The sequence below is a fragment of the Psychrobacter sp. Rd 27.2 genome (genome assembly GCF_001921755.1).
GTDB lineage: Bacteria > Pseudomonadota > Gammaproteobacteria > Pseudomonadales > Moraxellaceae > Psychrobacter > Psychrobacter celer.
The window spans coordinates 230,687-275,484 of sequence record NZ_MRYB01000003.1 but is presented as its reverse complement, the minus strand read 5'-3'; the positions used below and the strand labels follow the sequence as shown (position 1 = coordinate 275,484).

Sequence of the window (44,798 nt, the reverse complement as noted above, 5' to 3'; positions counted from 1 at the left end):
TTAGAGAGCCATGTGGTAAATAGTCTCTTTATTTTAAAGGCTTTATACTTACTTTTCCAGATTAGGGACACGCCCTAGTACAGCAAGTAGCTTATTTTTGATAAGGTCGATGGCGGTAAGCGGCACGCCACGGTTATTTAGCGATTCAAATAAAGTGTAGGCGTCAGAAGTACTTGCTACTTCAATCTTCACTAAAGTTGCTGTATTTACTTTTTCTAATAATTCTTGAAGTTTAATAATCGGATTATCACTGTGCTCAAGATACTGGTTAATGCGAGAGTGAAAGTGCCGGTACGCTTTAAACACTCGGCGATTACCTGCATGTGCAGCCATCTCTATATCTTGAAGAATGCCTATACTATCCAATACCGAAAAATAATCTTGTTGATTATTATTCTGTACTTGAGGTACTAGACGTGGTTGATTTGGCATTTTCTTTAAAGCTAATTTATGCTTTAGATTGTAGAGCTCAATCTTTTGTTCCATAACGAGATTCGGCTGCTTATTGAAAATATCATAGATGGCAGCCAGCAAAATCGATATTGTCGTCATACGTTGTTGACCGTCTACTAACTCGAGCTCCCGAATTGCTAAAGAATCCTGAGATTGATTGATACAGATAATTGAGCCCAAAAAGTAATGAAGTTCGTTATCTAATAAATCATCGAGCAGTGCATCCCACTGTATACGACTCCAAGTATATTCACGTTGATAGCGTGGGATAACGTATATTACATCGCTTTCAATATCGAGCAGGGTAGAAACTGGGTAGTTATAAACGGACTTAATCATAATTGAGTAATCATCTTGGAGGTTGTTATATAGTCTTTAAGGTAGTTTTCAAAAGAGAATTCTCGACTCTCTATTTGCTGTGAGAAATCATTGATCCAATCGCCAGCTCTACGCTGGTATCTATCTATCTTATTTTCAGGAGACATTACTCCAACTGGCCGAATAGCATAGTCCATTAGTACATTCAAAGCAGCATAACCTTGCTCGCCTAGAGTATAGAAATAGTCATTAGTAAGCCGATCTATATCGTTACGAAATAGGATTAAATCGTTAATTCTGCTTGAGCTGATAGATTTCTTAGGATTTAGCTTAATCCCAAATACCTTACATGCTAGTGGCAACATATAACGCCTAGGCACATGAAAACGTTCAAGGTTTCTCAGCTGATTAATGAACTCAACTTCTAGCTCTTTAATTTCACCAATATTCTCATGCCAGCGAAGCATAATGTCATGCAATTGCTTAGTGTGAGCAAAACTAATTTCTACACTCTTACTCTCAAAAATAACTTCATTAAGGTTATTCAGACGACAGAAACCTATCTCAAAACGTAGTCTATGCGTTCGATTATAGCTGTTGGTGATACGGATAAAAGGTATCCATTGATCATTTTTCCATGGCTCAAAACTACTTTCCTTATGTATCAGATCTATGTGACAAAAAGAGCGTGTTTTAGGCATTATTATTTTTAGACATGCCATATCCTTCAATGCTGTGAAATCAAATACTACCTTAAGTGCTTCTGCTGCGAGCTCATATGCTTGCTGGTTAGTCACTAATTTATAATTCTCAGTCACTACCGCAAAAACATAGTCGCTTTCGCTCTCTACTACTGCAAAATGACGCGGCAATGCATGATAACCAAATAAGTCTCCACTCTGCCGAGACGATTGTATAAATACAGGTTTCAGTTCGACAGGAAAAAAAGCTACTGATGGATCATAGTCAGGCCAATTACACTTCATTTATTCAGCTCCCTGCCGCTGATTATCGATCCAAAGAATTACACTGGGAGCTACTTGAACATTCAAGTTGTGCTTAGCGCTGGCACGTAATTCTTTGGCCAGTAAATCAATAATTTTCATGATACTCCTTAGGGTTAAGTGTTATTACTTCGTACGACAGTAAGTCTTTCCAACTGCTTCAACCAATTATCAAATAATTCGCACTTTTGGCGCATACTGTCCAACCCTACTTCTAAAGCGCCAAGTGTACCCATTAAAGGTTTTTCATATCCTCTTACCAAACTTTCTATTCGCTTACTTGGGGCAGTCTGAGGGCTATTATTTATATGCTCAGGACTATCAAACTGCTCAGCTATATCAGTCAAATTCTGACTCAGATGCTCATTACTAATACCTCTAGCAAATGCAATAGGATCACTAAACAACAGAGCTTCAAATTCATACATTTGTACAAAAGGAATAAAGCGACGCATAGCATCATCACCAATTAGTCGTGTGAGCTTTAAAGTCATTGCATCTTGGACCCTCGTAGCCTTGGTAACTATATCAACTTGGCTATCATGAATACCTTTACCTGGAAAAGATTGTGGAAGACCGTAGTAATCGAAAAACGTAGTACAATATGCCGTTTTTTCATTAAGTAAACGATTTTTTACATCAGCCTGTAAACGGTCGAATTTGAAATTACCACCTTTATGTCCTGGTCTACCTATTAAGGCAGGCACAAGTGATATACCTTTTGCTAGAAATGTAGGAGCCAATAACTCTTTGACAAACATCTCCTCAGTTTGTCCTTCACAAATCACATGAACCCTTATCATTACGAAGGTCTCCCGCCCAAAATATTCTTTTGCCAGAGCTCGCCAATCGTGTAATCCTCAAGCCAGCTGGAAAAATCATCCTCATCCAGCCGTTTGACGACCGTCCCACTGTCTTCACGATCCACAACAATCAGGTCTTCAATGTTAAACTCATTCAGTAATGCAACTGACTGGGTTGAGACGATCACTTGCATACGTTCAGCAGCTGAACGTAATAAGGCTCCTAACAAAGTAATAGCATACGGGTGTAAACCAAGCTCTGGCTCATCAATCACCAATGTAGAAGGCGGATTAGGTTGTAGTAGTGCAGTAACCAAGCAAATGAAACGAATGGAGCCATCGGATAGCTGACTAGGCCAGAGTACATAATCACTATTTTTTTGACGCCATTGCAGGTTGATCTGCTGTTCCTGCGTTTCCAACTCACGTGGTTTGAATACAAAATCATCAAACACAGGAATAGCTAGCTGTATAGTACGACGTATTTGCTTTAACACCTGAGGATGCTCTGATGATAGATGATACAAATAGGCAGCCAAATTAGAGGCATCAGAGAACAGATAATCATTATCTTGTACTGAACCCCAGCGTTTAACGCCGGCAGTGTCACTGGTATCGTGGAAATGAAAGACCTTCCAGCTAGCTATAGAGCTGTAGCAGTAATCGGCTTCACTGCCTTTGCTGGATGACTCATAGCGATGCTTAAGTTTTGCTTCTTTATGTCCAGAACCTAAAGATATCCACTTCTCACCATATAATGGCCCATCAAAATAAAGCTGTTCTTTGACAAAAGAAAAACCTCCTTCAACTGTCGACTCAAGTTCGAATAGATACCCATTTAACCCAAACTCAATAAAAGACTGCACTCTTTCTGTTTCTTTTATACCATAGCTAAGAATACGATCAGCACCGCCCTGTTGGGTTGTCCAATGCTGCAGACCGCCTTCAACCATCTTGCCTAGCATGCGAAAATAATCAACAAAATTACTTTTACCTACGCCATTTGCCCCGATAAACACGTTTAGCGAATTTAAGCGCAATCTATCCAAGCTTTGGATAGACTTGAAACCTTTGATGGTTAAGTAATCGATAGATTTTTCTGTGCTCATTTAGCTACCACCTTTATACTTGCTAGCGTTGTCTTTACAGTGTTTTCTGACTTTATTTAACCAGCTTTCATACCAATACCAAGTATTTGCAACCTCAACACCAAACCCTTTATGAGCTTCTTTTGCTTTTTTGGACTGCCATAGAGTTGTATGGTTGTGAATTTTAAACTTCGAATAGCCTTCTTTTTGTATTATCTCGACGATTTTAGAGGGTAAATACTTATTCTTTTCAGTCTCTTTTAGATAAACATAGTCCTTATTCACTTTCTCAGCTAGTTCAGAATCCGCTTTTACAAACTCAATGACTTTGTCAGCCTGTCCACGCTTATTCGCTGTTTTTTGAACGAATAACACCCTATAGGAATAGCTTGGGTTATCGAATTCTTTGTCGCTAAGAATACTGTCAAACTCCTGTATATAACCCTTAATATTAGCTGGTAAGTCAGCTTGTTCCTCTAGCATCTCCTTTTGCTCAATAGATATGCTAGAAAACTGCAAGCTAAACGACAGATGTTTTTCAATTGAATACTCATCACCAAACAGCTTTTTTATGTATTGGTTATAATTAATAGCGCATGCTTGAAACCTAGCACTTAAAAGATCATCAATTCTCGTCGTCATTTGATGCTCTATTTCATGTCTGAGCCCTATTAGGAAACGCAAATTATTAGAAGCATTATTATCAATAGGTGAGTTTTTATCGTTTAAACAGCGCTCAAGCTCCCAGTATTTATAGGCTCCATGCTTAGTTTTGTCATATCTTCTTGATTTACCAGCTTCTTTATAATATCTATATTCAATCCCTTTCCCTCTGTAATAAGCATGCATCAGGTAGGTCCAGGAAATATTCATTAGCACAAGATATGATTCGGACTTAAACGTAATATTTGGATTATTAAAAATCTGGACCGCAGCAAGTGCGGCCTCTCGTGATTTATGAATTAGTTCATTCCTAATCGAGCCAACGCGTCTCGTTCTTTTTTGCACTTTAGCCCTCTCCTGCCGCGCGCTTTTCAGCTAAGGTCAGATGATGATCATTAATTCGATCGCCTTCTTTGCCTTCATACTCTAAACCTAAGGTGTACCAAGGCGCAGACTCGACATCCTTACCACGATCTTTCTTCCAGTGAATGTTAGGCTTCCAGCGCAACACGCCAGCATCTTTTTTACCGACATCACGAGCCTTCATAAATGGTCGGATATTGAGACGCACACCATCGTTAAGGTCAGGATTCCAGCCGATCGCTTGCTCTGCCAATGACTTCCAGCGTACAAAAATATCGTAAGACGCCTCCCCCTCAAGAATAGCTTCGAGCTCGCGCTTGAGTGCTTCGGCGGCAGCGAGACGTTCCTGTGCGCCGTCCTCACCGCTAGCCATTCCGCTTTGCTGAGTACGAATCCAATCACCTAAATAAGTATAAATCAGTCTTTCCAGACCAGCTTTATCTAGCATGTGATAATTGACCAAGGCGCTAAAACCGTCATTTAGACCGTCCCAGATGTGCCAGATAAAGGGGCGATGCTGGAACATTTTGCAGTGCTGCTCAAAGAATTTATCACGTAGCCATTGGTTGAGCGACTTGCCACCTACTGTTTCCAGCAAGCGGTTTTTTAGAGGTGTCGTCCAGGCTTCGCCATAGGCAGCTTGCAATAACGCTTCTAAGCGCTGATCCGCTGATTTTTCACCGCGCACTGCTGGCAAGCAAACGATACCGTCGTCATCAGTAAATGGATTAAGCTCTTTGCTACGCTCAACCCACTGTCTTTGTTCAACAGCTAACTCCATTTCTGTATCACGTTCGGCTGGCCATTGATAACCTAATAAGCGAACAACGGCAACTTGCAGCACAGTATCGTCTACTCGTAGTTCACCCTCTGCTGTCCATTTAGTTTCTCCATCCCAAACAACGGAACCACAGGGATGGCCATGAAATATCCATTGGGTGGGATCATTAGTATATGGCTCTGGTAGTCCATTAGGGTATTGTTCTTTGGCTACGGCTGTCCAGTATTCGAGATCGAAGGGAATCTTGACAAGAGTTGCATTGGTAACATTTTTCTTTTTATCGATTTTTCGCACTTCGTCATGAAAGTCAGGGCTAGAGCAAAACGCCCACACTGCTGGTAGATCAGAATTATCGCCCGGAATTATCGCCGCACTTGATTGGTCGTATAGTTCTCCATAATAGAGCGTAGCGGGAAGAGTACGTGTTTGTCTGATAGCAACGCCTTTTTTACCCCATGCTTCTCTACCTTTTATATAAGCTAGAGGGGAAGTCTGCAGCTCACCTTTTCCTTGTTCCCACCTTAAAATGCCTTCTCTACCTGTAAAGTCTGAAAAAACTGCACATGGCAACTGAAAGAAATTCCAAGTAGGATTAGGCCATTGAACCTCATGAAAAAAAAGAACAAACTTTGGCGTATCTCCGTTCTGAAGACCAACATAAGAGCCAGCACGGGTTACTAGCAAAGGATTTTTAGAAATCTCAAACAATCCTATTCGAAAATCTGGATTTGATAACTGGTCATATTGCAAGTAAGTCTCAACGACCTTCGATTTCAAAATCTCATTTTTTTCAACGCTCCCTTTTTCCTGGGTTGCATTTATTCCTAAATAGAAACTTTCGTGACTGGGTTGTTTTTTAGTAAGCGAAATTAAAGCTGTGAAAGCTCCAGCAGCCTGGTTACTTTGAAAAGCATGCTCACCCAGATCAACCAAACTATTCCAAGTTGCGCTCTTCAATAGATCTTCTCGAACTTTTTCATATGACTTCAAGAATAACCATTCGTGTGGAGTAACTGCCGTTAGAGTGCCTCCATTTGCAAGCATCTCTTTCAAGCGTAATATAAATGCTGTTGCAAGATTTGTTTTTCCTGAAGGAAAATTCTCTTCAATATAATCCTGAAGTTTTAATTCTAACTGCTTTGTCTCTTTAAATGGAACATTAGTAGCTATCCATTGATATTTCTCAACAAGTAACTTTGCTGCTTTTGCCGTCCCTTGAGCAACAATACCAAGCTCATTAGCTTCAAAACTGTCTTTTACTGCAAGAGCTTTATCAAGAGCAGACTCGACCACAGACCAATTCACCTCAAACAAAGAGCCTTTATTTAAACTACTCTCTGGCTTGATTAAACTACCAAGAAGAGGGGCATTACTGAATTGCTCATACAAAATCTCAAGAGCCAATCGGATATTTTCATCTTCTCGGGCTAGAGTTAGCCACTCCTTTTTCTTTGCACTCATCGACAATCCACTACAAGCCAAATGCAACTCTGGTAGCTTGCGATATCCACCACCATTTTTATATCGCCAGGCTTCTAAGGCTAAGGCAAAGACTGCTAACTCTACACAGCGCTGGTCTAGCTCCAACCCGTGTAAGTTTTCACTTAATACTTTATCGATTGCTTGTTGTTCGCTGAGGTTCTCAAGTTGCATACGCATTGGAACAAGCATGAGGAATATAGCCACTAAAAAGTGACCTGACCCACAACAAGGATCTATGGCTTTAAATTCGCTAAGATTATCTGGCCAAGCATCAAAGGTGCCAGAAGCGGGTTGCCACTGTTTGGTTTGCTCGTCTTGTACAAAGCGCAGGTACTCAAGTGATACGCCTGGTATAGCGGCTTTGTCACGTAGCTCTTGCTCACTGCTGGCATGTTGCCAATCACTCTCAGTCAGTCGCCTGCCAGCCCACCATGCACCTAATGCATTATCTAATAGAAAGCTTACCATGTAAGGTTCAGTAAATAGCTGGGTGACAGGTGACAGCTCATCTGCACCTATCTTCACTTCAGACGCATTCACCTCTTCTTTGCGTTTGCTCTGCCAAAACTGATATACCCAGCCCAAGCTATCTTGAGCTTGGAAAGTTTCTAAAGATAAGCCAGTGACGAGTTGTTCTAAACTACGCTGATGCTCAGGAGAAAACTCCAACTCAAACACCGGCGAGTCTATACGAAAAATCTGCGGCAGCATTTTCGATGCCAATACACCTGCCAGCTCCCAACCGTTTTCACAGCGTCGTTCTAAATCATCACGGGCGGTATCTGGGTCTTGCACCAATTCGTTGCAATCAGCCAGGGTGAGCGCTGTGTATTCGTCGTACATGAGCAAGTTGTTTTGCTCAAGGAACCGAGCAAATAGCATGCGGTGCCAATGCTCATAAGCGACTTCAGTGACTAGGTTGTGAATGGCTTGTCTGCCGCTATCTTGTTTAATGTCACCTAATTGACGACCACGTGCACGCAAGCGGACACGCAATTTGCGTTGTTCATCATTTAAATAATCAGCAGGTTTTGCATCACCCACACCCAGACGGCTGAGTGCTTGAGTTGCCGCTAGCTCAGCAATATCACGGGCTTTAATCACTGTTGCCTCTAACGTACGACGCAAAGCTTTATCAAGAGGTTGTCGAGTTGTCATCATTAGAAAGTCACCGGTCCATCACTAAGTTTATTGAGAATTTGAGTTTTAACTTTAGCCAACCAAGTATCAACATCTTCTTCTGTCTCAAAGGTCGCTCGTGGCAACGTAATACGCTGTAACTTAGGCTGCAATCTCTGTATCGCATCCATACGTGCTTTATCAAAATTACTGGCAAGCGCATCTGTACGATCTCTCCACTGCTCGAAATTAACCTCATTCAAAGCATCGAGAATGGCATCAGCGTCATTTAGAGCAGGCTCATTAAACGTCGTTAGCTTGAATTTATTAAGAACCTCATTCTTCTGAGTCTCATCCAACTGCTGCCAATAGCTATCATCTTCCAGTTGAGCTAAATACTTGGCGTGCTGCTCAAGATAGCTATCCACACGATATTGTACGGCTTCTCGTAACTTATCAACCAACTGCTTTTTAAGATTAGTAATTGGATTAGGCTCATCGAGTAACGATCGATTGGCTTCGATGGCATTTACTTCAGCTTGAATATCAGCTTGGAATGACAGGCCCTGACTCTGGTCTAATAAGTCTTTTAGCACAAACCAATCGGGTCGTCTTTTTTGAATCTTATCAGCAGTCTCCGCCCATTGCTGGAGTGATTGCTTGATGGCATCTTGCTCATCTAAAACATATTTGAGCTTAGCATTACCAGATTGCTGTGCAATCTCGTCAAACAAACGGTAGCTTGGCCGCTCAGGAAGAGGCGCATCACCACCCGCCTCTTTTGCTAATGTACGACCTTTATCTATTAGCAAATCTAGTTTAGCCGTTTCTTCACCAGGCTGGCACGAGATGCCACTAGCACTAATTAAGCCGCGTATCTTAATCATATCTACTGGACGAATAGTAATACTTTCTGGTAGAAAATTAGTTTGGCTGATTTGCTTACGTTCTAGCTCTTTTACAGAGATGGGATGGTTGCCACTACCTTTAGCAATGAGAATACCACTAGCCAATAATGTATATAGAGCACCGTCGATAGTATCTTGCGGCCAACCATAAGGAGCGGCAGAAAAATGATCTCGAATCTCACTACCTTTTTTAGATACCCCTATATAGCGCTTGATCTGTGCGCAAACTGGATGCTGCTCAGGCTCATCAGAGTAACCTACAGCTTCTAATGCATTCTGTCCGCCATCCTTACGAGCTCGATCATAGACCTTACCCCATCCTGTATTATCAGCAACATCAAACTCACGATACAGACGAACTAATGATGCTTTAGCAGCCGTCTCAACACGCTCTGCAATGCTATTACCTTCAACTTCACTACCACCGGCTTGCAACACTTGCACCCCAGCGAAGATTTCATTCAATAAAGCTTGAACTTGTTTTTGTGCGTCACGGTGGCGAGTTTCCATCGCACTACGAGCATCCGTACCTGCGTCAGTATTAGGAATACCGCGTTTTTCTAACGTGGCAGATGCCGCATTCTCTGTAATGATTGCATTGGTTAACTCAGAGCGGTTACGCGCAGGGATATAAACAAAAATTGTCGGCTCGCTAGGCTGGCGGCGACGCGCTTCGGATACAAAGCTTTTTTCATCAAGGCTCCAACCATCCTGTATCCAAACATAGATTTTTTCACTGGCATCACTTGGCAGCTCTAAATCAAAACTAACAATCAGCTGGCGCATCTCATTAGACTTACCTTGAGTCAAACGAATCTTGCTAATATCCTGACGAATAGATTTATGCAGCAAGTCCACGCGTATATTTTCAACGCGCTGCATATTACCACGCAGATCTGCCTCCTCCTGACGCAGAGTGTCATACCACTGAGCACTTTCTTGAGTTTGTAATCGATACTCAGATCCAACACTAGTCTGCATGACCATTAGCAGACCTTCTTCAGTCAATTCATTTAGCAACTTAGGTACAGCAGTACGAATTTCATCCTTACCATTATTCAAATCTGCTATTAGTAAATCCGCGAGCATATCAGAGGTCGCTCTCACACCACAGTCAGCTGCTGGATCAGTAGGTAGCTTCCCGATTAGTAATATTAAAGCAAGTATGCGAGCTTTAAGCCTATCATCAGCATTACCCGCAGAAAAACGACCAATGGTTTCCGTGATTTCTTTAGAGATTACACCTGTTTGTAAAAGATTTACTGAGATTTGATCATAAATAAAGTCAGCCGGTACAACATGACCTAATGGTTTATCTGCTGTGGCTTGAGCGGCTTCATGAATCACTTTAAGCTGATTGCGTAGCTGAGACACTGTGCCTGTGGTATCTACAATACGTAAGACCTTTTCCCAAAAACGACGACGTACCGGCAATAATGGATAGTCAGCCAGTAACACTTTCTCATCATCACGATGATGTTCAATTTTCGTACCTCGTAATTGCCGAGCGATTTCTCCTAGATGGGATTGCAACATCTCCTCTAGCTGAGGTTTAACTGAGGCTTTTTTCTGTAGGATAACCTTGCGGATAACCGACTCTACATCAGTATCAGACAACTGTACCGGAATCTGGAAGCGACCAAGCAGACGTTGTAAGTTTGCCATCCCCGATAACGCACTTTGACCAGTGGCGACAAATAGCAGTTTGCTTTTAAACTTAGAGTGTTTACAGCAAGTTTCAACCATTTCTTGGACTTGATGCGCTTTTTCAGCGTCAGTGCCAATATATTGTTGCACCTCATCTAATACAATCAGAGTCAGGGGGAAACCATCATCTGATGCCAAAGCATCATAAATTGCATCGACCATCTGTTGATTAGTAACATCTGAGGCAATAGGATACTGTTCACGAAGAAGCTGTCGCACCTCTTTAAAATCTTCGCCTAGCGTATTGTCTTCTTCAAGTAGTGCCCCAGCAATACTACGAGAGACATAAAGATCTTCTAGTTCATCTTCCCAGTAGTCTCCTTCACCCTCAACCCGTGCTTTAATACTGTCAAAAACACCTTTTTTCTTGAGCCACATTACAAAGCGAGCTTGATGATACTGCTCTGGAAGTCCAACAGATTTGAATATCATATTAAGTAATGCCATACGCACATTATTGTTTGCACCCGATCCTAATGTGCCGGACGCGGCATGAAGGCCACCATATCGATTGGCAACACTGCTCAGCTCTTTGAATTGATCTTTAATCTCTAAGGGCAAATCAGCAATATCCCTTGCTCTAGTTCCATCATTGAATTCTTGGTTAACCCAAAAAGCTCTAAGCATCTTTGCCAGATGCGACTTACCAGAGCCGAAAAAACCAGAAATCCAGACTCCTGGCTGCTCATGATCACTGTTTAGGTTTGTCAGATAGGCAGATAAAATTTTATCCAATCCAGCTTCGTACTCACCATCACAGACGAATGTCTGTATTTCATAACGCAAAGTTTTAAGAGCTTGGTTGGACTGATCATCTTTTACTTCTGCAACACCATTGTTTTCTAATCGGTTCAGCGTCGGATCTAACTGATAAATTTCACGGTTCAACATTTCTTCAAGCTCCATTGCAAACATTACGCTGATCTAAATAAGACAGGTATGTATATCATTAATATTTATATTAGTTTTCTGCTGTAATCGCTGTGGCCTGATAACCCCAGCCATCGCGAGCATCTAGCAATCGATAGGTGTTATCGATATACTCTCCTGGAAACAGTACCAGTAAGCGACCTGGTACATGAAGAGCTAATTGCTTTACAAAGTCCGATACGGAAGCTAAGCCAAATAATGTGCCACACCCTACTAGAGCCACCAGGGTGTCTTCATCAGCTTCATTTTGAATACGCTCTGCTAACAACTCCACAGACTGTCGAGTAAATACCTTATACTTAGACTTCAAAAACTCTGGATCTTCAAAATAGTCTTCACGGTATTTTTGTTCTGCCATCCATTCAGGAAACAGGCGCGTTATATCCAACTCTAACCAAGTATGTCCTGCGCTTTCAGTCGCCAAACGGAACTCTTCAGTACGCGCTCGTAGCTTTAGTTCATCTTCTTTGTGGTAGACGGCAAACAGTACACGCTGCTCATCAGCCAAACCTCTCATCCAGGGAATACTAATATAACTAGAATAGCTTTGAATCAGGCGATTCAATCGATTACTCATATATCCATGACTCCTCTTCCTCATTTAAATAGTTAGGAAATGTCACTTCCATCACCTCACTAGAGTGCTTGAAATCAATTAAACCACTGTAGCTTGCCTGCCTTGTCAGCTCGACCAAACGTTCCTGACGACAACCCAGGATTTTAGTCCATTCGGTATTAAACAGCCGATTTCCGGTCGCTCCCTGTAGATAGCCGAGTAATAGAGCAAATGCCACATTAACCGGCCTCACGTCAGGCTCAGCTCGATGCTTTTTGTTCCGTCCGTGCAAATAACCTGCGTTTGTCCATGTGCCGTTAACATTTTGCGCTAGAGATTTGAGCGACGCTGCACTGAACCTGTCAGGATACTGATCACTAATAGCCTGTTCCATATCTTCTCTTGGCAAGTGTTCACCTAACTGCAGAGATAATATTTTGGCTTTGGACATCTCTAATATAGGATCACGCGTCAATGCCATCTGACACGCCAGTAAAGGGCGTGCGCTAGCATCACTCTCCCATAATTGTCGGAAGATTCGAAAAAGTGTAATTTCTGTATCCATGCCATACAAATCGACGAGATGTCGCCAAGTCAAGGTGCGAGACTTACTGGTAGGTTTATGTAAAACGTTAGCCTGCTCAATATCATCACGATAATCGTCAGGTTTTGCATTTACTGGTTGTCCCTCAAATAGTTGTGTCAGCTCCGAGAACATCATAGTGCGGGCTGAATGTGCACCATTTTGCCCGAATTTAAAGCCAAATTTTTGTTGATTTTCTTTTGTAGTCATAACTATAAGCTCTCATTGAATAATGAAGAAGTTGTGTCAATCATCTTTGTAAGTTAATGGCCCTAAAATTGTTTGTCATTATACCCTGGTATAACGCTTTATCAATAAACCACTAGGTCTTTTCCACATTATTCAAATTGCGTTATAGATTGAAACCTTGAATACGTGTAGCAAATGAGCTGATTATCTTTCTACGTGGTCAACTTTCAAACCGTTGACTCTAAGGCTGGTGCGTACCTGAAACTCTGCAGTCATGATAGACAGAGTATTACAATTGGCTATATATTATCTTTTGAGTTTAAAAAGCAATATCATAACAATCTTAATTGGTTAGGCGTTGCTGGCTGCTCAGGTAAAATACACTTTCATATTGTCCAGGCGATTCACTTAACATCGCTTATCATTTTATGAGCAATATGAATGTACATTACATATATTTCGACTCAATTTTAAACCTTTATTCATTATTATAAATTAGATACGATCTGCTTCTTAGGTGAGGATATCGGCGATTTTTAGGGTATTGCATTATTAACTTTAATAGAATAAAGAAACAAGCAGTTAAAATAGTCCTACACAATAAATTACTTTTACGCCTTTTATCATATAGCTTAGAGGGAATTACAGCCTTACAACAAATACTCAGGTGGCGTGTCTGATATTGGGGTTTGAAGAGATTGATTATCTCGAAACTAATACATATGCCGTTGATGACGATATACCATTCTGATGATGATAAGACGTTCTATCTATAACTTCGTAGCTCATCGATTGCCAATATCAAATATAAGAGTAATTAGATTATGTCGCTCTGCCAAATACATAGAGAAATTGAGAGTAAGGTGATGGATTTTTCCGCCCATGTACCATTAGCAGGAGAAGAGTCAATAACTGATTACCTGTTTTGGAGATGGTCTTTACTCAACCAAAAAAATTCACACCTTGTAGCTAAGTCATTTACTAAACATGAAGAAAGCAAAACTACTGGTGCAGACTTTGAGATGGAAATATGGTTTATAGGTGATATCTATAGCCTACCTTTAGCAATACAGGCCAAAAAAATATCCAATGAGCATAAGGCCTATCGTAGTGCCTTTAGTTACCCAAATGACACTAAACAACAAATTAATACTTTGCTAAATTATACGAAGCAGAATAAGCGTGTTCCTCTTTATATGTTATATAGCCAATCAGCGGTATACCCTTACTCAAAAACGCCAGATTGCGGCGTCTATATTGCTAGTGCTTTCGATATTGAAACTTTTGCAAACTTACCGAAAGGAACAAATTTATCTAAGTCAAAAATTTTAGAGAAATGTATCCACTTCTATCAATTATTTTGTGACTTAAAACAAGACGGTATCGATGATTCTGTATCTATTCAGGAGATTACAAATAGATTGAAAGAGTTGCTTTCAAAAAAGAGTGCGCGAAAGAATAACTTTGTTGAGCAAATTGAAAATAGCAAAACAGAAATACTGCCCGATTACGTGACACTAATATCTGAGAGCACTCAACAGCAGCTAGATAGCGATAGAAGGTTAAGACAGGATATTCATAAAATGATTGAAAGTGATCACTTAGTAGAGCCAAGAAAAATTATCGTAGTTGATATTCGCTAGAAGCTATTACTAGCTTTTAATATCAGTTTTGGGTTACATTTTTCTGAATCTAATAATCTAACTACTCCTTATTAAGATGTCTCTAGTCATAAGAAGGCGCTATATTAACAATAGATAACAATAATATTTTAGGTCAAATTCTTTGCCATATTGATTGATCACTGAGCATATATCCTAACTCATTTGTTGGTATAATCGTTGGTATAAGCAATAATAATTTTAAATAAACCTAGTTAAATCAGCATTTTACTTCTGTTATATGGTTGATACTGGGCCCACCAAACTCAAACCCTTACAGTCATTGACTTGTAAGGGTTTTTTATTGTCTAAAGACAGTTCTGATTATCAGATGCCTACTAGTAATATCCTAAAGACCCTACTAAGCGTACGGTTAATCCCCGTACTCACGGGGAACAGCACGAGATAACCACCGCATTTTATTGCAGCGCCGGTTAATCCCCGTGCTTACGGGGAACAGCGGCGGGTTTTGCACGTTGTTAGCGTTCACGTCGGTTAATCCCCGTGCTTACGGGGAACAGTAACAAGGGCGCTCAATTAACTGAGATACCGTTCGGTTAATCCCCGTGCTTACGGGGAACAGAACGCTAAACCTGTCTTTAATTTCTAAAAACTCGGTTAATCCCCGTGCTTACGGGGAACAGACCCGTGATGACGCTTACGACAGATACAGCGACGGTTAATCCCCGTGCTTACGGGGAACAGATAGCGAAACGTAATGACTTAACGGTTGATGACGGTTAATCCCCGTGCTTACGGGGAACAGAACCCATTCAGACCATAATACATATTTTTCATCGGTTAATCCCCGTGCTTACGGGGAACAGAACAGACTTAAATTTACCACTATCTTTCCATTCGGTTAATCCCCGTGCTTACGGGGAACAGATAGGCGGTTAATTATGGAATCTGCAAGTTTACGGTTAATCCCCGTGCTTACGGGGAACAGAGCATTTCGATATTCCCGCCAGCATTTAGCATCGGTTAATCCCCGTGCTTACGGGGAACAGTCGGACGGCTGTGCTATCTGGTTTTTGCAGCACGGTTAATCCCCGTGCTTACGGGGAACAGTAAGAAAAAAGCCGAACGTGGTGATGCTGCTGCTGGTTAATCCCCGTGCTTACGGGGAACAGTATCCAAACGTAACTGTAAAGGGTTATTTGTACGGTTAATCCCCGTGCTTACGGGGAACAGGTGAATAAAGGCAGTCATGAATGCTATTGCATCGGTTAATCCCCGTGCTTACGGGGAACAGCTTATTAACCTGGTAGCCAATTTTTTTAATATCGGTTAATCCCCGTGCTTACGGGGAACAGTTACCTTCTTTATCTTCCAATCTTGCCAATGACGGTTAATCCCCGTGCTTACGGGGAACAGATCATGAATATTCATTAATGATAAAATTAATGCGGTTAATCCCCGTGCTTACGGGGAACAGTCGTCATTTTGATGACCTTATCAAGTCGCTGCCGGTTAATCCCCGTGCTTACGGGGAACAGTTAATAACGTATATGACCATGAAGACAGGTAACGGTTAATCCCCGTGCTTACGGGGAACAGGGGCGCAATCGTGACCGCTGCAACATTGGGCGCGGTTAATCCCCGTGCTTACGGGGAACAGGAGAGTCTCGTTATTCTGCCACGACACATAACCGGTTAATCCCCGTGCTTACGGGGAACAGACGGCTCAATCATTGTTATTGATGAAGTTCAGCGGTTAATCCCCGTGCTTACGGGGAACAGACCAGTGCGGACGATATACGCCAATATCAACGCGGTTAATCCCCGTGCTTACGGGGAACAGACGAACACGCTCAGCAGGTAACAGCCTGACGGCGGTTAATCCCCGTGCTTACGGGGAACAGAAGAATATAACCAAAGCAAAACCTATCAACGCCGGTTAATCCCCGTGCTTACGGGGAACAGGTGTTCGGCGTCGGATATATGGGTGTGGGTGACGGTTAATCCCCGTGCTTACGGGGAACAGACCAGTATTTAAAGACAAGGAAAGTGCCCTGGCGGTTAATCCCCGTGCTTACGGGGAACAGATATATGGCGATGAACTCTCTATCTGCTATGGCGGTTAATCCCCGTGCTTACGGGGAACAGTGACGTTATTATTGATGGTCAGTTGTATGACACGGTTAATCCCCGTGCTTACGGGGAACAGAGCCAGTGTATGACGGTTATTTCAAAATATTCCGGTTAATCCCCGTGCTTACGGGGAACAGTAGTAAAATATAATAAATATTATAAAATAATGCGGTTAATCCCCGTGCTTACGGGGAACAGATAACAATGCGTCATTAAATGTCGCATACATTCGGTTAATCCCCGTGCTTACGGGGAACAGCTCGTCCTGTAATTCTCTCCACTCTCTTAATGCGGTTAATCCCCGTGCTTACGGGGAACAGCAACAAGCCCAACCCCTGAACTTTCAGCAAAACGGTTAATCCCCGTGCTTACGGGGAACAGTTTCACGACAACTATCTTTGCTCGGTTATTAGCGGTTAATCCCCGTGCTTACGGGGAACAGCATCATAAGTTAAAGGCTACATTAGCATATACCGGTTAATCCCCGTGCTTACGGGGAACAGCATATCCCAAACTGGCTCTATGGTTTCATGACCGGTTAATCCCCGTGCTTACGGGGAACAGCATTTTTTTGAGCTATTAAAAAGTGGTGACGACGGTTAATCCCCGTGCTTACGGGGAACAGATATCAAAAATTATCTGTTACTGGTCTAGTCACGGTTAATCCCCGTGCTTACGGGGAACAGTAGACCACCGATAACAAGGTCTATCAGGCTACCGGTTAATCCCCGTGCTTACGGGGAACAGAAAGTAGTGAAAACTAACCTACTGAATACAGCACGGTTAATCCCCGTGCTTACGGGGAACAGTTTTCCGTCTAGCCTTTGGTAGTCATAAAGGTCGGTTAATCCCCGTGCTTACGGGGAACAGCCCAAGTAGCAAAACTAATACTGTCTACGATACGGTTAATCCCCGTGCTTACGGGGAACAGTTGTTTAGCATCCAATACAATCATAACGACCCCGGTTAATCCCCGTGCTTACGGGGAACAGAAAAATGGTTAATCCTGTTATCAATCCTGTTTCGGTTAATCCCCGTGCTTACGGGGAACAGTTGGGGTTTTCATGTTAGACCATTTACGCCTCCGGTTAATCCCCGTGCTTACGGGGAACAGATTTCATTTTACATTATTACATGGTAGTATTACGGTTAATCCCCGTGCTTACGGGGAACAGCTCAGTTAATCGGTGAAGGTGTTGATTGGGTGCGGTTAATCCCCGTGCTTACGGGGAACAGAATCGGATTAATAGGCATACTGGCCGTACGTACGGTTAATCCCCGTGCTTACGGGGAACAGCGATATTTTAGACCCTGCTGAAATGCTAACTGCGGTTAATCCCCGTGCTTACGGGGAACAGAAATTATTATCAGCAATCAGTTTTTTATTATGCGGTTAATCCCCGTGCTTACGGGGAACAGTTTGCCACGCATACCAGCCATTAAAGTTGAGTCGGTTAATCCCCGTGCTTACGGGGAACAGTCTTAACGCTCAAATCGCTGGTAAAAATAAACCGGTTAATCCCCGTGCTTACGGGGAACAGTGATAGCCTGCTGATTTGGTCAGCTGTGCCAACGGTTAATCCCCGTGCTTACGGGGAACAGTCGAAACAAATAGTTGTTTTGGTCAAACTAATCGGTTAATCCCCGTGCTTACGGGGAACAGTTCAACAGTTTGGCAGACGTACATAATTAAGCCGGTTAATCCCCGTGCTTACGGGGAACAGAAATTCAAGATGACACCCGAGCAGCTTGATTACGGTTAATCCCCGTGCTTACGGGGAACAGACTTGTTGTAAGTCTATGAAATTATTATTATTTTTCTATTGTTGTTATTCTACCAAGTTTTTTAGTTGTTAAATAGCATACCCCGTCCATCTTCTGGATAGTTAAGTCATTGAAATTTAAAGCATTAATTTTCATCAGTCTCCAAAGGATAAAATTGTACCAAACGCATGCCTTCATGGTCTATTGGTATTCGCCTATTTTTACCATAAGTGACAAAATCAAAACCCGATTCTGTATTGGTTGCCCATGACATCACTACATTGCCCTCTTCAGCCAATGCTAAAACTTGCTCCCATATCATCTCTCGAACCCTTCTTGAGACATCACCGACGTACACTCCTGCTCTAATCTCTAATAACCAGACTGCCAATCGCCCTCTTAGTCTTGGAGGTATCGTTTCAGTCACCACAACCAGCATACTCATAACCTATCTCCTTATCAAGCTATTGACTACGATGACCTTCGTTACCGATAGAATCAGGCTCTGGAATGGCGGGCGGCTGAGCATCTGCATAAGGTTTTGGTGGTTCAATCTCTCCTGCGGATAATACCTCTTCAATCATAGGAATAAGGTTCTTTAACAATCTGCTTTGTCTAAATATCTCACGACAAGCGATTCTAACTTCCTTATCCGGATTGGGCGGTGCTTTCTTAGCAATCTCAAAAGCGACAGGAACTACGGTCTCGAACTTTACTAAATCTGCGATATCATAGACGAAACTTTTTGGTTTCCCTGTATGCAAAAAACCGATAGCTGGCGCATAGCCAGCTGCTAAAATTGCTGCTTCGGTAACACCATAAAGACAAGCTGTTGCGGCGCTAATACAGCGATTGAGATCATCTGATACATCCCAATCGCTAGGATCATAAGAGCGGCCTTTCCATATCATGCCGTGCTCTGATGCCAGACGCTGATAGATTTTTTTGACACGCCCGCCTTCGATGCCGCGTAGCTGATTGACACTGCGCCGACTGGGTGCTGTTTCATTAAAACGGATCTCAAACATTTTTTTGACGACTTTTAATCTGAGCTGTTCATCTAACGCCAGCTTAGCTTGATAAAGCAGCTTATCAGATCGCGCTCCGCCCGGTTGACCTACTGAGTAGAGACGAACCCCTGCTTCACCTACCCAAATAAGCAGTGTTCCTGTCTTAGCGGCTAGTGCAATAGCCGCGTGACTGACTCGTGTCCCTGGCTCAAGCATCAGGCAGGTAATAGAACCGACTGGAATATGCATGCGAATGCCGTTTTTATCGATAACCACAAATGCGCCATCTTTAACATCTATTTGACCGCGCTCTACAAACACCATAGAGTTACGCTCTTTAATGGGAATAGGCTTTAGGGGAATAAATGCCATAAGTCAGCTCAATTGATAAGGGTAGTATTGATGATAATTTATAAGATAAATAGCCGCTAGCTGTTGTTTTGTCGTAGCGGACGTACAAGCATAAGACCACAGCCAAAGGCCTTTTGCTTTCCAAAGCCTTTTATCATTTGATTATAAAATAAGTCCACATCTTGAATCTCAAGCGCGCCTGCGTAGTCGAGACTTGAGAACTGAATTAACTTGTTTTTGGCTTTAATTGGCTTATTATTCATACTGTCTTTAGCTTGCTCTTGCTGCTCTAAGTCTTGTTTGGTACGGCGCAGTCGGTGTTGCGTATAAGCAGATAACTCAAGATTTGGGTGAATGATCACGCCCCACGCTTGCATACGCTCTGGACTGGTAATCCAATCTACGCCAGCATCGAACATCGCTTGATCAATACTATAAGCATCATCAAAACCTTGAGACATCATCGATTTTTTGGCAAGCATTAATACATCATGCCGAGATGATTTGCCTTGGGCATTCTTTAGACTACTTACAGGGTTAGCTCGTAGCTCAAATGCCAAACGTTGACCAACAAAAAAACTGGGATTAAAAGCTTTGGCTTGCACAGTAAAAAAAGGATGATCTAACTTAGGTTTGAGCGTGGAGAGTACATAATAAAAAGTCTGACCACCCTGCTCATACTCTCTGTATAAAAAAGGTCTATCACTCCCTGCTGGCAAATCAAACAGTTGCCATAGCGCTTGGTGCACTCGATAAGGGTTGTCGACTTTGGGCGCATCGTTGCTCGCTAATGAGCGCGGCTCAGGGTTTATTTGCTCCCTTACGAACAGATGCTTGGCCTTTAGACTTGGCTTAAGCGTCACTTTGCTCAGATAATTCATAGCACCGCTTCCTTATCTGGCGTATTTGACATGGTCTCTTTTGCCTCTTTAGTATTATCAATAGATTCATAGGCTGTCCACTGATGCCCGATACGCTGCGTAAATTGCCACTGTTTTCGATCTGTTGGATCATCCCAATGGTTATGGGTAAATACATTAACCGGCGATGCACTTTCAAACATTGACTCAATCTCGCCTTCCCAGTGATAAGTCACTTGGCGCAGACGGGTATTTTGCTCATTTATAGCCGTATACTCTATGGTAGTCGGCAAATACCTGTCACTAACCATCGTATCTATCAGCTCATTGGTTTGCCACTGAGCTACCCTATTAGATCTGTCACTTAACTCATTTACATTTTTTACAGACTTATCTTTTGATGACTCTGCTAAAAGCTCATTGATACTCACATCTAATGCCGCTTTTAAATGATTGGCAGTAATAATATGCGGCGATAATGGCAGCGATAAAGGACAAGACTTACGCCCAAGATAAAGCGTGAATTTTGGATGTTTTAAGGCATATTGTAGCTGCTGCAAATCAACCTGCGAATCAACGTTGTGCTCAAGCTTACTACCCTGCGCATCTGGCTTTAGCCAAATAGCCACGACCCATAATCCGTCTTCGCGGTAATCTCGTGAAGATAAAATAGTCTCAACCTTAGCGCTTTGTAGCTCTTGCTTGCGCGTAAAAAAATTAACGCCCTTACTAGTGGTAGGCGTTTGGATCGTATGATAGTCACGCAGTATGGTGCCCTCGCTATAGGTTTTAGACGCAATGCCGATGCTACTTGCCAAGTCTCTTAGCTTTTGCGCCTCGCTACGCTTGATACCCAAAGCAGCACCAAGTAAACCGAGCACCGCACTACGAGTCGGATAATTAGCCGTAGGCCTATCCTCCCCTACTGCCAGCGTCCCCCACGAAGATATCGGCGCATATAAGCGCATGACTAAATAATCCATAGTATCTTTCCATTACCTATTATTGCATTGATGATTTTAAGAATTCCCGCTTCTATTTTTTGTATACTTATTAGCAAACAATCATGATTGCGGGTAATTGGCTTTGCCATCATCACTTACAAACTGCTTTAATTCAGACAAGCTACCCAAGCCGTTTTCTACATCCATGACATAACGGCTATCGGCGCAATCACCATAGACACTATCGAACTTCTGCTGATGATTTTGTAAACTGTCGATAGCATCGCTTAATACATTGTCCGTATTAACAGGACGAAGATAAGCTACCGATAGTGAGCGTGGCTGCATACTGCCTTTTTCTGCCATAACATAGCTGGCAAAAGCGCGCGAGCCAAAGCTGTTTTGTTTTCCTGATGGCGCAACAGTAGTCATAGACTCTACAAGAGCGGATAGGGCTTTTTGAGCAAGCTCAGTATCGCCATTGAGATTATCTAGCAGTAGGTCTTTATTGATACAAACGTACTGATAAAAAACCGCCGCTGCAAAATTAGTCTCACCAATATGAGCAGCTCCTGCATCTTCGCTATGATCATTTAAATCATCAACAGCAGTGAAATAATCATCCTCTACCGCCACTTGCTGCACACTAATCGCATGCGCCACTTGACACGCGGCCTCAACGTTGAAAGCAGGCTTTTTGGCAAGCATACGCCCAAATAGTGCAATGTCTGCTGCCATATTGTCATGCTTTAATAGTGCTAGCTCTTCGTCAGTAGGTTCATCCCCTGTCTCAATAATTCGCTTGACCAAATCATCAACCGCTTGCTGCTCCGCTGGGCTGATATGTACCAACTGCTCAATCTCAGGCGGGCGTTTGCTACTGACTTTACCAAATTGTTCAGCAATGGCTTTGGCAGCATTCTCTACCGTTTTTTCTTTTACCCCGCCCTCCAGCAGTTTTTCTTTAACTTGTGTACCAATCCGTTTGGTGCGCGTGCCAATATGACCTGCCAGCGCTTCTTCAAATACATCTGAGACACGCCAGTGACGCTTTAAACTTTGCGAGCTGATACGTAGGCGCTCCGCGTTACCCATACGAGCCGTCTTTGGACGCCCCATATCATCTCGATTGAGGTTTGATGGCGGATAGCTGGTCAGTACGTGTAATTGAATAAACTGGGTCATGGGATAATCCTCATAATTAAGGGTAATAACAGGTAGTGAATATTAAGTTTTTATATAAGTTTAGTGTTTGATCTAGTCGCTATACATCTGATAATAAGTCAGCGACCACTGCACAGTAAGCTTATCTTTGGGCGTGCGGTAATTGCTGCCCTGATAATCAGCAAACCAGTGCAATATGTCATTGGCGATCCAAACCACGTTGATAGCTTGACCTTGCTGCTGAAGCTGGGCGACCATACGCGCCAGCAAACTGACAAAATTATCAGGATCACGGGCAGAGATAAGCTTTTCAAAACGCAGCGGTGTGATAAGCGGTCTATCACCATCGTCTTGGCGCTGACCTGCTACGCATGCCAACGTATTATTCAATTGCCGTTTACTTTTACCTGAGCTAGCGACTAGGTAGCGATCGTCTACCGTTCGCACCTGAGACAGCACCCAAGCCACCGCCAACCACGCTGCAAAAGTGTTATCAGAAATTTGATGATTATAGGCCCTGTGGTTGGCAATGCTTTTTATCAGTGTAGGCTCTACTTGCTGCCATAGCGCAATAAAAGCCGGCTGCATCGCGACATCATCCATATGCTGACAACGTTTGAGTTTGGCGGCATCGGACGCAGAGATAGTCGTACGAAAAAATTGCAGATAGGCGCTATGTGCCTCACCGTCTTCCCCTTGAAGCTGCTGCGCTTTATTTTTAATTTCTAACAAGCGTTGATGCCAAGCCATCACGATGGAAGTACAGTTGCCCAAATATCGAGTGGCCTGCTTTGTAGGCGGATTGGTAGAGGCTACTTTTTCTATAGTGTCAGTCATTAGCTATTTTCCTCGGTTGACTTATAGCGATTTCTAAACGCTGCTAGCGGCTTGTTACCATATAAGAATGCGCGCAGATTGTTAAGCTGCTCCATATGCCTTTGCTTAATAACCGCACTCGATAGTACTTGCTCTTCATAAAGCTTTTCTGTCAGCTTACTTATTTTACTCAGCCACTCGCGCGCTGCCGTTGGCGTAAGCCTGCCGCCATTATTTACAGCATCCTCTACCGCTCTAAAAAACAGCGGCTCACTACGCTGCCAAAACATAGTATCAATCATGCTCATATCGCCTTTGCTGTCTTTGGCTTGGCGCTCACTCATCCAGCTGTATTTAATACTATTACGCAGCTGCTTGATAATACTGTCACTCAACTCATGTAGCTCAAGCACTGTCTCTAAAAGCTGTATTTGCTGGTTGGATGGTATGTGATAAATAGGCAGCTCTTTGCTATAAAACCCGCGTGCCTTCATATTGTCCATATCATAAGAAAACGCCCATAACCCTGAAGCACTTATCGCGCCATCGCTCGCTGCATAAATCTCGTTGGCATGATCTAACACTTCAGCACGCACAAATCCTGAATTCCCCTCTTTACCTGTAAAGGTAAGCATATGCCAAAGCTTGTAATTGATACCACCAGGTTGAGCCTTGATAGAAAAAGGAGTATCGTCAGGCTTTTTTGGATTGTGTCGATACGGCGTGATGGGATGCGGTGACCAGTCCCCTTCATAGTTATGACCGTAGTTTTGCGTGCGATACTGACTCACTACTTGCTGGCACGGCTCACCAGTCACATCATCGATTAGATCGCTAGCTGATTGCTCATCACTTGGCGTTTCTATAATCAGGCGGATACGCCTTGGCATCGCCCAGTAAATATGTAGCGGATGCACCTCGTCCCTATATATTGGCTCGCCAGTCTTGTCACTGACTCTAGTCTCAGCCAGCCAAGGAAACACGCTGCCATCACTAAAATCTGGGTCTGGGTAGCTCCGTTCTTCTCTATTAATGACATTCCACCATAGCTTATTCCATAGCGTGCTATCTGTATCATTAGGACGGATAAGCGTGGTCATAGGGCCGCCACCGCGCAGACCAGTACGGTGCCCTACCCCGCCAGACGGCGCATTGATTTGTAGAGTAAATAGAGCCAGTGCTGCCATGGGTAGCGATAGCTGCTCTACTAGATCACGTTTAATAAAGAAATCTTTGTTGAGTTTTAGCGTATTACCACCTGGCGCTTCAATCAGCAAATTAGCCACGCTATTCGTCGATGAGATATGCTCTAAGGTATCCAAATCCTGCATAAAACGTGCGTCATCACCATCTACATGAAATGCATGAATGACGTCATTAAAGGCAAGTTGCAAATCAGATTCGCTTGGCGGGTTGTCATAGTAGTCCATCCACTCATCTACATCTGCTGGTGCAAAGGTGGTTTGCAATAATCCTATGAGTAGCTGATAAGCGGCACCCTGAAAGTCTAAACGCGGTAAATCCAACTCCATAACATTGGGGTCAGCCAGCTGGGCAGGTTTAATCGTCGCCCTGCTCCCATCTTGATTTAAAACAGGTATCCAGCTATCAGTAATCAGATTCATATCATCCCTTTTTTACCGTGTAATTGTCATCATGGTCACTATTGTCACTGTACTTATGGCTTTACGCTACTAATAAGTAGCATAAAGTCTAAGTTTGCTCTAGTCAACAAAATTTGGTTATATTGCGACATCTAGTGTCGTTTGAGCTTATATCATAGAATTTATCTCAACCAACCCCTTTTCCTTATCATAAGTAAACTTATCATCAGCATCAGCGAGCCATAACCTTTTATACTCAAGACCTCGATAGCGCTCTTTTAATGTAGCGACTTGTTTTGCAAATTGGCTGGGCACTTCTGTCAGCTTATCAGCCATACTCTCACCAATCTTGACTGTGCTAAGCTCTAATTGAAACTCTGAGACATCTGCATAAAAGCCTATCTGATTGTGATCATCACTTTGATCGGTTCGCAGTATCACTACTTCACAAGTAGGCATTTCTTGAAAGCGCGTATTGGCTTCACTATTAATTGCAGACTCGCTACCAAACCATCTGGCTTGACTCTTTTCGCAATAGCCTTTTTCCCAATCAATCAAAGCGTCTTTAGCACTGTGTTGTTTACGCTTTTGCTGACTCATATCGGCTTTACTATCGGCTAGTAGTGCGTCGGGTATTTGTTGCTGCGCTTCAGCAGCATATACCGACTCAATCAATAGACGCGCATCTTTAGGCAAATCTAGATAACCTTGCTGCTGCAATATACGCATCGTCAGCCACAGCTGACCTAGATGACGATAGACGTATTGGCTTTTGGGAAACAGCTCGCTATACCAGTTCTCGCTAGGCTCTTCGCTAAACTTCGGTGCCAGTACCGTCAGTACAGGAGGCGGTCTTGACTCTACCGTGGTATGACTATCTGTTATTCTCTGCCCTGATATATCGCGCCTATGACGATGCAACCTACCTGCCCGCTGAATAAGATAATCAATAGGACACAAATCACTGACCATAATGTCAGCATCTGCGTCCAGCGACTCTTGAAACACCTGCGTCGCTATTAAAATCTTGCCCGCCCGCTTAGCAGGTGTACTGTGCTTACCGAACCAATCCAGCACTGTCGATTCAATACGACTGCGGTCAGCCAGCGCAAACCGGCTATGAAATAAGAGTAAGTTTTCTGCCGCTACACCTGCATTCAATAACTCATCATAGGCAACGATAGCATCGGTCACCGTATTTCTTACCCATACCGCGCATTGATGGTTTTGTGAAGCTTTTACCAGATAATCAATAACATCCGACGACTGGTGTAAAAAATCAACTTTCAGCTTGCGCGAGACCCGCTTAGGACTGGTTATTGACGTCTCAACTACCGTATCCATGTCGGTATCTGGGGTCATGGTGATATGCGTCGCTAAAGGAAAATGCGTGGACTGAGTGACATTTGCAGCGACTGTTTTGACGTAGCTGGGCGCTTCTTGACCCAGCCATAACTGAGCGAGCGCTTCTCTCTTATCTAAGCTTAGGGTAGCGGTTAATAAGATAGCGTGACCCCCTTGGTGCAGATGGACTTGTAACAAGGATTTGAGCAGCTCAAACATATAACTATCAGCGCTATGTACCTCATCAAATATAAGCACCTTGTGATGCAAGCCAAGTAAGCGCAGTGGCTGGTGCTTTTTAGGCAGGGCAGCCAGCAATGCTTGGTCAATCGTACCGACACCAATATTGGCTAATAGCGCCCGCTTATTGCTACTAGCAAACCAAGCATGGCATTGACTGCTTATCTCATCTCCTGTTGCCTCGCGGCTTGTATCTTTAGAATGATCTATTGAAGAGTAGTTGCTATTGGCATTATTAATAAGCTCTCGAAACGTTGCATTCATGTTTTTGCTACCATGCGCCAGTACCAGTGAAGGCTGTTTGTCAGACTTGCCGTATAACGTTGGCATAAACTTTTCGATACGTTCAAACATGGCGTTAGAAGTTGCAGTAGTCGGCAGACCAAAATAAAAACCATCCACCTCGCCCATACCCATGAGTCTATGTGCTAGCGTCAAAGCCGCTTCTGTCTTGCCTGACCCTGTCACATCTTCTAGTACAAACAACTGCGGATAGTTATGAATAGTCACCGACTCCGCCCACGCTTGCAGAGGGGACGGACTAAACCCAAAACTATTTTGTACGCTACTAAAAGGTATGGGAGAGAGCGTAGTCGCTAGCCCTTTGTCATCGACGCAGCGCTTGGCAATATCCAGTGCCATCTGCCAGTAGTCTGCTAAGGGCATGACTTGATGTTGATAGCTAAAATAAGCGGTATCTGAGCCTAACCAATCAGCCAGCATGGTTACGCCTGATAGCTGCCAGCTGATATGCTTTACGCGTGTATGCCAGTCTTTATCAGCAAGTAGCTCAACAGGTAGTTCTATCGCAAACAATGATTTAAGATCGTTAATCCACTGATTGGCCACTTGTAAATCTTTGGGATCAATCTCGTGTTGGTATTTCACTCCAACGGCTAAGGGATCTTTTGCATCGACAGGTTTGTCTTCTAGCTGTATTGGTTTACCGTGATGACCAAGTACACAGTTAAATAAAATAGACAACCCTGTCTTTACCTGCCGCTTTGTCCTTGTGTCCATGTCGATATCGCATAGATACCCATTAAGAAAAGCGTTTTGATAAAAACACCAGCCTAGCGCGTCATGTCTTTTGTCATAGGCATAAATACTGCGATCCACTTTGGTCAAAAAAGTATCATCGTCAGGCTGATATAAACCCTGAAAAGATGAGGCAAACTTACCCAAGTCGTGCAAACCAATTAAAAAGCATAGTAGCTGTCTTAATTCAGGCTTTGGAATCTCTAAGTAACCTGATAAATCATTCATGATAGGCGCGTCATCATGTAGTAGATAATGCGCCACTGCCGCTACATCTAGACTGTGATAAACCAATAAATGGTAGGAAGAATCTGAAAGGTACTCATTAGGCTGGGCCTTACCCCAGTAGTGATAATAATCAGGCGTCATGGTTGCTTCCATACTTTATATAGGTTTAAGTTAATTTGGACAACTTTAGTAAAGTTTTTGGCAAATATAACTCAGTATACGTATGGAACAAATGCTCAGTAAAGACATTTAAAAGTGTTAGGGCGTGTCTTCAATTCAATTTTCCTCAGAAATTCATGAATGCCAGTAGAGCTGTACCTATTTTGAAATAGGTTAATTGTATTCTTAACGCGCAGTCATCGGCACTTTGCCAATCAGCCACAAGAAATACGTCCCGCCAATCAGCGCAGCGATCGTACCTGCTGGCAGCTCATAAGGAAATATCACATAACGCCCAAACCAATCAGCTAGCACCATCACACCAGCGCCCAAAATAGCGGCTAAGGGCAATTGATGCTCCAGTTTTACCGCCCCTAGAGAAGTCGCGACATGGGGCACCATCAACCCCACAAAACTAAGTGGCCCGACCGCCAGCGTACTTGCCGTACTAAGGGCCGCCACCAATATCAAAAGCGCGAGCGTCACAGGATTGACTGCCACACCTAGATTGCGTGCCATGCTAGCCCCCAACCCCAAAACCCTAAGCGGTTTGATAATCAATAAACTCAGCACAAACAAAACCAGCGCTACCCCCATCAGATACCAAACGGTATTGGGCTGGGCACTATAGGTCGTCCCTGACAGCCAGCTGAGCATCGCCTCAAGCCGCGGGTCGCCTGAGAGCTTGACCATGTGCATGACCCCATCCATCATCGCGGCGATACCGACCCCCACCAAGAGCAGATAACCTGAGCTGACTTTCCGCGCTAGCCAAATCACCAGCAACAGTACTATAAGAGCACCCATCAGGCCAGCCGCTAGCAGAGTACCTGCACCTGCTGACAACCCCAGCAGCGGTAAGCAAAAGAACCCACCAATGACGCCAAGTGCGGCGCCTGAGCTGACACCGAGTACCTCAGGGCTGGCCATCGGATTACGCGTGAGTGTTTGCAGCAACACCCCCGCCACCGCCAGCATCAGTCCGGTCGCAGCCGCACTGAGACTGCGTGGCAGACGGTATTGCTGAGTGATGGCCCAATCCGTACTGAGCAGCGTCCAGCCCTTGATATCTTGTACCACCAGCGAGATGATAAGCAGCAAACCTACCACGCCAAGCACCCAGCGCCATAGATGCACAGGGGTTTGTGTGCGATTGACCATGGGCGCAGACACCGTCTCGAGCCGCTCATGACGCTGGCGCAAAATGAGCCAAATAATCAATGGTGCACCCAGCACGCCCGTCATCGCCCCTGCAGGAATCGGCATCGCTATGATAGGTTCAAGCAGGAGCGCGGCATGATTGGTCAGTAATAACAACAGTGCCCCAAAGCCAAAAGCTGCGAGCAATCGTTTACCAATAGCAGTAATGCCCAAAGCATTGACGATGCTTGCTGCGCCCAAGCCTACAAAACCCACCAGACCCACTTCGCTGACCACCAGCGCTGTGACCAGCGCCACCAGTAGCACCACCAGCGCGCGAATACCTTGTACAGGCACGCCCAAGCGCTTGGCTTGCCAGTCATCCAAGCTCATCATGCCAAGCGGCTTTAGCAGAGGTAAGCAAGCCATCACAAACCCCACTGCCGCCCAGGACAATAGCGCTGTAGTATGCCAGCTGTTTTGCGTCAAAAATCCTGCTGCCCATGACAATGTGCCATTACTACGCTCAGCAAAAAACAACAATAAGACATTGGCAAATGCGGCCAACAAGATATTGACCACCAAGCCTGCCAATACCAAAATCAGCGCATTAAAACGACTGGCGGCCGCCAGCGCAAACACCAAACCCATGCTAATCAGCGCCCCTACAAACGCCACATACATGCCGCCGTAGATTGCCAGGCTCGGTATAAACAGACTCACCAGCAATATCGCCAGCTGCGCACCGGCACCGACGCCGAGGGTGGTATCTGACGCCAGCGGGTTTTTGACCAATTGCTGTAATAAGATACTGACTGCCCCCAACAGCCCGCCAGCCAATAACGCGACCAATGAGCTGGCCAACAAAGTCAACTGTACCACCATGCTGCCCATGTCCAGCTGCATACTGGGCAAAAACAAGTCCATCAATGGCCTGTGCCAATCACGCGCAATCAGCGCCCAACTGCTAGCCATGACCAAAGCACATAGAACTGCAAACAGCACCCATAATCGCCCAAAGTGCGCATGAGTGCTAACGGGGTTGGGCGGTATCTGCTGCGGTTTGCTAGGTGTTGTGTCACTTACCTCTGTGTAAGTGCTGCTGGCGCGCTTGCTGCTCGTATTCATGATGCTGCCCCGCCTTGTAATTGTACGGTTGATATTTGATTGGCCAAACTGACCAACGATGACATCCCGCCATAGATCCAAATAGGCGTCAGCTCTCCTATACAGCGCGTCTGACCATAGCCCAAGCGCTGCCAAATCAGACTGTCCTTCATCTCAGCGCGGGTAATGGGGCTTAATGGATCCACAATCAGCAAACACACATCATCATCGAGCGCTGCCAAATCACCGACCCGCTTAGATACAAAACCGTAATTATTGCCCTCACCTAAGACCACAAGCTCTTTGCCCATTGCGGCAAATGCAGGCTTAAACAGACTGTTATTGACATACATGCGCACGTTATTGGCATCAGAAAACTGTACAACGGCAAACTTATTTACGTGAGGATAGCGGGCTTGCAGCTGAGCGCCAGCCTGCTCTATGTCTTGCTTGCTTTGTTTGATATAAGCCTCAGCGGCGGCAGGCTGCCCAATCAATCTGCCCAATGTACGCGTCGGCTCAGTATAATCCGCCCACGTCGCCACCTTGCCACTGGCCGAAAACATCACCGACTCGGTAGGTACATCGCCATACAAACGGCGCGCATGCACATAAAATGGATTATCAATCACCATATCTATTGGCAACTGTGCGACCAGCTCGGCATTCGGCTGATAGCGGCCACCTAAATCGACAATATCTGGTGGCAGACTAGGCGTGTCGACCCATCTGCCCCATAGACGTACATCGCCCGTCGCTACAGGAGGATAGCCCATTGCCGTCAGGGTTGCAGCATTGCCCCAATCCGGACTGACTACCCGCTGTGAGGCATCAGCTTTAAGGCTATTAGCAGATGGTTTGGACTCGGCAGATGACGGCTTGGATACAGGTTGCGCGTGATCACAACCGCTCATGGTCATGACCAACGTTATTATTGTCAGTGATATTACTGTCTGTGAGCGTGACTGAGAGTCAAACGAGACGATTGATAAAGCTGACAAAAAAGCACGCTTAACTTGTAATGATGGCGCAGCACGTAAAAGGGCAAATATAAAATGAGCAAACATAGCAGATTGTCTTTAGAAAAAAAGATACGGTATTAGCAGAGTATTAAAACAATCGTCATACCGCCGACAGAAGCGCCGAGCAAATCGCAGCGACAAGAGAAAATACAGCTTAAGCGACAGCCACCGGCCGCCCTGTCACAGGATGCGTCATCAGCTGCATGGAGACATTAAAAATATCGTGTAAAACGCTGGGTTGCATGGTGCTGAGCACATCGCCGTTGTGACAGATGCGTCCGCCTTTTAGGGCGATGATACGATCGGCATACTGCGCGGCCAGATTGATGTCGTGAATGATAATAACCACACTCAACCCCCGCTCATCGACCAAACGGCGTATCAGCTCAATCACCTCAATCTGATAGTGCATATCAAGCGCAGCCAGCGGCTCGTCTAACAGCAGATAATCGGTGTCTTGCGCCAGACACATTGCCAGCCATACCCGCGCACGCTCACCCCCTGACAATGTGTTGGTAAGGCGATCAGCGAATTGCTCAACCTGTGTCACTCGCATGGCCTCACTTACCTTGTCATGGTCCGCTTGACTGGGTTTTTGTAGCCATTTTTGATGAGGATAACGGCCGAGCATCACCAGCTCTCGCACGCTAAAGCCTGCCGCTTCTGGGAGCTGCTGTGGCAAATAGGCCATCTTACGCGCCAGTGCTTTATCCCCGTACTCATGAATACTTCGCTCATCCAAAGTCGCACCGCCTTGCGTACAATCCATCTCGCCTGCCAAGGCTTTAATCAAGGTCGACTTTCCTGAGCCATTGTGCCCAATCAAGGCAATCAGTTGCCGCGTCCCTACCTCAAAGCTGACGTCATTTAACAAAGTATTGTCTTGTCGGCGAATGGTCATCTGCTCTACACGTAACATAACGGCTCTTCTTTACTCATCAATGTCTCAGCGCTACCTGTCATTTTGCGATAGACGCACATATTTATCGCATCACTTGCGCGCTCACTGTGGCCGATTTTACACGCGAATGATAACGAAAACAATTATCATTAACTAAAAATCTGCCTGTTATCGTTAATTCGATATAAAAATCTCTGTCACCAAAAACAAAAAACTGAGCGCTATGCATACAGCGCTCAGCTCTTGATGACCTCAACCGTGCAAGTGTTATTATTGCAAATAACCACCCTGAGACATCAATTCAGGCGGCAAATCTGTCTCTCCCAAAGCTTCTAGCAGGTTTATTTCGATGGTGCGTGAAATGGCGCTCAGTGGCAAGTGATTGGCCGCGACGCCGAACGGATCGGTGATTTCTTCGTTGAGCGCATCCAATCCAAAAAACGTATAAGCAATGACGCCGCACACCAACGGTGTCACCCAGCCCAAGGACGTCGCCAAACCAAACGGCAGCATAAAGCAGTACAGATAAGTGGTACGATGCACCAATAGCGTATAGGCAAAGGGTAGTGGCGTATTATGAATCCGCTCGCAAGCCGCCAACACAATCGTCATCGAGGTGACGCGCTCGTCCATGTTTTGTATCATCAGATCAGAGGAGAGCTGCTGGCGTCGAACCTGCCCCAGCTTTTTGCCTAGCAGGCGCAATAGATACTCAGGCAAATTGCCCGCTTGGCGCATGCTTGCGTGATACTCAGGCGCCACAAAACGCTCAACATCCTCCCACGGCGCGGTACTTCGCAGCCGATGCCTGAGCGCATGAGTAAACGCGATAGTCAGACGCACCAGCTCCTGCTGCATGTGTCGTCCCGCTTCGCTATCGTCCTCGATAAATGAGAGCACCTGACGGGTAAAACTGCGCGCATCATATACCAACTGCCCCCATAAATGCCGACCCTCCCACCAACGCTGATAACTGGCATTGTTACGAAAACCCAAAAACAAAGACAGAGCGATGCCAAGTAAAGTAAAAGGCGCAGCGCCATAAGAAGAAAAGGAGCTGGGAACCCAGTGCTGGATGGCCGAGATGATGGCACTCAGTAAGCTAATCAATAAAACCTGAGGAAAGATATGAGGAATAACGGAGCCGCGCAAAGTAAAAAGTATTCTAAATGCATTCGGTTTTTGCCAAACGATCATGACAGTGTCCTATGGTGTTAAAAGTAGTGTACGCGGCATCAAACACAGAGTTGTGCGATGATAGACAGGGTCACGTACTAAGTACCTACTACTGAGTGTCTATTAAGGCATTGCTGCTTACTGCGTAATGACTGACTGGCGATTTTAGCATCAAACCCTTTGCGTTTTGCCGCCTCATTGTGTCATAAGTAGAATACAGTTATTAAAAAACAGAATATTTAACGATCCGCTGATAAAACGCATCATATTTATGCCCAGTGCGTCATTGTCTTGTATGCGCTGTCACTTTATTCACTCATGGAGGTACTCGGTCATGAAACGCGCCCACCAATTGCAGCCCCTATCACGTCAACATCATCTTGGATTAAATCTGTCTCATCATGCCAAACACTGCAGCGGTGAGCGCCATCACATCGATAAACACTGGCAAAACTTGACCTCATATATCCAAGACATGAGCACTCATTTTCAGATCGAAGACCATCTAATTGCTACTGCGCTAAAACCTTATCAGAATGCCAACCCTGATGTTGCCACCGCATTAGAGATACTTAACAAACAGCATCTGTTGTTACATAAGCTAATTTTTACCTCTCAAAATCAGACCATCACAGCAGCGCACGTCAAAGCACTCGGTACCCTACTGTATGATCACATTCGTTTTGAGGAGCGCGTATTATTTCCGCTTGCTGAGACTTATCTGACCACAGAGACGCTAGATGCGATTTACCAAGCCTGCGCGGATAATGTCAAACGTATCGATGAGGCGCGCTAGGCGACAGACTGTTTGAGCGTATGCTATTGATTAGCAGTACAGATTAGATTTGTCGATCTAAGGCGATGATGGCCTGCTGTAACCAAGTCCCCGCCTTACCCAAAGGCTTTTCTTTATGCCAAACCAGCTCAACAGCCACAGGCCAACTGTGCTTATCAAAATCCAGTGTTGGCGATACCAGTGAGCCTTCTTTTAGAGCATCGACCACGATATGCTCAGGCACCAGTGCCCACCCTAGATTGCGCTGAACCAGCTCAATGATGATCCACTGGCTCTCAACCCACCACACATCGGCGGCGACACGTAGACGTGATTTTTCTTTGCTATCGTTACGCGTGGCGACGATTAATTGCCGGTGTCTTTTTAAATCCTGCCAGCTGACGACTTTGCTTGCAAGCACATGCTCAGGCGCACAAACCATTTTTAGGGGAATCCAGCCCAAGGTATGAAAGCGAATGGCTGAGGGCAAATCTTCTTGGCTCCACATGATACCCAAATCCGCCCGTTTGTCCATAACCAAACGACTGACATCCTCCATAATGGGCAGCAGCAGCTCTAACTCTACGCTAGGAAACAGGCTATCAAACGTTTCAAGTAGGTCGGCCAGCCATTCTGTGGGATACAAATCATCAACCGCCAGCACCAGTCTACTCTCCACCCCTTCGCTCAGACTTTTGGCCACCCCAAAAAAATGCTCACAGCGCTCTAGTATCACATATGCTTCCGCCAACAGCCGCGCGCCCGCTTCGGTCAGCTCAGGATAGCGACTGTTTCGGCTAAACAGCACATTGCCTAAATCGATTTCTAAATTGGCCACCGCCGCACTTACCGATGATTGCGCTTTCCCCAGCCTGCGCCCTGCTGCCGAAAACGACCCCGTCTCTACGGTCGCCACAAAGGCTTGTAATTGCTCTAAAGAAAAATTCATCTATCGGTTTTTCCTATATGTCATAACTTTGATGTATTAGTTTAGCAGATACAATATAGGCAACTAAATTATTTTATAAAGGATGTATCATGCGAACTCATCGAGATCGTATTCGTCACGCCGTGGGTTTTGAGGTTATCGCCTTAATCCTCTCGATTCCAATCATGAGCTTTTTCTTTGGGTTTGAGCTTAAGGACATCAGTGTTATTGCCATTGCAGGCTCTATCATCGCCACGCTTTGGAACTATGGCTTTAATATTGTTTTTGATAAAGGGATGCTCAAATTTACGCGCAGTACCTTTAAGACACCATGGATACGAGTGTTGCACGTTGTGTTGTTTGAAGGTGGATTACTGGTACTGTATCTGCCCATGGTGGCATGGTATCTAAATATCAGCTTATGGCATGCTTTTGTCATGGATGCGTCGTTGGTGGGCTTTTATTTGTTTTATACGTTTTCTTATAATTGGGCTTATGACAAGCTCTTTCCGATCACCCATTTCGGCCATACAACAGATAACACGGTGCCTGCGCAGACGTAAGCGCTGTTTACTAAAACCTTCAAGGCTTTAGACAGACGCTTAGCAGCAGGCAATAAGAAGCTGTAAATGATTGGCGTTTAATGGGCAGCATTTAATGACTAATGACCATAAGTAATAAAAAACGCTTCCCTCTTGGAAGCGCTTTTGATACATCATACGATTTGATAACTAACGATTAAATAATATTTTGGATATCTGCACCGATATCGTTTTGTAAGACTGGATAATTGTTTACCTGACAAGCGTCATATAATGCCTCTTGATTATCTGTCGCAGATTGCTGGCTACCTTGCAAACTACCTACTGCTGAGCCCTCAGTATTGACGCTCATACTTTGCACCTCTATGGTTTCGTTTTCGAAGATATCTGACAAACCGATAGAAGTCTCTGAATCCATCATCATGGTTTTAGAGCCCTCACCAGCGTCGGTAGATCGCGTGCTAGATAAGCCATCAAGCGCATCGAGACTAAATTCAGCGATACCAGCAGCCCCTACTTCCCACTCTATACTACCCAACAACTCATTTAAGTCAGTCGCTGTTACTTCTAACAGCCCCTCAAACTCAGCGTTGCCGTTACGGTCGACCATGAGTACACCGTTTTCATAGGTCAGGTAGTCGCCGATATTTGCTGCCGTTTGGTTGCCATCGAGCAGTCCTGTCACATCGATCGTATCGCCTTGAGCAGCGCTAAAGTCATTCCAAGTATCCAGGCCGTTATTACCATTGCCGCCGTTTTCTGTCCCTAGATTACCAAAGACTAACGTATCAGCGCCTTCGCCCATGGTGAAGCTATCATTAGCGGCGGAGCTGATGGCAACATCATCATAAATAGAGGCCGTAATGTTTTTGCCAACATTGATCTCTAAGGTTGCAGTCTCTTTGACACCTGTCACAGAATTAGTCTCATAAGTAAAGCGCTCAATCCCAAAGCTTTCACCATTTGGCAAATAGCTATAACTACCATCTTTAGAGACGCTCAAAGTGCCATACAAGCCTTCAATATCAATCGATTGTGCACCTTGATTAGGGTCGCTAATGAAGACTGACTTACTGTCAACTTTTAGCTCGGTAATGTTATCTATGCCTTGGTCATTATCGTTACCAGCAATCAAAGAGCCACTGATAGCCATCACATCACTAGCGGTATAATCCGCTGAATGAATGACTGTGGTGTCAAAACCGATACTCTGCAAGTTACCTTTGTTTGTCGTAATGGTCAGCTCATAGTTGCCTGCAGGCAAATCAGGTAATGAGTCGCTCAAGGATGCTCCTGCCTTTGTCCCTTCCACTGAGCCCACAAAGCTCTGACCAGTTGTGGTATTTAGCAAAGTATAGGTAATGGTGACATTATCACCAAAAGCGATATTAGTAGATCTGGCAGTCGCTTCTATGATAACCGGAGCGGCGGCATCATGTTCAGCGATCTCAAACTCTTTAGTGTAAGACTTGCCATAATTACCTACTTTATCTGGCTCATTAAAGTTGATGTTGGTGACGGTATTTTGCGTTTGTACTGCCACTTCATTAAAATCATCAACCGCCGTATGCGTGCTAATTTTGATGTTTAAGGTTTCGACAGCCGCATTACCATTTGCGTCCTTAGTCACTAGTCTAAATGAGTCGACCTCGCCATAGGGCGGCTGCCAGTTAGGATCACTAGCGTTGTTGTTTACGCTATAGGTGTACTCGCCATTTGCATCGATTGTGAGCTGACCGTACTTACCCTGATAAGTCATAGGAGCGTTTGAGGTGACCGCCTCTTCGCCTACTTTGAGTAACACAGTACCCACATCAGGAGTGGCATCTCCTGTGATCTCACCTGTAAACTTCGAGGGCTGGTCATAATCATAGATGGTGTCATGATCCACATACAGACCATTGCCGCTGAGCACTCCCACGCCGCCTGCGGTCAATAACACAGCCTTATAGTCACCTTCACCAAACTGCAAAGTCAACGGGTCTGACCTACCACCAAGTAATGGCGCATTAAACCAGTTTTTTTCAAAGTGAACTTGCTCATACTGTCCAGTATCTTCGTTGAGCTTATAAACTGCCATGCTATAGGTTTTTGCAATCTCTACGCCGCCTGCGCTACCATGCAAGGTAAGCTCACGCACCTGATTGTCACCCACGCTAAACTCAAGTGGCGGCTTACCTCCTAGTAGCTCAAGATCTAGGACGGACGATGAGCCAAAACTCAAATCCAAAACCCCAAAGCCAACAGCGTCTTTAATCTCAGAGTCTGGGGTATCTAAGATGACCGTCGGCTCTGCATCGACCACAAGAACTTCATCTATCTTTACTTGTTTATCGGCAGGGAGGATGTTTAACTCAATGGTGAGATCTGCAGAGTCGGTATTACCATCAGGCGATGCAATGGTATAAGTAAAGCGCTCCTCACTGCCATAAGGCCCGCGGAAGTCTTCATTGACACTATACTCATAGCTACCATCAGACGCTATGGTCAAGGTGCCATATTGTCCTTGAATCGTTGTCTCGCCTGACTCAAGCGTTTGTGTGCCAGTAGATGAAGTGATGGAAGTCACCGTGGTACCACTTGGTAGCTCATCGTAACTAAAGCTCGCATCATCATCCGCTAAGAGGTCTCCTGTCACTGAGCCGCTAACCGCTGTCGCTTCGGAGTAGTCTAAAACAACATCTTTTTCAAACTGTAGCGTATAACCCGTCAATGCTGAGATACCTTCATTACCAGACATGACAAACAGCCACTGGCCTTCATCCAAGCTAAAGTCAGCCGGTTCAGACACGCCGCCTAGCAGATAAGACACTACCCAGTTTTCTTTGACTGCCTGTAGCTCCCACTCACCGGTAGACTCATTGAGTTTGTATAAATTCAGATTCATGGTGCCTGCGACCTGTACACCGCCTGCATTGCCCTTGACAGTCACTTCACGGACTTGATCTTCACCCACCTCGAGTACCACTGAGTTATCAACAACATCAGCGACCACACCTGCGCCCAATACAGGACCTAAGCTTGCACCGACCACTGTAAAGCCGGTTTTATTCAAATCTGATGGTGTGTCGTTTACTATTTCTAATGGCGTAGCATTGAGCTGCAAATCGACAAAATTATCAGCAGCAGCGATGATCTCATCTGTATTGACGGCATAGTCTTTGGTGGTAGTGACAATGCCTGTATTGCCTGCTTGATCCGTTGCGCTAATACTGACCTCAATAGTGTTATCAGCATCTGCCACAAGCTCAGTACCGGGCACCTCAACACTAAAGCTGCCAGCAAAATCTACAGCGCCTGCATATTCAATACCATTGACCGTTATCGTCAAGGCATCGCCCTCACTATAGTCACCCGTCACGCTGCCCGTAACCGCGATATTGCCTTCAGCCTCGATAGCATTAATGACGTTGTCAGCGGTCACGTCGTCAACGACAATATCGGTCGTCGTATCATCGGGAACAGCGGTATCAATGGTGATCGTGGCGCTAGCCGTATCAGAGCCAGAGGTCGCTATTAGAGTCTCTAAGCCCTCTCCCATAGCAGCCACTTGCGCTGATTCAACAGCGATACTCCATCTATTATCAGAGCCCACAACAATAGTACCAATAAGATCACCTGTTTGGTTGGTTAATGTGATGGTGTCGCCTGCCGCACCTGTACCTGTGACATCAAAACCAGTAACTGCTTCGTCAGCATTGACAAGGTTATCACCTGCGATTGGAGTGGTAATAGTCAGTGCTGTCGCTGGGACAATGGTAATATTAGCCGTCTCAGAGTTCACGTTACCCGCTGGGTCTGTAGCGGTGATTTTTAAGGCTTCTAACCCTTGGTTCATATCAGCAACGTTTTGTTGAGTAACACTAATAGACCATTTACCATTAGCACCTACAACCGCCGTACCAATCAGATCGTCTGCTTGGTTGGTCAATGTGATGGTATCACCCGCAGTACCTGTACCTGTTACGTTAAAGCCCTCAGCAGCTTCATCAGCATTGATAACGTTATCACCTGCGATGGGGATGTCGACAGTAAGCTCAGCCACTGTATCTACCGTAAAGTCAAAGAAATCACTCGGCGCACTGCTGTTCCCTGCTAGGTCTGTTACGGTAGCGACGATACTATAGTCACCATCTTCAATAATGCCATTTATGTCATTAGGTATCGTAATTTCTGATACGCCGTTGGCTACTTCAGGTCCCGTGACAACATGAGTAATCTGTATTGGTGTACCATCCGCTGGGGTCACGGTTAAAGTAATGGTATCCCCTTCTAGGGTGCCTGTCGGCAACGTAACTTCGGTTTGGATACCGTCAGCAATCTCATCAGCATTAACACCGTCCTCAGCTTCTGGTATGGCTATGACTGGGGCAACTTGGGTGGCACCGTCTTGCTCACCTGGAGCGGTGGTGTCGACAGTAATATTGACCACAGGGCCACTGCTACTTACGTTTCCTGCTGCATCCTTTAGGTTATAACTCAGATCATGTGCGCCATCTGTTAAGGCGTTGTTCGGTGTCAACGTGAGGCTGCCATCAGCGTTGTCTACGATGGTTGCTTCGACCACTTCACCATCGATGATCAACTGCGCCGTTTCGTCAGCGCCTAATGTACCAGCAGGAATCGTAATACTTGGGGTGTTGTCGTTGGTGACACCACCTGCTGGAATGATTTCTGGTGGATCTAAGACATCGCCACTACCGTCATTGGCGACATTATCAGTAATGGTGAAGTCATTTGTTGGGGCGTTAGGGGCTATGGTATCCACCACACCCACATTCTTGTTTAAGGGTTGTGACTCATTGCCCGCCGCATCTTTAATGGTGGCGGTGATATCAAGTGACTCGCCCTCAGCGGGTGCAGGTACTTTGACGGTGACTTCTTTGTTGGTGATGTCATCGGGCGTTAAGATCTGTTCTTGTCCATTGACGATGACGGTGTCACCTGCAACGGCGTTGTCTGGTAGGCCAATGATAGCGTCTATGTTGCCATCTGCATCAATCTCTTCTTCGTTGAGGAAGCTATCATCGTTGCCAACGGTAATGCTGGTTGGGGCATCAGGGGCGGTTAAGTCTGGTGCAAGGGCGTTGGTTGGATCAGAAGTATTTCCTGCCTCGTCTGTCAAGGTAACGTCTATCTCTTCACCATCGACTTGTGGTGGCACTATATCAACATCAAAGTTGCCATTTTCATCGACCATCCCTTCGCCGATCACATCGCCATTTGGATCTGTGATCTCAACGCTGCTACCCGCTTCTCCTTTACCAGTGACACTGCTGCCATCTGGACTGACGATGACGTCTGTCGGCGCATCAGGGGCTTCAGTGTCTACGTTATAAGTTTTGTTTTGATTCACAGTGCCAACGTTACCGGCAGCATCTGTTGCTTCGATGCTCACGCTTACGTTGGTATCAGCGGCAAGGTCGCTACCGGCCACCGCAACACTGAATGTACCATCAGCGTTCACTGTGCCTGCGCTTGTTACATTATTGACGGTCACAGTGACGCTGTCGTCTTCAGTGAAGTCGCCTGTTACCGTACCGGTGATCGTAACGTTACCGGCGGCTTCGTCACTGTTGATGACGTTATCAGCGGTTACTTCGTCGATAGCAATCTGGGTGCTGCTGCTATCAGGAGCCGTGGTATCAACTCTGGTCTCAGTAGTAGGCATTGAGTGGTTGCCCGCGGCATCGACCGCTTCAGCGCGCACATCAGTGCCATCTTGCGGGGTGATGTCAGTGCTAAAGCTGCCATCGGCTGCAACAGGAACAGTAATAGTGAATGTTCCATCGCCATTGTCGGTTGCGCCTTCTGGTAGATCCGCTTCATCACGAGGCGTTAAGGTGATCTCAACCGTCTGTGCCCCTTCACCGGCAGTCACACTACCGGCAACGCCATTTTCATTGACGCTGTCGATACTCGGTGCGCTTGGGGCTTCAGTGTCCACGCTGAAATCAAGCGAGGCACTCGGCGCACTACTGTTCCCTGCTTGGTCTGTGACGGTAGCGACGATACTATAATCACCGTCAGCGCTGATGCCATTTATGTCATTAGGTATCGTAACTTCTGATACGCCGCTGCCTACTTCAGGTCCCGTGACAGTGTGGGTGATTTCTACTAGAGTACTACCACCCGTTGGGGTCACGGTTAGGGTGATGCTGTCTCCCGCTAGGGTGCCTGTCGGCAATGTGATTTGAGTTTGGATACCATCGGCAATCTCGTCCGCATTAACACCGTTATCAGCTTCTGGTATGGCTATGACTGGAGCAACTTGGGTGGCGCCGTCTTGTTCACCTGGAGCTTCGATATCCACCACACCCACATTCTTGTTTAAGGGTTGTGACTCATTGCCCGCCGCATCTTTAATGGTGGCGGTGATATCAAGTGACTCGCCCTCAGCGGGTGCAGGTACTTTGACAGTGACTTCATTTGCAGTGATGTCGTCAGGCGTTAAGGTCTGTTCTTGATCATTGACGATGACGGTGTCGCCTACTTTAGCATCATCAGGTAAGCCTATCACCGCATCAACGTTATTGTCAGCATCCACTTCTTCTTCATTAAGGAAGCCATCATCGTTGCCAACGACAATGCTAGTTGGGGCGTTGGGGGCAGTTAAGTCTGGGGCAATGGCACTGGTTGGATCAGAAGTGTTTCCTGCCTCGTCTGTCAAGGTTACTTCTATCTCTTCACTATCGACTTGCGGTGGCACTAGGTCAACATCAAAGTTACCATTTTCATCGACCATCCCTTCGCCGATCACATCGCCATTTGAATCTGTGATCTCAACACTGCTACCCACTTCTCCTTTACCAGTGACGCTGCTGCCATCTTCACTGACGATGACGTCTGTCGGCGCATCTGGAGCGGTTAAGTCGGGGGCAATGGAACTGGTTGGATCAGAAGTATTTCCTGCCTCGTCTGTCAAGGTAACGTCTATCTCTTCACCATCGACTTGCGGTGGCACTAAGTCAACATCAAAGTTACCATTTTCATCGACCACCCCTTCGCCGATCACATCGCCATTTGAATCTGTGATCTCAACACTGCTACCCACTTCTCCTTTACCAGTGACGCTGCTGCCATCTTCACTGACGATGACGTCTGTCGGCGCATCTGGAGCGGTTAAGTCGGGGGCAATGGAACTGGTTGGATCAGAAGTATTTCCTGCCTCGTCTGTCAAGGTAACGTCTATCTCTTCACCATCGACTTGCGGTGGCACTAAGTCAACATCAAAGTTACCATTTTCATCGACCACCCCTTCGCCGATCACATCGCCATTTGAATCTGTGATCTCAACACTGCTACCCACTTCTCCTTTACCAGTGACGCTGCTGCCATCTTCACTGACGATAACGTCTGTCGGCGCATCTGGAGCGGTGGTGTCTGGTGCGAGGGCGTTGGTTGGATCAGAAGTATTTCCTGCCTCGTCTGTCAAGGTAACGTCTATCTCTTCACCATCGACTTGTGGTGGCACTAGGTCAACATCAAAGTTACCGTTTTCATCGACCACCCCTTCGCCGATCACATCGCCATTTGAATCTGTGATTTCAACACTGCTACCCACTTCTCCTTTACCAGTGACGCTGCTACCATCTGGACTGACGATGACGTCTGTCGGCGCATCTGGAGCGACATTATCAATTGGTGGTTGATTATTATTGCTACTTCCACCACTGCTTCCTAAAGCAGCACCTAAGATACCTACTCCTGCCAGACCTGCTAACCAAGGTAACGCATCAAAGCCTTCAACTTCTGTGGCTCCCACCCACCAAGGTGCTGCTTGCGGTGTCCCACCCAAGGCCTGTCCTTGTACATCACCTATTTCCAACTCAGTAACATAGTCTGCTACCTCACCAGAATCCGGAATATAGTAGTAATAACTGCCATCTTCGGCCAAGCCTATGAGCGCACTATTAATATCCTCATAAAACCCTTCAATAATAAGACCTGGTTCGAGACTGTTATTTTCAAAAGAAACATGCAGATCTTTGTCTACTCGCTTAGTAATGATATGGTCTGGCGCATGTCCTGTGGAGTCGTCTATAAGCTCATAGTTAATATTATTAGTAGCAGCAATGACGATCGGTTCGCTATTTTGTGTCATTACTTTGTGCTCAGTAACTGTCTCAATTTGGCTCTGTACTTTAACGGTTATATTTTTCATGATATCATCCCTGATTTTTGTCTATGAACTTTTGAGTAATGTCTTCGCAGTATTATATCGTTGCCAATTATTTAGCAGATTCTTCTCGGATCACGATAGCGTCTACTCGGCGATTATTTTGACGTCCTTTTTCTGTACCACTTTTATCCACCGGTCTTGACTCGCCATAGCCCACACTGGCTATACGCTCAGCATCTAGACCATATTGATTTATCAAAATATTTTTGACAGCATCGGCACGCTTTTGAGAAAGCGTTAAATTGTATTGTTTTGGGCCTCTATCATCTGTATGGCCTTCTAATATCACGGCTCTTTTAGGAAACAATCGAGCCGTATCGGCCACTTTACTAAGCTTTATTACGTTCTCGTTTTTGACGTCGACACTATCGAAATCGAACAGTAGGCGAAAGTACAAAGGTGCATCAATATCGCTATTGTCCGCTGTACTCAGCGTTTCCGACTGTTGTAGATCGACATTGTCTAGCCTATTACACTTAGAGGAGACACGATTGATTTGGTGAGCTTGGCGCGTAAACTTCTCAGGTGAATTTAAAACATCCTCAAGAGAAACCTGTCTGATAAAAGCATGGCCTGATTTGGAAGTACCAATCTGTAAGTAGATGGTGGTTTGTGGGAGGAAGGTATATTTTTGAGAGTAGGTGGTTACTTTTTGCTTATCAGCGACTCCTATGTTGATGTTGATAGTTTGTACACCAGAGCACAGCACACTTTCTGAATAGTGCTTGTTTTGTAGGCTAGATTGGAAAACATTATCAGCACCTAGCCCTATCCTAACAACGTCTGAGCTGCCGTCCTCTT

27 protein-coding genes and 1 CRISPR repeat array (1 of these 28 cut by a window edge) are annotated in these 44,798 nt (G+C 45.1%); of the genes, 3 read left to right on the top strand and 24 right to left on the bottom strand.

The window, feature by feature from the left end:
• Positions 1–48: 48 nt before the first annotated feature.
• The 9 genes from BTV99_RS04810 to BTV99_RS04770 all read right to left on the bottom strand — a co-directional run bounded on the left by BTV99_RS04810 (position 49) and on the right by BTV99_RS04770 (position 12,968).
• Complete coding sequence (locus BTV99_RS04810) at positions 49–792, bottom strand: DUF262 domain-containing protein (RefSeq protein WP_083608530.1); 744 nt, start codon at positions 790–792, stop codon at positions 49–51.
• The gene (locus BTV99_RS04805; RefSeq protein WP_075101228.1) at positions 789–1,757 is read right to left on the bottom strand and encodes a hypothetical protein; all 969 of its coding nucleotides are present in this window, start codon (positions 1,755–1,757) and stop codon (positions 789–791) included. Before BTV99_RS04805 ends, BTV99_RS04810 begins: the two co-directional genes overlap by 4 nt.
• Before the next feature lie 134 nt (positions 1,758–1,891).
• Positions 1,892–2,578 carry a DUF4276 family protein gene (locus tag BTV99_RS04800; RefSeq protein WP_075101227.1) on the bottom strand — a complete coding sequence of 229 codons (687 nt, stop codon included), beginning with the start codon at positions 2,576–2,578 and terminating at the stop codon, positions 1,892–1,894.
• On the bottom strand, positions 2,578–3,687 hold the full coding sequence (locus BTV99_RS04795; RefSeq protein ID WP_075101226.1) for an AAA family ATPase: 1,110 nt from the start codon (positions 3,685–3,687) through the stop codon (positions 2,578–2,580). The genes BTV99_RS04800 and BTV99_RS04795 overlap by 1 nt, the downstream gene beginning before the upstream one ends.
• Positions 3,688–4,674, bottom strand: a complete 987-nt coding sequence (locus BTV99_RS04790) for a DUF3644 domain-containing protein (protein ID WP_075101225.1) — start codon at positions 4,672–4,674, stop codon at positions 3,688–3,690. It abuts the gene before it with no gap.
• 1 nt (position 4,675) lies between these two features.
• On the bottom strand, positions 4,676–8,116 hold the full coding sequence (locus tag BTV99_RS04785) for an Eco57I restriction-modification methylase domain-containing protein (RefSeq protein ID WP_218607360.1): 3,441 nt from the start codon (positions 8,114–8,116) through the stop codon (positions 4,676–4,678).
• Positions 8,116–11,604 (bottom strand): BREX system P-loop protein BrxC, encoded by a 3,489-nt coding sequence (gene brxC, locus BTV99_RS04780; RefSeq protein ID WP_218607358.1) that lies wholly within the window; start codon positions 11,602–11,604, stop codon positions 8,116–8,118. The genes BTV99_RS04785 and brxC overlap by 1 nt, the downstream gene beginning before the upstream one ends.
• A gap of 46 nt (positions 11,605–11,650) precedes the next feature.
• On the bottom strand, positions 11,651–12,136 hold the full coding sequence (locus BTV99_RS04775; protein ID WP_199774477.1) for a DUF1788 domain-containing protein: 486 nt from the start codon (positions 12,134–12,136) through the stop codon (positions 11,651–11,653).
• 52 nt (positions 12,137–12,188) lie between these two features.
• Positions 12,189–12,968: a hypothetical protein gene (locus BTV99_RS04770; protein WP_075101223.1), complete on the bottom strand. Its 780-nt coding sequence runs from the start codon at positions 12,966–12,968 to the stop codon at positions 12,189–12,191.
• Positions 12,969–13,813: 845 nt separating this feature from the next.
• On the opposite strand from BTV99_RS04770, the gene BTV99_RS04765 reads away from it, so the two are divergent.
• The gene (locus BTV99_RS04765) at positions 13,814–14,590 is read left to right on the top strand and encodes a DUF6615 family protein (protein ID WP_143507062.1); all 777 of its coding nucleotides are present in this window, start codon (positions 13,814–13,816) and stop codon (positions 14,588–14,590) included.
• A 388-nt stretch (positions 14,591–14,978) separates the two neighbouring features.
• Positions 14,979–18,487: a CRISPR direct-repeat array (repeat unit 29 nt; unit sequence CGGTTAATCCCCGTGCTTACGGGGAACAG).
• A 124-nt stretch (positions 18,488–18,611) separates the two neighbouring features.
• Here BTV99_RS04765 and cas2e read toward each other — a convergent pair.
• The 12 genes from cas2e to BTV99_RS04705 form a co-directional block, all read right to left on the bottom strand.
• The gene (cas2e, locus tag BTV99_RS04760) at positions 18,612–18,911 is read right to left on the bottom strand and encodes a type I-E CRISPR-associated endoribonuclease Cas2e (protein WP_075101221.1); all 300 of its coding nucleotides are present in this window, start codon (positions 18,909–18,911) and stop codon (positions 18,612–18,614) included.
• Positions 18,912–18,930: 19 nt separating this feature from the next.
• Positions 18,931–19,848 (bottom strand): type I-E CRISPR-associated endonuclease Cas1e, encoded by a 918-nt coding sequence (gene cas1e / locus BTV99_RS04755; protein WP_075101220.1) that lies wholly within the window; start codon positions 19,846–19,848, stop codon positions 18,931–18,933.
• A gap of 56 nt (positions 19,849–19,904) precedes the next feature.
• Positions 19,905–20,708, bottom strand: a complete 804-nt coding sequence (cas6e, locus tag BTV99_RS04750) for a type I-E CRISPR-associated protein Cas6/Cse3/CasE (RefSeq protein WP_075101219.1) — start codon at positions 20,706–20,708, stop codon at positions 19,905–19,907.
• Positions 20,705–21,670, bottom strand: coding sequence for a type I-E CRISPR-associated protein Cas5/CasD (gene cas5e / locus BTV99_RS04745; protein ID WP_075101218.1), 966 nt, complete (start codon positions 21,668–21,670; stop codon positions 20,705–20,707). Before cas5e ends, cas6e begins: the two co-directional genes overlap by 4 nt.
• 81 nt (positions 21,671–21,751) lie before the next feature.
• Positions 21,752–22,816: a type I-E CRISPR-associated protein Cas7/Cse4/CasC gene (gene cas7e / locus BTV99_RS04740; RefSeq protein ID WP_075101217.1), complete on the bottom strand. Its 1,065-nt coding sequence runs from the start codon at positions 22,814–22,816 to the stop codon at positions 21,752–21,754.
• A 72-nt stretch (positions 22,817–22,888) separates the two neighbouring features.
• Positions 22,889–23,632 (bottom strand): type I-E CRISPR-associated protein Cse2/CasB, encoded by a 744-nt coding sequence (gene casB, locus BTV99_RS04735; protein WP_075101216.1) that lies wholly within the window; start codon positions 23,630–23,632, stop codon positions 22,889–22,891.
• A complete protein-coding gene (gene casA, locus BTV99_RS04730; protein WP_075101215.1) occupies positions 23,632–25,236 on the bottom strand; it encodes a type I-E CRISPR-associated protein Cse1/CasA in 1,605 nt (534 codons plus the stop codon). Before casA ends, casB begins: the two co-directional genes overlap by 1 nt.
• Positions 25,237–25,383: 147 nt before the next feature.
• Complete coding sequence (cas3, locus tag BTV99_RS04725) at positions 25,384–28,206, bottom strand: CRISPR-associated helicase Cas3' (protein ID WP_178377930.1); 2,823 nt, start codon at positions 28,204–28,206, stop codon at positions 25,384–25,386.
• Between the two features lie 204 nt (positions 28,207–28,410).
• The gene (gene fhuB / locus BTV99_RS04720; RefSeq protein WP_083608529.1) at positions 28,411–30,492 is read right to left on the bottom strand and encodes a Fe(3+)-hydroxamate ABC transporter permease FhuB; all 2,082 of its coding nucleotides are present in this window, start codon (positions 30,490–30,492) and stop codon (positions 28,411–28,413) included.
• Positions 30,489–31,385 carry an ABC transporter substrate-binding protein gene (locus BTV99_RS04715; RefSeq protein WP_243456358.1) on the bottom strand — a complete coding sequence of 299 codons (897 nt, stop codon included), beginning with the start codon at positions 31,383–31,385 and terminating at the stop codon, positions 30,489–30,491. Before BTV99_RS04715 ends, fhuB begins: the two co-directional genes overlap by 4 nt.
• Before the next feature lie 262 nt (positions 31,386–31,647).
• On the bottom strand, positions 31,648–32,412 hold the full coding sequence (locus tag BTV99_RS04710) for an ABC transporter ATP-binding protein (RefSeq protein ID WP_075101213.1): 765 nt from the start codon (positions 32,410–32,412) through the stop codon (positions 31,648–31,650).
• Between the two features lie 252 nt (positions 32,413–32,664).
• Positions 32,665–33,591, bottom strand: coding sequence for a bestrophin family protein (locus BTV99_RS04705; RefSeq protein ID WP_075101212.1), 927 nt, complete (start codon positions 33,589–33,591; stop codon positions 32,665–32,667).
• A gap of 313 nt (positions 33,592–33,904) precedes the next feature.
• Here BTV99_RS04705 and BTV99_RS04700 point away from each other — a divergent pair, with 313 nt between their 5' ends.
• On the top strand, positions 33,905–34,366 hold the full coding sequence (locus BTV99_RS04700; RefSeq protein WP_075101211.1) for a hemerythrin domain-containing protein: 462 nt from the start codon (positions 33,905–33,907) through the stop codon (positions 34,364–34,366).
• A gap of 43 nt (positions 34,367–34,409) precedes the next feature.
• Here the strand turns inward: BTV99_RS04700 and BTV99_RS04695 are convergent, their stop codons facing one another.
• Positions 34,410–35,294: a LysR family transcriptional regulator gene (locus BTV99_RS04695; protein ID WP_075101210.1), complete on the bottom strand. Its 885-nt coding sequence runs from the start codon at positions 35,292–35,294 to the stop codon at positions 34,410–34,412.
• Positions 35,295–35,383: 89 nt separating this feature from the next.
• Between BTV99_RS04695 and BTV99_RS04690 the strand changes: the two genes are divergently transcribed.
• Positions 35,384–35,836, top strand: a complete 453-nt coding sequence (locus BTV99_RS04690; protein ID WP_075101209.1) for a PACE efflux transporter — start codon at positions 35,384–35,386, stop codon at positions 35,834–35,836.
• A 175-nt stretch (positions 35,837–36,011) separates the two neighbouring features.
• Here BTV99_RS04690 and BTV99_RS04685 read toward each other — a convergent pair whose 3' ends face one another.
• Positions 36,012–43,979, bottom strand: a complete 7,968-nt coding sequence (locus BTV99_RS04685; RefSeq protein ID WP_075101208.1) for a BapA/Bap/LapF family large adhesin — start codon at positions 43,977–43,979, stop codon at positions 36,012–36,014.
• A 67-nt stretch (positions 43,980–44,046) separates the two neighbouring features.
• Positions 44,047–44,798, bottom strand: partial view of an OmpA family protein gene (locus tag BTV99_RS04680; RefSeq protein WP_075101207.1) — the 3' portion only. It continues 205 nt past the right edge of the window; the window shows 752 of its 957 coding nt (coding positions 206–957); its start codon lies off the right edge, out of view; the stop codon is at positions 44,047–44,049.

What these genes read in the sequence shown, in the direction of transcription:
- BTV99_RS04810 (WP_083608530.1), bottom strand. Translation starts at nt 792, where the DNA reads ATGATTAAGTCCGTTTATAACTACCCAGTTTCTACCCTGCTCGATATT.
- BTV99_RS04805 (WP_075101228.1), bottom strand. Translation starts at nt 1,757, where the DNA reads ATGAAGTGTAATTGGCCTGACTATGATCCATCAGTAGCTTTTTTTCCT.
- BTV99_RS04800 (WP_075101227.1), bottom strand. Translation starts at nt 2,578, where the DNA reads ATGATAAGGGTTCATGTGATTTGTGAAGGACAAACTGAGGAGATGTTT.
- BTV99_RS04795 (WP_075101226.1), bottom strand. Translation starts at nt 3,687, where the DNA reads ATGAGCACAGAAAAATCTATCGATTACTTAACCATCAAAGGTTTCAAG.
- BTV99_RS04785 (WP_218607360.1), bottom strand. Translation starts at nt 8,116, where the DNA reads ATGATGACAACTCGACAACCTCTTGATAAAGCTTTGCGTCGTACGTTA.
- brxC (WP_218607358.1), bottom strand. Translation starts at nt 11,604, where the DNA reads ATGTTTGCAATGGAGCTTGAAGAAATGTTGAACCGTGAAATTTATCAG.
- BTV99_RS04775 (WP_199774477.1), bottom strand. Translation starts at nt 12,136, where the DNA reads ATGAGAGGTTTGGCTGATGAGCAGCGTGTACTGTTTGCCGTCTACCAC.
- BTV99_RS04770 (WP_075101223.1), bottom strand. Translation starts at nt 12,968, where the DNA reads ATGACTACAAAAGAAAATCAACAAAAATTTGGCTTTAAATTCGGGCAA.
- BTV99_RS04765 (WP_143507062.1), top strand. Translation starts at nt 13,814, where the DNA reads ATGGATTTTTCCGCCCATGTACCATTAGCAGGAGAAGAGTCAATAACT.
- cas2e (WP_075101221.1), bottom strand. Translation starts at nt 18,911, where the DNA reads ATGAGTATGCTGGTTGTGGTGACTGAAACGATACCTCCAAGACTAAGA.
- cas1e (WP_075101220.1), bottom strand. Translation starts at nt 19,848, where the DNA reads ATGGCATTTATTCCCCTAAAGCCTATTCCCATTAAAGAGCGTAACTCT.
- cas6e (WP_075101219.1), bottom strand. Translation starts at nt 20,708, where the DNA reads ATGAATTATCTGAGCAAAGTGACGCTTAAGCCAAGTCTAAAGGCCAAG.
- cas5e (WP_075101218.1), bottom strand. Translation starts at nt 21,670, where the DNA reads ATGGATTATTTAGTCATGCGCTTATATGCGCCGATATCTTCGTGGGGG.
- cas7e (WP_075101217.1), bottom strand. Translation starts at nt 22,816, where the DNA reads ATGACCCAGTTTATTCAATTACACGTACTGACCAGCTATCCGCCATCA.
- casB (WP_075101216.1), bottom strand. Translation starts at nt 23,632, where the DNA reads ATGACTGACACTATAGAAAAAGTAGCCTCTACCAATCCGCCTACAAAG.
- casA (WP_075101215.1), bottom strand. Translation starts at nt 25,236, where the DNA reads ATGAATCTGATTACTGATAGCTGGATACCTGTTTTAAATCAAGATGGG.
- cas3 (WP_178377930.1), bottom strand. Translation starts at nt 28,206, where the DNA reads ATGACGCCTGATTATTATCACTACTGGGGTAAGGCCCAGCCTAATGAG.
- fhuB (WP_083608529.1), bottom strand. Translation starts at nt 30,492, where the DNA reads ATGAATACGAGCAGCAAGCGCGCCAGCAGCACTTACACAGAGGTAAGT.
- BTV99_RS04715 (WP_243456358.1), bottom strand. Translation starts at nt 31,385, where the DNA reads ATGAGCGGTTGTGATCACGCGCAACCTGTATCCAAGCCGTCATCTGCC.
- BTV99_RS04710 (WP_075101213.1), bottom strand. Translation starts at nt 32,412, where the DNA reads ATGTTACGTGTAGAGCAGATGACCATTCGCCGACAAGACAATACTTTG.
- BTV99_RS04705 (WP_075101212.1), bottom strand. Translation starts at nt 33,591, where the DNA reads ATGATCGTTTGGCAAAAACCGAATGCATTTAGAATACTTTTTACTTTG.
- BTV99_RS04700 (WP_075101211.1), top strand. Translation starts at nt 33,905, where the DNA reads ATGAAACGCGCCCACCAATTGCAGCCCCTATCACGTCAACATCATCTT.
- BTV99_RS04695 (WP_075101210.1), bottom strand. Translation starts at nt 35,294, where the DNA reads ATGAATTTTTCTTTAGAGCAATTACAAGCCTTTGTGGCGACCGTAGAG.
- BTV99_RS04690 (WP_075101209.1), top strand. Translation starts at nt 35,384, where the DNA reads ATGCGAACTCATCGAGATCGTATTCGTCACGCCGTGGGTTTTGAGGTT.
- BTV99_RS04685 (WP_075101208.1), bottom strand. Translation starts at nt 43,979, where the DNA reads ATGAAAAATATAACCGTTAAAGTACAGAGCCAAATTGAGACAGTTACT.